This window comes from Noviherbaspirillum sp. Root189 (genome assembly GCF_001428545.1).
GTDB lineage: Bacteria > Pseudomonadota > Gammaproteobacteria > Burkholderiales > Burkholderiaceae_D > Noviherbaspirillum.
This window is the reverse complement of sequence record NZ_LMHZ01000067.1, coordinates 288,358-335,446: the sequence shown is the minus strand read 5'-3', so window position 1 is coordinate 335,446 and position 47,089 is coordinate 288,358. Positions and strand designations below refer to the sequence as shown.

Genomic DNA, 47,089 nt, shown 5'->3' with positions numbered 1-47,089 from the left:
CGCCACCGGGGCGCTGTCTTCCAGCATGAACTCCAGCCGCCCGGGCGGATAGGCCGGATCCAGCGGCACGTAGGCACCACCGGCCTTCCACACCGCCAGCAGGCTAACCACCATGTCGATGCCGCGCGTCATGCAGATTGCCACCCGCGCATCGGGCACCACGCCCTGCCTGCGCAACTGGCGCGCCAGCCGGTTGGCCCGGGCATTGAGTTCGGCATAACTGACTTCGGCGCCTTCATGCGAAAGCGCCACTGCCTGCGGCGACGCGACTGCCCGCGCCTCGATCAGTTCATGGATACAGGAACCCTCCGGATACGCAGCTTGGGTCGCGTTCCATTCGACCAGCAGACGCTGCCGCTCGCTGGCGTCCAGCAGCGGCAGCGTGGCGATGCTTCGGCTGTCGTCTTCCACCATCGCCTGCAGTACCTGCCGCAGGTAGCCGCAGTACCGTTCTATCGTGCTGCGTTCGAACAAGACCGTCGCGTATTCGAGACCACCCGAGATTCTGTTGCCCACCTCACCCAGATACAGCGACAAGTCATGCTTTGCGGTACCCGAATGTCCTTCGAGCCGGGAAAACTTCAGGCCGGGCACATGCAAATTACCTTCGTCATTGTTCTGCCAGGTGAGCGAAACCTGGAACAGCGGACTGTGCGCGGTGCTGCGCGGCGGGTTAACGATCTCGACCACCTGCTCGAATGGCAGTTCCTGATGTTCGTGCGCCACAAGCGCCTGCGCCTTGACCCGTGCTAACAATTCGGCCACATCTGGATTGCCTGACAGATCGATGCGTAGCGCCAGCACGTTGACGAAGAAGCCGATCATTCCCGCCAGTTCCTTGCGCCTGCGATTAGCGGTCGGCGTTCCGACAACCAGGTCTTCTTGACCTGACAAGCGCGACAATAGGACCGCCCAACCTGTCAGCACAGTCATGAACAGCGTGATGCCACGACGTTGTGCCAGCGCCTTTAACTTGCTTGTCAGTGCAGGGTCGAGAACCAGCTCGACATAGCCTCCTGCAAAATCCTGTTGCACCGGGCGCGGCGAGTCGAACGGCAGATCGAGGACTGCCGGTGCGCCGGCCAAGGTCCGCTGCCAATACTTCATCTGAGCCTGCCAACCAGCTTCCTGCAGGCGCCCCCGCTGCCAGACCGCATAGTCCGCGTACTGTACCGCCAAGGCGGGCAGGGCTTCCGCACTACTGTCCAGGTGGGCCCTGTAAAGCGCAGTAAGCTCATCGGTCGCGACGCCTAGTGACCAGCCGTCCGACACGATGTGATGCATCGCGATCAGCAGCACATGTTCATCCTCACCCAGCTTGAGCAAGCGGCCGCGCACCAGCGGCCCCTTCTCCAGGTCGAACGCCATGCGCGCTTCCGCCGCCATTGCCTCGTGCACCGCTGCGTCAAGCACATCGCGCGTAGCGCAGGCTGCCAGATCCTCTTCGTGCAAGGCAATGTCCGTGCTGCCCGAAGCAATGATCTGCACGGGCTCGTCGTCAACCAGCGCGAAGGTCGTTCGCAATGCTTCATGTCGCGCGACGAGTGTGGAGAAAGCATGTTGCAAGGCGGACCGATTCAGCCTTCCCTCGATCCGCAGGCCGATCGAAATGTGGTACGGCGCGCTTTCCACCTGCATGCGTGAAACGAACCACAGTCGCCGCTGGGCAAATGACAGCGGGAACGGCTTGCCACGCTGAAGCGTCGGTATCGCTGCCTGGCGTTTGAGCTTGGCAGCACGCGCCAGGCGCACCAGGCGGTCGCGGTCGTCCTGCGGCAAGTCGTCTAATGGGGGAACGTTCATGTCAGCGTCGATAGCGTGGAGGGTTCAGCGCCGGAACCGGCTTGTTCGCCGTCGAGTTCGCCCGGCGTCAGGTCGGCCAGCAACAGGTTCACGATCCTTTCGGAAAGCGTGGCGAGCGTCGGCCTGGAAAACAGGTCCTGGATTGACACTTCGGCGCCCATGTCGTGGGCGACCCGGGCGATCAGCTTGGTGCCAAGTAGCGAGTGGCCGCCGAGCGCAAAGAAATCGTCGTTCCGGCCGACGTGCGGAACCTTAAGGAGTTCGGCCCAGATGACGGCCAGTTCCGTTTCGATCTCTCCTACCGGCGCTTCATACCGGTGCGCCGCGTGGACCGGTGCGTCTTCTTCAAGCAGGCGGTTACGGTCCAGCTTGCCGTTCATTGTCAAAGGTAGGGCATCAAGCGTGTGGAACGCCGCCGGCACCATGTACTCCGGTAGCTTCAACGCGAGGTGCGCGCGCAATTCATCCGGAAGCGTTGCCAGCCGCTTGGCCTGCAAGGGATCGTTTGCATGTGACAAGCGATTGCCGGCCAACGATGCGTGTCCTTGGCGTTGCCAGTCGACGTCAGGCAATGTGTCGCTCTTAGACACCACGGCATGATAGGCACCGGATTTGTCGGCCGGGTACCAGCTCAACTTGAGCAGGTAACCTCGCTGCCGGCAGAATTCGGCCAGATCCGCGCAGGTCATGCCGGCTTCGGCAGCGCTGTCACGTCCCGCATCGAATGTGTCGGTGCTCGACTGCCCTTCCTGCATTTGATCGAGCATCCGGGCGACCGGCCCGACACGCGGATTGAACACCGACCTGAGGCCGATCAGCGCATGCGGCGAGTCAATGATGGCGCGGCCGATCTCGGCGGCGCCCCAGCCGGCGGTATCGCAGTCAATCCAGTGCGGCACCTGCGCGACATCCGACGGCGCCGCGATGGTCAGCACGACGTCATAGCGGTAGGCCGACATCTCGTTCAGATGCGCGCTTTCCTTGGGGAGGATCTGGACGGCGGAGATGCTCGGTATCTTTTCGCTCAGCGACATGAACCACTCCGGATCGAGCAATAGCTCGGGGTCCAGTCGAGCCTTCTGCCGGATCCGCGTCCTCAGTTGCGCGGTGCTCAGGCCGGGAGTGGGTTGCGCGAGCTGCACCGACAGGTGGAATGCTTCGAGCAGGCCGTGGTGGCGCACGTCACCGATGAAGATCCTGCCACCAGCCGCGACTTTGCCAGCCGCTCCTGCCAGCACTTCGAACAGGTACTCACTGTTCGGAAAATACTGGACAACCGAATTGAGGATGACCGTGTCATAGCGTTCCTGCGGCACGCCGGACAAATCCGCCGCATTCCCGTGCACGAGCACGATGCGCGCGTTCAGCTCCGGGTCCGAACGAATGTGGCGAGAAAGCTGTTCGACCGTCTTGCGAGAAAGATCGGTACCCACATAGCGTTCGCATGCGGGCGCAACGTTGAGGAGAATCATGCCGGTTCCGCATCCGATTTCGAGCACGCGGCGCGGATTGAGCCCGCGCACGCGGCGCAAGGTACCGTCCAGCCACTCGTGCATTTCGACATCCGGAATCGGTTGGTGCGTGTAGCTGCTGCGCCAGCCTACAAAATTGAAGCCCGGTTTCGCCTGCTCGAACGACTTGTCATCATAGGTCTGGTCGTAGAGGCGCGACCACTCCGCGATGTGCTCATGCGCGAGTTGCAGGGCTTCCTCCTGCGTGAAATCGGTGCGTGCGGTCAGGTAGGCGATCAGGCGCTTGTCGTCCGGCCCGTTGTCCCGGGCGACCACGGCGGCCTCACGCACGGCCGAGTGTTCGGCCAGGCGGGCTTCGATCTCGCCCAGCTCGATACGGAAGCCACGCAGCTTGACCTGCATGTCGTTACGCCCCAGATACTCGATCTCGCCATCCGGCAGGCGCCGCGCCAGGTCGCCGGTCTTGTACATGCGCGCCATCGGCCGTCCAGAAAAGGGATCGGTCAGGAAGCGTTCCGCTGTCAGTTCGGGACGATTCAGGTAACCGCGCGCGACGCCGGCGCCCGCGACATACATTTCTCCAGCAACGCCGGGGGGAACCGGGGCGCCATGCCGGTCGAGGATATAGACGGACAGATCCGGAATCGGATGGCCGATGGGGCTGACGCCAGCACGGTTCGTATCGGTTGGTGCCAGGGCACGGTATGTGACATGGACCGTCGTTTCCGTGATGCCGTACATGTTGACGAGTTGAGTGTTCCGGTTGCGCGCCTGTTCATGCCAGGGTTTCAGCATGGCTGGCTCCAGCGCCTCGCCGCCGAAGATCACTGCGCGCAGGCGGTGCGTCAGATCACTCTGGCGCTGCGCTTCCACGAGCTGGCGGAAGGCGCTCGGCGTCTGGTTAAGGATGGTCACTCCCTCGTCGCAGAGAAGCTGATAGAACTGTGCCGGGGAACGTGACGTGTCGTGTGAAACGACAACCAGGCGTCCGCCATGCGCCAACGCGCCCCAGATCTCCCATACCGAAAAATCGAATGCGCAGGAATGAAACAAGGTCCAGACATCCGATGCGGAATAGTTGAACCGGTCGCGGATCGTGGTGAACAGGCGTGCGACGTTACGGTGTTCGACCAGCACACCCTTGGGTCGACCGGTGGATCCGGATGTATAGATGACATAGGCAAGATCCTCGGGGCCGGCGCCGTTCGCTTTATCGGGGTTCGATGCCGGCTCCTGCCGCCACGCGCTCTCCTGCTCCTGCAGATCGATGACCGGCACTGACGCGCGTTCGAGCACAGTGCGTGACGCCTGCTTCACGCCTGCGTGCGTAAGGACGACTACCGGCTTGCTGTCGGCGAGCATGTAGTCCAGCCGGTCCGCGGGATACGTCGGGTCCAGCGGCACATAGGCGCCGCCCGCCTTGTGCACGGCTAGAATAGCAACAATGAGATCAACGCCGCGATCGAGGCAAAGCGCGACGTATGTATCCGGAGCAACGCCCTTGCGTCGCAGGTAGTGTGCCAGTCGGTTCGCCCTGCTGTTAAGCTCGCCGTAGCTCACCGATACCGGACCGTGCATCAGGGCCACTGCCTCGGGATGCCGGTGCGCATGCTCCTCAAAGGATTCATGTACACACACTACATCGACCGGTGCGGCTTCGACCGCATCCAGGCCCAACACACTGCGCGTTTCGGCTCCGTTCATGAGCGGGATGCGGCTGACAGTCGCGCCCTCATCCGCCGCCATGGCCCGCAGGGTGTTGTGAAAATACCCGAGGTAACGCGCGATCGTTGAAGAGTCGAACAGCGCGGTCGCATACTCGATCCCGCCAGTGATTCCGCCTTCATCCTCGGCCAGGTACAGTGACAGATCGAACTTCGTGGTCAGACGCGGCGGCTGCAGCACTTCCACCTGCATGCCCGGGAAGCTGACTGCTCCTTCGTCGTTGTTCTGCCAGGTGAAGCTGACCTGGAAAACCGGATGGTGATCCAGCGTTCGAGTCGGGCTGAGGCTCTCGACCAGGTGTTCGAACGGCAGTGCCTGGTGCTCTTGGGCCTCCAGCGTGCGGCGCTTGACGCGTGCCAAAATTTCCGCCACGTCCGGGTCGCCGGAAAGGTCCAGGCGCAGCGCCAGTGCATTGACGAAGAAGCCGACCAGGGGTTCGGCCTCCACCCGGGTACGATTTGCTACCGGCGTTCCGATGACCAGGTCATCGGTGCCGGCCAGACGCGCCAGCAGCACCGCCCATCCGGCCAGCAAAGTCATGAACAGGGTCGTACCGTGGCGCTGACTCAGCGCGCGAAGGTCGTGCGCTAGTTGCTCGTCGAGGCGTGTTTCTAGGAATGCGCCCGAATAATCCTGCTCTGCGGGACGGGGCCGGTTTACGGGCAGCTCCAGTCGTTTGGGGGCATCGGCAAGCAACGTTGTCCAGTATTTTGCGTGTCCCTCCAGCGTCTCTGTGGTGCTCCAGCGGCGCTGCCATAGCGCGTAATCGGCATATTGAAACGCTGGTGGCGGCAAGGGATCCGGCTCCCCGCTGCTGAATGCGCGATACAGCGCGCTTAGCTCGCGCGTCAAGACGCCGACGGACCAGCCATCCGACACGATGTGATGCATCGTGCACAACAGAACGTGTTCGCTTTCCGCGGACCGGATCAGGCGGCCGCGCGCGAGCGGGCCGCGCTGGAGGTCGAATGGCGCCGCGACTTCGTCGTGCATCAGGGCTTGCAAGCGTTTGGTCGCGTCGGCATCTCTTTCCAGGTCGACGTACTCGAGCGGGAAGCCACGCGCGGGAGAAAGGATGCGCTGACGAGGCTGCCCGTCGGCAAGCAGGAAGACTGTGCGCAAAGCTTCGTGGCGTTCGACCAGTCGATCCAGAGCACGCTGCAGGACGGCGCGATCCAGTTCGCCCGCCAGCCTGAGCGCGAAACCCATGTTGTAGGCACGGCTGACATGCTCCAGCTGCGAAAGGAACCATAGCCGCTGCTGGGCAAACGACAGCGGCAAGGGTTCTGCCCGCAACACCGGCGTCACCGGCGGCAATTCGCTGCGTGCGGCGGTCCTGACCATCACTGCCATGTCGCCCAGCACCGGATACGCAAACACCTGCGTGACGTTCAGCTCTACCCCGAGTTCAGACCGGATCCGGGAAATCAGGCGTACCGCCAACAAGGACTGACCGCCGGCCTCAAAGAAATGCTCGAGGCGGCTGATCCGTTCAATCCCGAGCAGCGCACTCCAGATCCGCGCCAGCGCGATTTCGATGTCGTCCGCCGGCGCCACATATGCGCTGTGGGCAAATTCATCGGGCAAAGCCGCCGGAAGCGCCTTGCGGTCAAGCTTGCCGTTTGGTGTAAGCGGCATTTCTGCAAGCGCGACAACGGCAGCCGGCACCATGTAATCGGGAAGAAAGGTGGCAAGGTAGGCGCGCAGGGTGGCGATGTCCACGCGTGCATCGGCAGCAGCAGTGAAATATCCGACGAGCCGCTTGTCGTCGTCGTCACTTCCCTGCAGGAGAACGGCGGCCTCGCGCACGTCCGGATGACGCACCATGCAAGCCTCGATTTCGCCGAGCTCCACGCGGAAGCCACGCAACTTGACCTGGAAATCCGAGCGTCCCAGGAACTCGAGATTTCCGTCAGGAAGGTAGCGTGCAAGATCGCCGGTCCGGTACATGCGTGTTCCGTCGCCGGCAAAGCAGTCGACAACAAAGCGTTCGGCATCGAGTTCAGGCCGCTTGAGATAACCGCGCGCCACGCCAGCACCGCCGATATACAACTCACCCACGGCTCCAAGCGGAACAACCTGCTGCTCGGCATCGAGCAGGTATAGGCGCGTGTTTGCGAGCGGCCTGCCGATCGGTGCATACGCGGCGGTCCCGCGGGCCTCATTCGTACCGAGCGCTGCGCAGGTCGACCAGATCGTCGTCTCTGTCGGCCCGTACACGTTCCATAGCCGGCCGACCTTCGACGCCAGCTCGCGTGCGAGTGCGCGCGAAAGCCCCTCGCCGCCGCATAGCGCCTTCAGACGGGTGGCGCCCGCCCATCCGCCGGACAGCAACATGCGCCATGTGGCCGGTGTGGCCTGCATCAAACTGATTTCATTCTGGTCCAGCAACACGCTTAGGGCAACCGGATCCGCGTTGTCCGAACGTCCGCACAGCACGATACATGCGCCATGGATCAGCGGCAGGTAGAGTTCGAGCGCGGCAATGTCAAAAGCGATTGTGGTCAGCGCCAGCACGCGTTCGTCCGCATGCATACCAACGGTATGACCGATCGACTGTAGCAGGTTAACTACGCCCCGATGCTCGACCATAACTCCCTTGGGCTTTCCCGTCGAGCCCGAGGTATAGATCACGTAGGCGAGGTTCGACGCCGACAGACCCATCGCAGCCGCATCCAGGTCCGACTCCAGTTCATCGATCCAGTCGCCCGCCTGTTCATCTAGCAACAGCACCGAGGTGCAGGCAGCGCCAAACATTGCACGCAAGCCCGGGTCAAGACGCGAATCAAGCAGTACAAGCACAGCTTCGCTGTCGTGCACTGCGTGCGCAAGCCGCTCAACCGGATGAGCCGGGTCGAGCGGGACGTAGGCACCGCCCGCCTTGAGCACCGCGAGCAGGCCAATGATCATGTCGCATCCGCGTTCCATGCATATCGCGACCGGCGTGTCAGCACCGACGCCGCGCTGCCGGAGATGCCGCGCCAGACGGTTCGCCCGCGCATTGAGTTCGCGGTAGCTCAGAGAGGTGCCGCTATGCACCAGCGCGATCTTTTCCGGATGACTGCGCGCCTGCATCTCGAAAAGTTGATGGATGCATGCGTCGTCCTCGAACGCTGCCTGCGTGTCGTTCCACTCAAACACTTGCTGCCGTCGCTCGTCGCCGTCAATCAACTGGTGCGCGCTCATCGGAACCAGTTCGTTGTCGGTCATTTGCAGCAATATTCGAATTAGGTAGCGTGCGTGTCGTTCGATAGTGAGCCGATCGAACAATGCGGTCGCATACTCGAAGCGAGCCAGCAGTCTGTGTTTTTCCTCCACAATGCGCAACGTCAAGTCGAACTTGGCGATGTCGTAGGGTGTGTAGACCGCACTAAGCTTTAGGCCGGGAAAATCGATGTCGTCGGTAACCGCAGTCTGCCAATTCAGCATGACCTGGAACAGCGGGCTATGAGACGTGCTGCGCGCAGGCTTGAGTGCGTCCACCATGTACTCGAACGGCAAGTCTTGATGGTCATGCGCGGCGATGACGGTCTCCTTTGTGCGCCGCACGAGTTCGACTGCGTTCGGCGCCCCGTCCAAATTGATCCGCAGGGGTAACGTATTGGCAAAGAAACCGATCAGCGTTTCAAGCTCCGCACGCCCGCGCCCAGCAACCGGCGATCCCACAACCAGATCATTCTGGCCTGACAGGCGCGACAGCACTGCTGACCAGCCGGCCAGGACCGTCATGAATAAGGTCGCCTGATGGCGCGTGCTGAACTGCCTGAGTCGCGCGGTCAGCTCCGCATCGATCTCGACGTTTACGGAGGCGCCGCTGTAATCCTGGACCGACGGCCGGGCACGGTCGGCCGGCAACGTCGACACTGCGGGAGCACCCTGTAACTGTTTTCGCCAGAAGTCAGTCTGTGCGTGCAGCGCTCCCTGTTCGAGATTGGCCCGCTGCCAGACCGCATAGTCGACGTACTGGATTTCCGGCCTAGGCAGGGTGTGTTTCCGGCCCTCGGACAAGGCCCGGTAGATTGCAACGAGCTCGCCGGCCAGCACGCGCATTGACCATCCATCCGAAACCATATGGTGCATGCAGACCTGCAGAAGATGATCCTGCGCATCGAGCCTGGTCAGGTTCGCGCGCAGCAGCGGGCCGACAGCCAGGTCGAACGGTTGCAAGACGAGTGCACCGGCCAATTCGAGCGCCGTACGCATGCGCTCAGACGATTCCATGTGGCTCAAGTCATGGAGATACAGGCGAATTGCAAGTTCCCCTGTTACGTTGATGGCAGGTCGCCCATCCTCGTTACAAAAGCGTGTGCGCAGGATGTCATGACGTTGCATGATCGTGTTCAGCGCATCCTCCAGTGTCGGGAGATTGATCTCCCCTTGCATGCGCACGCAGAATTCCTCGTTGTATGCGGCGCTCGCAGGCTGCAGCTGATTCAGAAACCACAGACGCTGCTGGCCGAACGACAGCGGCGTACCTGCCGGCGCAGATAGCGCTTTCTGCTCGGGTGTCCAGCTTCCGCCGCGCTCATCCAGGAATTGCAGGAGCGCCGCCTTGTGGATGCGCAGGGCAGTGATCATGGTATCGTCTGGCGCGCCACGACTGAATGTAACGACCAGTTCGTCGCCGTCCCGCTTGAGTTGGACTGAAGCGTCGGCAAGTGTTTCGAGCAAGTGGGTTAAGCTCATACTCGCACAACCACCGCTTCCGTCGCCCGGGATTGGTCCAATAGAGGCAGGATCCTGTTCAGGGTCGACGCTTTCGCCGCCTTCAACACATCCAGGTGCTCCGCGAGTTCTTCGAGCTTTGCATGCTCGAAAAGATCTCGGATCGGGAGCGTAAGATTGAAGGCCTCGCCGATGGCATTGTTCAGCTTCACCGCAAGCAATGAGTCACCGCCGATTTCGAAGAAACGATCCTGTGTTCCGACCGCCTGCAAGTTCAGGACTTGCGCATAGATCTGCGCCAACGTCGTTTCGCTCGGCGTACGTGGGGCGACATAGCGGCGGTTCACCGCCACCCTGCCCGGCTTGGGTAAAGCCTTGCGATCGAGTTTTCCGCTGGCGGTCAGCGGCAGTTGATTCAGGTAGGTCAGGCTGGACGGAATCATGTAGTGGGGCAACGAGCGTTTCAAGTGTTTGCGCATGACGTTGGCACTTGGCGGTGCCTTTTGCGAAAGTTGCCGCAGTTCGTTCAGATACGGTAAGGCCTGCAAGGCCGCTTCGGTATCCATCCAGTCGATGAGACAGGCGATCTCGTTGACACCGATGTCCCTCAACTGCGAGACCACGTCGACACAGGTCTGTGGCGTACCAATCAGCGACGCGGTTCTGGAATAGCGTTCGAAAGCATAGTTCACGATGGTGTCGATGTTCTTCTCGTCAAGGCTGCTGGTCGGAATATCCATACCCTTCGCGAAGGCTTCCAGCAGCCCGAGATGCGAACGCATGTAGCGCGTAAACGGCGCTTTCGCCCTATCCAGGGTCTGTTCAAAATCCGGTCCGAGAAACGTATGCACCATCAGTGTGACGCGACCGCGTTTCGGATCGTGGCCATGCTCGGCCAACGCCTGCCGGTAGACCCCGATATTTGTCGCCACCTCATCGATAGTCTGGCCGAGAAGATGGGTCAACAGGTTGGCGCCGAGCGCACCGGTCTGCGCGAAAGTAGCGGGATTTCCGGATGAGGTCACCCAGAGTGGCAGCTCGGGCTGTATAGGCTTCGGGTAAATTCGTACCGAGGATGATTTCCCGGCGCCGTCAGGCAACGCAAGCTGCTCTCCGCGCCAAAGCGCCTTGAGCGCGTCGATCCCGGCCGCCATCACTTCCTTGCGGCACGGGTAGTTGTCGGGCGCCAGTACGAAGTCGCGCGGCACCCACCCGGACGCTACAGATACGCCGACGCGCCCGCCGGAAAGATTGTCAACCACTGACCATTCTTCGGCAACACGCACCGGGTTCTGCAGCGGCAGGACCACACTGCCGGAGCGCAAATGTACGCGGTGCGTGATTGTCGCGAGTGCGGCGCTCAAGGTCGCTGGGTTCGGATACAGGCCCCCGACTTCATGGAAATGGCGCTCGGGCGTCCATACCGCGTGAAAGCCGTTTTTATCTGCGTAGCGGGCGGATTCGATGTATAGCCGATATTTATCGGTCGGATCGTAGGTCTCGGCGCCAAAGTAGAACAAGCTGAAACCCTGGAAGTCATCATCGTGCGCGCTGGAATCTTGCGTCGCCTGCGGCACCACATACGCTGCAAGCCGGTATCCGTCCTCGCTCCCGGCATCGGCCACCACCACGCATTCTTTGACGCAGGGATGGCTCGCCAGCGCCTGTTCCACCTCGCTCGGCTCAATGCGGAACCCGCGAATCTTTAACTGAAAATCGTTACGACCCAGATACTCGATATTTCCATCTGGGCGAAAACGCGCGAGGTCGCCCGTACGATACATCCGCATATCTGGCTTTGAGGAAAACGGGTCCGCGGTAAAACGCTCGGTTGTCCGCTCCGGTTGATTCAAGTAGGCGCGGGCCACACCAACTCCGGAAACGTAGAGCTCGCCAGATACTCCGGGCGGAACTTGTTGCCCCCACTTGTCGAGGATGTAGATGTGTGTATTAGCGATCGGACGACCAATGATCGAGCCGTCGTCGAGCGTCGTCATCGCCGGCGCAGTGTATTCATAGGCGGTCGAATCGCCATTCGCTTCGGAGGAGCCGTAAAAATTGAACAGACGGATTCCGCGATGCCGATCGCTGAATGCGCGCACCAGATCAGGTGCAAGGCGTTCCCCACTGCACATGATGGTGCGCACGGAGGCGAATGCCGCGCCGTCAAGCGTCACGAAGTGCTTCAGCAAGGAGGGCACGAGCACCAGATTGGTGACGCCGCACTGGCTGACTCGTTGCGCAAAAGCGAGCGGATCGCGCGTACTGTCCGGTTCGAACACAACGAGACTGCCGCCGCACGTCAGGGTTTCCAGGATTTCAGTGACGGAATCGACGAAGCCGATGCTGGTCTTGAAAGCCGTGACCAGCGGCATTTCCGCAACAGCCTGATGAAACCACGCAAGCCGGTTGCGCAGGCCCGCGACCGTGTTGGCCACGCCCTTCGGACTGCCGGTCGAGCCAGAGGTGTAGATAATGTAGGCGATGCTTTCATCCGGCGCGGGCAGATCCGCCGGCACCAGGTTCGAGGCCGGCTGAAGCTGCCATGCGGGCGCGTCCTGATCCATGTCGACCAGCCTGGCAGGAGACGCGTCCGGGGCCAGCGATTCCTGAATCGCGGCACGTGCGGCGTCCGGAATTCCTGACCGGACCAGAACCGCAGCCGGTGCGCTGTCGTCCAGCAGATGCTTGAGCCGCTCCGTCGGATATGCCGGATCGAGCGGCACATAGCTTCCACCCGCCTTAAGTATGGCCAGGATTGCGATCGGCAATTGCGGGCAGCGAGGCATGCAGACGGCGACCGGATCGTTCGGCCGGACGCCTGACGCCACCAGATGACGGGCCAGGCGATTGGCTTCTTCGTTCAGTTCGCGATAACTGAGGCAGCGCTCATCGCTGATCACGGCAATGGCCTTGCCATGGTCGACAGCCTGTGCCTCGAACATCTGATGCACCCGCTCCGGCACATTGTAAGACGCGCCGGTGTCGTTCCAGGCCGCGAGTTGTGCCAGTTCATCCTGCCCAAGTAGCGGCAGACGGCACAACGGCGTGTCGCTTTCATCAAGGATCGCGTCGATCAGCAGGCGCAGGCGTTGATGCACGGAGACGATCGCGGCCGCATCGAAGTAGCGCGTGTTGAACACGAAATCGAGCCGGATATCGTCGCTGCGATTAAATTCCCGGACGAACAGGGTCAGCGGCGTCTGCTGATATCCGTTGAGCATGGCGACCGAAACGCCGCGCGCCGTACCCATCACCACGTCATGATCATGGCGCTCGTAGGATAAGCAGATGTCGAACATCTGAGACCGTTCGGCCTGGCGCAGTCCAAGTACGCGATTGAGTTCGCTGATCGGAAAACGCTGGTTTCTGTAATCCCTCTTCAGTACGCCGCCCAGTTCACGCAGCGCATGATCGAAGCCGAGTTCCATCGACAAGTTCATGCGTACCGGGCTGATGCCGGCAAACTGGCCGAAAGTATTCTTGAACGCGGCATTCGAGCGGTTCAGCACCGGAATGCCGATCGTGACATCTTCACGCTGGGTGGTGCGCGCGGCATATACGTACAACAGGGCAAGGATGACCTGAAACGTCGTCGCCCCCCTGCTCTCCGCATAATCTCCGATGCGGTCATAGAGCGCGCGCGGAAGTGTGAAGGTCATGCAGTCGCTCGCTCGCCCTCGCACGGCTTCACCCATGCGACGCCGCGGTGTAAACAAGGCTTCCGGAACGTCCTCGTATTTCGACAGCCAGTACGTGCGTTGCCGATGATAGGCGTCGCTGCGCAAATACTCCCGATCGCTCGAAACGTAGCCTGTGTACTGCGGCACGGAAAGGTCCGGCTCCTGCCCGGCTTCCAACGCGCCGTAGATTGCGGCCATCGAGTGGCCCAGCAAGGCGATGCCCCATCCATCCGTGACCAGGTGATGAAAATGCATGGACCAGTAACACAAGGCATCCGATATCTTGATGAGATCGCAGCGGAAAAGACGCTGGCCATACAGTTGGAATGGCTGGTCCAAGCTTTCTTGCACCCAGCGCTCGGCGGCAGCGTGCGCATCCGGCAGCTTTGAAAAATCGTGCAGCGGCACTTCGAATCGCAAGCCTCTTGGGAATGTCTGCTGCGGCTCGCCGTTCGTATCATCGGGGCGGACGAGAACGAGGCGCAGAGCGTCGTGCTTCTGAAGAAGAAGGTTGAACGCCTGCGTGAAACGGCCGCGGTCGAGTTCGCCTTCGATACGCATGTAGCCGCCGATGTTGTATAAGGGAACGTCGGCGTGCATGACCTGATCGAACCACACCTCGCGCTGGGCGGAGGTCAGCGGAAAGCGCTCCTCGCGCGCGTCAAGGGCAGCGGGGATCGAGTCTTCAATCACGAATACCTCCTTCACCACAGTCTGTCAGCCCGGAACACGTGAGTGCCCGACCGGTCTTTGTCGCGACCGCCCGACACCGGCAAAGCGTGAAGGCGAACCCGTCCACGCTCTCGTGCAAATCAAATAGAGTTATATTCACGTCGTACTCCTCCGGCTCGGATTCCATCCCCGCGACTCGCAGGCGGCGCAGAATGCGGCGTCGCAGCAAAGTAGGATGTCATCGTGAAGTCTTATTGCCGAGGTACCATAAGTGCAGGTTCCGTGCCACTCTGATCAAAAACCTAAGTAGTTGAAATCATTACGGATTAGTTCACAAGAAAACCGAGGGTCGATCTTTGCGGATGGAATTCCAGACGCGCCCTGATTCGGTTCCGAAAAAGGTAACGTGCGCACGAGCCGGATCAGGCGAGGCGATTGAGATGGGTTAATTCGACATGTAACGGCGGTCCCGGTTTGTGTCGAATTCTGTTACGCTCTCACCACAAAAAGGCGACTGCACGGGTTTCAACAGAACCTTGATGCTGGCAAGAAAAAATCAGGACTTCCTAAAAAGGAGACACGCCCCATGTTTTTGGACACAACCGATTTCCCGTCGCTCGTTCGGCTGCAAAACGAGTGGCAAAAGGTGCTGGACGAGTTGCATAACTTGAGCAACACCTACTTCATCGATTGGCCGGAGCGCGATATCTACAGCGGCAAGTGGACGGTCTTTGGGCTCTACAAATTTGGAAAGCGCGTCGACGAACACTGCGCTCTTTGTCCGAGGACGACCGAACTGGTTGAAACAATTCCGGGACTCGTCACTGCTGGCTTCTCTTCGCTTGCATCCGGCACACATATAGCCCCGCATGTCGGCTATACCAATAAAGTTCTGAGATGCCATCTCGGACTCATCACACCAGCTGATTGCGGCATCAAGGTCGCCGGCGAGACGCGAACCTGGCGCCCCGGATCCTGCTTCGTGTTCGACGATACATATCTTCACGAAGCTTGGAACAAGAGCGACACAACCCGCGTCGTGCTGCTGCTTGATTTCAAACGTGACGTCCAAAGTGAAATATCGTTCCCGGAAGCTGTGACATCCTATTAACGGTCATCCGTGAGCATGGCCGACCCACACGTCTCGCCGCGAGATTTCCGTGCTTGATGCGTCTGACGATCGGAGGCGCCCCCCGAAAAATCGTGTGCAAGACGATTGCGCGCGATGGGCTGGCAGGCTTTCGCATCAAGGAACGGATCATGTGGATCGTCAAAGGGCATCGCGGCCTGGAAGTCGAAAGGAAACCAAGTGCCAAACTCTAAAGTGATTCTTGTCGAAGACGACACAGCGCTACGTATCGCGACGTCTCAAACCCTGGAACTTGGTGGATTCGAGGTCCTTCAGTTTGGCAAGGCGGAGGACGCAGGCCGGGCGGTCGACTCGCGTTTCGAAGGGGTCATACTGACCGATGTTAGACTGCCGGGCCGCTCGGGCATGGATCTTCTGCGCGAGGTATCCACGGTTGACCCCGACATCCCGGTGATTCTTGTCACAGCTCACGGCGATATCAATATGGCCGTCGATGCGATGCGAGCAGGGGCCTATGATTTCGTCACCAAGCCTTTCGCCTCTGAATGCCTCCTGGGAGCGGTCAAACGCGCATCGGAGAAGCGTTCCCTCATTATGGAAGACCGGCTGCTGCGAAGAACCTCGCGCAGTCGTCTTCCTGCACCGCTCATGATTGGTGAATCCGAGGCACTTAACCGAGTGCGCGCTCAGGTCGCCAGTCTTGGGCCAACGGCCGTCGATATTCTGATCAATGGCGAGACCGGGACAGGAAAAGAAGTGATTGCAAGACAGCTTCACGTGATGAGTGAACGCACAGGGCCATTTGTAGCAATCAATTGCGGGGCTTTACCTGAGTCCATCTTTGAAAGCGAGATGTTCGGCCATGAAGCCGGAGCGTACACCGGGGCGCAAAAGCGCCGTATTGGTAAATTCGAATACGCAAGTGGAGGAACGATATTTCTTGACGAGATCGAAAGCATGCCACTTTCGCTACAAGTCAAACTGCTCAGAGTACTACAGGAGCGGCGCGTCGAGCGCATCGGCGGAAACCAGTTGATTCCGATTGACTGCCGCGTCATCGCCGCCACGAAAACCGACTTGATCAAGTTAAGCGAGAAGGGCGAGTTCCGTACAGATCTTTTCTATCGAATTGGCGTAGTTACAATCGATTTACCTCGTCTTGCACATCGCCGTGAAGACATCCCGCTCCTGCTGTCCCATTTCGTGGCAGAGGCCTCGTGCCGGTTTGGACGCCCTATGCCTTTTTGGAGCGAACAGGATATGAGTGATTGGATGCGACATGAATGGCCAGGCAACGTCAGGGAATTGCGCAATTTCGCTGACCGCCTCGTGCTTGGCATGGCACAGCAGCCTGACTATGTCGGTCCAAAACACTCCGTGCTCTCGAACAACGGCCTGCCTAGATCCGAAAGTCTTCTCGTTGATTGCTCCTTACGCGAGCAGGTGGGCGCCTATGAAAAAATTGTCATTTCGGAGGCACTTACCAGAAGCAAGGCCAGCGTGACTGAGGCCGCAGATTTGCTTCGCATCTCGAAGAAAACGCTCTACGATAAAATAAAGCGTCTAGGAATTCCGATTAAGGAATAGACTGTAATTTCAATAGGAATGAAGTGTTTTAGGTCGCTATGAAAATGCACTAACGCTAGCATCCACTGATCCATCGTAAGTTGCACGACATTTAACCTAAAATGGAACAAATCAATCGATAATGTCATTGCCATGGCACGCCAAGGTATTTCTCATGGTACAAAGAAGCGTACCGGGACTGGAATGAGATTAACGGCATCTCGCTAGGGTGTGACAACATTTCTCGAAGATGGAAAGCAGGCACAACACACTGCCGAATGTATGGTCAAGTGTTTCCGTCAGTTGCCAGTCGCTACACTGCTCGACGAAAGGCCGTTACCTGTCGTTGTTCAGGCCGTGGAAGAAGCCATGTCAACCCGGGACGTGCCACCTAGGCAGATCTGGAAGTCGTGAATCAGATTGTCTTCGAAGTTATTGGACACATCCTGACCGAACACGAGTGCATCAACATGCGATTCTCGATGCGAGGCGATGTGTACGCATGGGAACTCAAGAAGGGCAAATGAAACCCGCAGGTACGGGGCCGCGAGCTGCCACCCTTCTTCGACTATGAGTTAGCCAATGGCGTCTATGCCGCAGCATCAGCGGCGGCTCTAGTCGGCTATCGCCGGCTGTTCAGGGGCCATCGGGTATACCTTGCTACGCGCGGGGACCGAATGACACCGCCCCTACTACTCCAATCGGTTCATTCTGGCGATGTGCGGCATGATCACGGTCGGTCATACATCAATGTTCTCGTGTGGACTACTCAGCGCGATGAAAGCTATATCCTTAGTAATCCACACTCTATATGACACTTAGTCGAGCGACACGCCGGTTTGCTTGACGATTTTCGACCAGCGTGCCAGTTCTGATTTCATGTAGGCGCCGTATTCTTCCGGTGTTGAGCCTAGAGGAATAGCGCCTTGGGCAGCCAGCTTCTTTTGAACATCGGGGCTCTGCAGTGCTTTCATCAGCTCGCTGTTGATCCGCTTGATGATGGGTTCTGGCGTCTTGGCCGGAACCATCAGTCCTTGCCAGGCGCTCACCTCAAAGCCGGGCAGGCCTGATTCTGCTACCGTTGGCGTATCGGGGAATATGGGAATACGCTTTGGCGTCGTGACGGCGAGCAAGCGCATCCGCTTGTCGCGCACAAAGCTTGCAACCGAATTGATCGTGTCCGTCATGAATTGGATCTGACCACCGACGAGATCAGCGTCGGCGGGCGCACTGCCCTTATAGGGAACGTGTACCGCATCAATGCCATTGGCTTGCAAGAATTGGAACGCGCCCAGATGGGTGATATTGCCGCTGCCGGCGGAACCATAGGAAAGCTTGCCGGGATTTGCCTTGGCATAGTCAATAAACTCCTTCACGTTGTTGACCGGCAGTGATGGATTCACCACTAACGCGAGCGGTACGGTTGCCGTCAGGGCCACTGGCATCAGATCCCGCTGCACATCATAGGAAAGGCTCTTATACAGCGCGGGGCTGAGAACGATGGACGAGGTGTTGTACAACACCGTATAACCATCAGCTGGCGCCTTTGCGACCAGCCCTGAACCAATATTGCCGTTCGCGCCGCCCCGGTTGTCGACGATGATCTGCTGCCCCATCTGCTCTCCCATCTTCTGGGCCAGGACGCGCGCAACAAGGTCGGTAGGTCCGCCTGGAGGAAATGGCACTATTAGTGTGATGGGCTTGCTCGGGTAGGCTGACTGAGCCTGTGCTACCGGTGCGGCAAAGGTAACAAGGGCGGCAACGCCGACGGCCATCGCGACCCCAGCTTGCGTGAAGCCCGATCGAAGCTGGCGTAAGCTAAATGATTTCATTTTGTCTCTCCTTAAATTGGTGTGTTGCCGGATATGGCGATTGCTACATTGATGTACCGAACGAGACGCTTATTCCGCGCTTACCTACGTTCGTATCTGTCTGCACTGCAAATTTCACTGGCATGCCACTCACGCCGGAATGTCCTTATGTCGCATGGTTACGTCCCGCCAGCATCCGCCGAGCGGTGTAAGTCATTACCAGTTCATCGCGCTGGTTATAGACTTTGATAGTGGAGTCGACGATCGCCCTGCCACCTTTCGAGGTAGGACGTATATTGTCGACTTCGACAATGGCATAAATGCGGTCGTTGACCAAAACGGGAGCATGGATTTTCTGTGTCAGTTCCAGCATTGCAAGACCAGTTCCCTGGATCATGGTTTGCAATAGCAAACCTTCGATCAAGGTATAGGTGAGCGCAGCAGGCACCGGTCTGCCTGCAATGCCACCTTCAAGCGGCTCACTATCGATGAACATGACTTCCAGCATGCCGGTGACGCCAATAAATCCGACGAGGTCGGCTTCGGTCACGGTACGACGAAAAGTCTTGAGGCGTTGACCTGGCTCCAGGTCCTGCCAATAAAATCCCTGACCAAGTTGCTGCACCGGTTTTGTGTCGCTCATGTTGTCCTTTCAGTCGTCAGAATTGTGGGGCTTCGCAATACCAAGTTCGGCCATGACTTCCTCGGTATGCTCCCCCAGCCGTGGCGCCATGCGCACAGGGGGGCGCTCATGGTCAAATTTCACGGGAACACCAGGAAAAGCGAGCTGCCCCATGTGGGGATCAGTCAGCGTTTCAAAGAAGCCTGTCTGTCGCAGATGTTCGTCCTGCTGCAGTTCTTCGAGCCGGAGCATCGGCGATGCGGGTATCTCTAGCCGGCTGAAGGTTTTCAGCCACGCATCGGTGCTTCGGCCCGCAATCACCTCCGCGGCTATCTCATATAACTGTGCAATATGAGTCGTACGAGCAGCAATGTTTATAAAGCGTTCGTCGCTGGCAAGGGCCGGTCTGCCAGACTCAATGAAAAAGCGCTGCCAATGTACATCGGTATAGGGCATCGCACAGACGTATCCATCGGTCGTGCGGTAAGGGCGCCGCCACTGATTCAATACGCGGGGGTAGCCGGCAGCGGCAAGTGGCGGATCGAAATGCTGGCCGTAAAAATGTTCAACAAGATTGAACGCCACCATGGATTCCAGCATTGGCACTTCGACATACGAGCCCGTGCCTGTACGTTCGCGCTTGAACAGTGCCGCGAGGATCGCGTGCGCGGCAACCAGCGCACAGGTTTTGTCACCTGCGATGGTAGGGAAATACTGTGGCGTCCCGGTCTGTTTTTCCATCAGTGCGGCGCTACCGGACAGTCCCTGAATGATGTCATCGTATGCAGGCATCCCTCCGTAGGGTCCGTCCTCCGAAAATCCGAGCAGGCCGACATACACGAGGCGCGGATTGCGTTTGCGCAGTGTATCCGGGTCCAGCCCGATGGCAGCTAACTTTTGTGGGCGGATACTGTGCATTAACACATCAGCGGTGTCGACAAGCTTGAGCAGCGCTTCCCGGGCTGCGGGAGTCTTCAAGTCCAGCACGACGCTGCGCTTGCCACGGTTAACACCCAGGAAAATTGCACTCATGCCGGGCTCGGTCGTCGGTCCTGTCTTTCGGGTCGAATCTCCTTCCGGGGTTTCAATCTTAATGACGTCTGCGCCGTAGTCGGCAAGGATCTGGCTGGCGTAAGGGCCGAATACAACCGTGCTCAGGTCCAGTACGCGAATGCCGTTTAAAGGAAGCATCAGTTCTCCTTGGTGAGCCTGATATTGTGAAAAAAAGTATCTATGCTGCCAGTACGAGTTTGCCAATCATGTTCCCGGCTTCCAGCAGCGCATGCGCCTGCCGAAGGTTATTCGCGTTCAGGCCTTTAAAGTGATTTTTCGCGGTACTGCGCAATTTCCCGGCATCAATCAGGCTGGCAATGCGATTTAGTATGCGGTGCTGCTCTATCATGTCGGGTGTCGCGTGCAGTGAGCGGGTAAACATGCCTTCCCAGCTGAACGAAGCACTCTTTCCGCGCAATTCATTCATGGGCAACGGGGATTCGCTTTCTACCAGCGAGCAAATATGCCCGTGGGGTTTGATAAGCTTTGCCATGGTTGAAAAATACCGGTCCGTATCGGCCAAACAGAGAATAAAATCAACCGTTCGTATGTTGTGCGCGGCAAGTTGTGCCGAAAGATCCTCACGATGGTCAACGACAATGTCGGCGCCGAGATGGCTGCACCATGCCTGCGATTCTGCCCGTGATGCAGTCGCAATCACATGAAGTTTCCCGACGGCTTTCGCCAGCTGGATTGCCATTGACCCTACCCCACCGGCGCCACCGATGACGAGCACGGTTTTTCCAGCATCATCGCCATTCGTCGAAATACGCATGCGCTCGAATAACGCTTCCCATCCAGCCAGCGACGCGACGGGCAGCGCAGCGGCCTCTGCGAAACCAAGCGACGCCGGCATCGCCCCCGCCAGGCGTTCGTCAACCAGGTGCAGTTCCGCGTTGCAGCCGGGACGCAAGAGGCTGCCCGCATAGAAGACACGGTCTCCCGGTACAAACAGTGTCACTTGCGAGCCAACATCCACCACCGTGCCGGCAGCATCCCAGCCGAGAATGCGTGGTCGTCCGTCGCCATGCGGCCGTGCACTGCGCATTTTTATATCAACCGGATTGACCGACACTGCCTCGACTCTGACCAGGAGATCCCGTCCCTCGGCTACTGGAAAGGGAATATCGAGGTCGACCAGCGACTCGATGTCGCGGTCGGAAGTTTCAGCGGGGATTCCGATTGCCTTCATATGCGCCCTATTGCTGCTCTACCTTGGCTTTGACAACGATCTTCTTCCAGAGCTCGATCTCGGCAGCCTGGAAACTGCGCATTTCCTCCGCGCCGCCACTCATGACTTCCGCGCCCTGGCGTTCGTAGAACTCGCGTGTTTCCGGCATGCGGGCAATCTGTGTCAGGAGCGAAGATAGCTTCTCGGTTTCCGCTTTCGGCGTCTTGGCCGATACCATGGCGCCTACCCAGACATAAGCCTGGTATCCCGGCAAGCCGCTTTCCGCAGCGGTCGGAACATCCGGCAAGGCCGGTGCGCGTCGTTCGGATGCCACGGCAAGCGCGCGTACCTTGCCGCCCTTGACCAGGCCTTGTGTGGCCGTAATGTCCGAGAAGGTCAGGTCAACCGTCCCGGAGGCAACGCCGGCAAGAGCGTCCGAAGCGCCCTTATATGGCACGTGCACAGTACTGACACCCGCCACGTCATTGAACAGTTCAGCCATCAGCTGATAGCCGGCGGAGCCGGATGCGTAGTTCAGTTTGCCTGGCTGCGCCTTGGCAACCTTGATAAGGTCTGACACGGTTTTGTACGGCGAATTCGGTGGCACCGCGAGAACCGCCGGCGCGCGCATCATCATCGACAGCGGCGCAAAATCGGTCTGCGGGTTGTACGGCAATTTCTTGAACAGGGCAACATTAACGGCTAGTGTGGAGTTGCTGCCGACGAAAACCGTATAGCCGTCAGCCGGTGCCGATAACACGTTCTGGACGCCGATAAATCCATTCCCGCCGGGGCGGTTTTCGACAATGACTGGCTGGCCCGTAAGTTCGGACAACTTCTTGCCGAAGTAGCGTGCCGACGTATCGGTTCCGCTCCCGGGAGGGAAAGGGACAACGAACTTGATTACGCGGGACGGGAAGTCCTGCGCAATTGCCTGTAGTGCCGGCACCAGCATTGCTGCACATCCAACTGCGGCCGACATCATGACGCTGCGATAAGATTTCTTTAACATTTCAAGTCTCCTCCGGGCATTCTCGCCCTGTAATTCATTAACGACATTCACGTTCTGGCTGAACGTATGAAATCGACGATCCGATCCTCACCTGACTGCAATACTCTCTGCCCTACAATGCGATTCCAATGTGCTTCGGAACCATGTGCGATTCGCCATTCATGCAGCCGACGGGTCAGTAACTGAAGGTCATATTCTTCGGTCACGCCGATGGCACCATGTACCGCGTGAGCAATCGATGCGACCAGTACGGCAGCCTCGCTGGTACGTGATTTTGCAATGGCGCTGGCAAGCGGCGCCGGCGTGCGTGCATCGCCATGGAACGCTGCTTCAGCCGCAATCAACGAGGCAGCGACATGCTCAGCCATCACGCTGATCTGATGCTGTATTGCCTGAAACTTGCCGATCGACTTGCCGAACTGGGACCGGTCATTGGCGTACTGCAGCGTCATATCGAAGGCACGGCGCATGGCTCCGGCCAGTAAAGCGGCATGCAACGCTGCGCCGAACTCAGCCAGGCCGCCAGCAGCCAAGGTGGTTTGCGCAAGCCCTGCATCGACATCGGCTTCCCAACTCATGCTCGCGACCAGACTGCCATGCACGCCGGTCGAGGTCCGTACTGCGCTTGCGCCCGGTAGGACAAGCACACGTTCGCCATCCTGGGCGATGACATGGTTAGCGATCGCGCCATAAGGCACAAGCGGGCAGATCAGGCGTCCGTTCTCCATGCGGCGCAATGCCGGCGCGAACGTCAACATGCCGGATGGGATTTCCGTTCGTGCCGCCAGCACGGCACGCGCGGCAATGCTTTGCGCCAGAGGCACGGGCATCGCATAAGCACCTAATGTGGTCAAAATTGGAAACAGCTCCGCCAGGGCTAAGCCGGCGCCGCCGTGTTCTTCGGAGGCAAGCAATTCAAGAAAGCCCGCTTCTGTTACAGCATTCCACAATGCGTCAGGGGAGCCGCCGGCCTCAATCGCACGCACGGCTGCCGGCGTACACTGGTCCTTCAGAATATCTTCAATGGCTTCTACAAACATTGCTGGTTCCTTTAACGCAAGCCGAGCCCGCGGGCGATCATGCCGCGCAGGATTTCACGTGTACCGCCTCGCAGGGAGTAAGTCGGCGCAACCTGATTAACATAAGCAACCGTGCGGTATAAATCCGCGTCCACGATGTCATGCGGGTCCGCCGCAATTGCCGCTTCTATGACAGCCGGAATGGTTTGTTCGAATTCTGTGCCGATATCTTTCACCAGCGCGGCTTCGACGACGGGACTCGCGCCCTTTACCAGCTGGCTGGTGACTGTGACGGACATGTTGCGCAGCGTCGCAAGATGCGCCGCAAACCGGCCAATGGTGGCAACATGTGCTTCCACATTACCGCTTCGCCTCAGGTCATCGATCCAGTAATCAAGCAACACGATGCTTGAGTACAGCCTTTCCGGACCGCTTCGCTCGAACGCCAGTTCTGCGGTGACTTGTTCCCAGCCCCCGCCTTCCTCGCCGATCAGTGCATCGTTCGCCAGCTCGACATCATCGAAAAACACTTCCGAAAAATGGGCGTCGCCGGCCAGATCCTGGATCGGGCGCACGGTGACGCCTGGCAGTGAAAGGTCAACGATGAATTGCGACAAGCCGCGTTGCCGATCTTCTGCACTACCGGATGTCCTCACCAGCGCAATCATGTACTGGCATCGTGGCGCATTGGTTGTCCAGATCTTGCGTCCGCTGAGACGCCAGCCTTTGTCTGTACGGGTCGCCCGGGTGCCGACGCTGGCAAGGTCTGAACCGGAATTCGGTTCGCTCATGCCGATGCAAAAGAAAGCCTCCGCGGCACAGATCTTCGGCAGGTAAAAGCGGCGTTGCGCTTCAGTGCCGTATTTCAGGATCAGCGGCCCGCTCTGGCGATCGGCAATCCAGTGTGCAGACACCGGCGCACCGGCTATCAACAGTTCTTCGACCAGCACAAAGCGCGAAAATGCGTCCAGACTGGCGCCGCCGTATTCTCGCGGTAATGTCATACCAACCCAGCCGCGCTTGGCCATGTCGCGGCTGAACTCGGCGGAAAAGCCCATCCAGGAGCGCGCCCGGACATCCGGCGGTGTAGCTGGCATCCGTACCCGAAGGAATTCCTTAACTTCGGCCCGAAAGGCTTCCGCCTCGGCGGGAAGAGAGGCAAGACGGAAATGGTTGAGCAGCGCAGTCATTACGTCACTTCCTTGTATTGAGCAGTAAATTGCATGGGGTCTCCTTGTTCGCGACAGCGCCTCAGACGATGCCTCGGGCTTTCAGTGCTGCGATACGGTCTTCTGACATGCCGAGACGCGCGCCCAACACCTCATTAGTGTGTTCTCCCAAGGTGGGGGCAGCATGCTTATAGCGAATCGGCGTAGCCGAAAAACGGATCGGATTGGCCAGGCTCGGAATCTCTCCACCAACGGAATGGGGCAACGACAACTTCATTTGACGGTGCTGCACCTGCGGGTCTTCAAACACCTGCTGCATGTTGTTGATCGGTCCGCACGGAACATTGGCCGCTTCCATTTCCCTGACCCACTCCGTCATGGTGCGAGTCAGCATCGTCTCGGCGAGCTGCGGAATCAGGGCATCACGGTTGATGTTGCGCAGTCCTACCGTGACAAAGCGCGGGTCGACAGCCAGATCACTGCGCCCGATGACTTCGCAAAATGCGGCATATTGCGAATCATTGCCTACAGCGACAATGACCTCGCCTTCTTTGCAGCGAAACACCTGGTACGGCACCATGTTCGGATGCGTATTCCCCATCCGTTGCGGAATCTTGCCCGACATGAAGTAGTTCATCGCCTGATATCCGTTGATCGCTACGATGCAGTCGAGCAGAGCCATGTCGATGTATTGCCCTTCGCCGCTCACATGGCGATGCTCAAGCGCGGCAAGTATGGCCGTCGTTGCATACATGCCTGTCAACAGGTCCGAGATGGCGACACCGCTCTTGATCGGGCCACCGCCCGGTTCGCCATCGGCATGCCCGGTAATGCTCATCAGGCCACCCATCCCCTGGAATACAAAGTCATACCCAGGCAGCGATGCATAAGGGCCATCCTGCCCGAAGCCGGTGATCGAGCAGTAAACCAGGCGCGGGTTCAGCGGACGGAGATCTTCATAAGCGAGACCATAACGTGCGAGTGTTCCAACCTTATAATTTTCGACGACAACATCGGCGTCGCGAACCAGCTCACGAATGATCTGCTGGCCTTCTTCAGAGGCCAGATCGACGGTGATCGACTTCTTCCCGCGGTTTGTGCTCAAGTAGTATGCCGCGTTGGCAGTGTCGCGGCCTTCTGCATCTTTCATGAACGGTGGGCCCCAACCCCGGGTGTCATCGCCAGCACTTGGCCGTTCCACCTTGATTACCTCGGCACCCATATCAGCAAGGTTCTGTGTTGCCCATGGACCGGCGAGTACGCGTGTCAGATCAAGTACTTTCAGGTGTCCTAAAGCCGTTTTCATTCATCTTCCCGTGTAGTTGCAGTACGACTTGCCGTTTCGGCATGAGACAGAGCATAGTGCGGGCGTGCGCCGACAGTCCAATATTAATTTCTGCTTCCCTGATACTTAAGTGGTATCGCGTTCCCGGCAATATTGCACTGCAATATGTGGTTTTACAATCCTCTTAACAAATGCGCCTATCTCATTTACGTATCACGAAGTTCTTTTTTGATATTGGACAGACAGCGAAAGAATGAATAGGCTTGTTGGATATTTATTCTTAACCAATACCAACAGGAGATGCACATGGCGGACTTTTTACTTTACGAGCAAGAAGGGCATATCGTCACATTGACCATGAATGAACCGGAACGCCGCAATCCCCTGACGGGAAACAGCGCGGTGCCGGAATTCATTGCAGCAATCCAGCGAATCGAAAACGATCGTAGCGTGCGCGCTGTCATTCTCACGGGTGCCGGCAACGCATTCTCTTCGGGCGGCAATATCAAGGATATGGAGCGGCAGGCCTCCGGCGAAGTAACCGGCATGCAGATTCGGCAGGATTACCGTCAAGGTATCCAGAAACTGCCCCTGGCGTTGTTTAATCTGGAGGTGCCGATCATCGCGGCGGTCAATGGGGCAGCCATCGGCGCCGGATTGGACCTTACCTGCATGTGCGATATACGTATTGCTTCACGTCATGCCAAGTTCGCCGAAAGCTTTGTGAAGCTGGGGATTGTTCCTGGAGACGGTGGCGCCTGGTTGCTACCTCGCGTCATCGGCCTGTCGCGCGCAGCGGAAATGTCCTTTACGGGCCAGATAATCGATGCCGAACAGGCCCTCGCGTGGAACCTTGTGTCGCGCGTGGTTGCACCTGAGGACCTGCTTCCTACCGCGCGCGCATTGGCCGAGCAGATTGCAGCCAATCCTCCTCATGCGGTACGCATGACCAAACGCCTTCTGCGTGAAGGCATGCATACACGCCTTGATACCTTGTTGGAGATCTCAGCGGCATATCAAGTCCTTTCGCATCAGACACCGGACCATAGCGAAGCTGTCGCTGCCTTCCTTGAAAAGCGCGATCCGGTATTCAAGGGTTGACGGCGAAACGATGCTTGAGAATGCGGCGCGGGGCAATGCAGGTATACTATGGGCCTACGAGAATGCACCCCCCATGGACCTGCGCCGAATCCGTCACTTTGTCGTCCTGGCCGAGACGCTGAACTTCCGCCGGGCGGCGGAACGGCTGCATATGGCGCAACCGCCGCTATCGGTTTCGATCCAGAAGCTTGAAGCCGAACTTGGCACCAAACTGTTTATCCGTTCCCCTAACGGCGTCAGCCTCACTCCAAGCGGCGAAGCTGCATTGACGGAGGCGAGGCGCCTGTTGTTTCATGGTAGTCAATTCGCCCAGATTGCCCAAAGCGCCTCCGATGGGACAGGTGGCACGCTACAGGTAGGTTTTGTTGGCTCGACGACGTTCGGTATGCTGCAAAAGCTTGTTCCGTTGTTCCGTGCCGAATATCCCGGTGTGGAATTAATCCTTCGGGAAGCAACGTCAGCACGGATCATGCAGATGGTCGAGGAAGATTCGCTGGACGTGGGGCTAGTACGCACGCCGTTGCTACGCGGTTCAAGCGCAGCACTGGTTCCGCTCGAACGTGACCAGTTTATTGTGGCCCTGCCCCGCGGGAACCGCCTTGTGACGAAAGGATTACTTTCGCTGAAGGATCTGGCCGACGAATCCTTCATCATGTATGCGCGCACCGAAGCGGCAGGTTTGCATAGTGCGGCAATGCTTGCATGCCAGCAGGTCGGTTTTCTGCCACGTATTACACAGGAAGCGGTGCAGGTGCAGACCGTGCTCGCCCTTGTGGAAAGCGGACTGGGTGTCGCGCTTGTGCCTTCGGTCATGCAACGGTTTGTCAACGACAAAATCGTCTACCGGGCGCTGACGGATTCTCCGGCCGCAGCGGAGATCGGCCTCGCCTTGATTTACTTGCCACAGCGTGAAAGCGCTGCTGCACGGCGCTTCCGTACCCTTGCCTGCCGCGAGTTTCCGATACCGATTTAGGCTTCATTTTTAAACTTGATGCTGGCGATCCCAGTCGCTGTCTTCGGTCGCTAGTTCTCGCACTGCCCGGTGTGATGCCGTGTAGCCGTCAAATGGGATGCTCATGGGGATCTCGCCCCATTATCGCTGTCCCCAGCGCATGACCCTGACACGCTACGGTGGTGTTACGCTAAGGTATCGGCCCAGATGTTTAGCGCCCACTCCGCCGCGTATCGTCCTTCGAGTTCGCTCGGCGCAGTTGACACCCCGCCCGCACCGGGGACGCTAAGCAAGGTCTTTTTCTGTGCATCATAAGCATGCACTGATGTCACGTGAATGACCTCCTTGTTCGATACATAGCTGTAACAAGTATTCGTTAGCATCGGCTTTGGTTCGGGCGTCCGGTCGCTAAATAGATCGATGATGGCAGCCGCGCATATCTTGGCGTGCTGATTCGCCATATGCGCCGATTTTGGCATCAGCGGTGCGACTTGAATTGCATCACCTAGTACATGAATGTGAGGTGCTCCGGTCGATTCGAATGTGAGGAAGTCAACTTCGCACCAGCGTCGATTTGCGTTTGCCAATCCGGTCTGAACCGCAATCCTCGCCGCCTGCTGCGGAGGAATAACGTTCAATACCTTGCCCTCAACCTCCTCGCCTAGCTCCGATATGACAGTGCCCGTCTTTGCATCTACGTCAGCGGTCCTGAAACTCGCACGGTATTCAATAAGATCCCCGTAACGCTCTGCCCATACCTTCTTGAAGAGCGCCCCCTTGGAAACGACGTCCTCATTCGCATCCAAAAGGATCACGCGGCATTTCGGTTTTTCCTGACTGAAATAGTATGCGACTTGACACGCTCGCTCGTAAGGTCCCGGCGGGCATCGGTAAGGCTGCGGCGGGATCGACATGACAAAGTTATCGCCGTTGGACATAGCCTCAAGCTGCCGCCGCAGCGCGACCGTCTGTTCGCCGGCCTTCCATGCGTGCAGAATCGTTTCGCGCGCGTCGGCACGCATCATGCCTGGCAAGGCCGTCCATACAAAATCAACACCCGGCGACATGATCAGGCGATCGTAGCCTAAGGTCTGGCCACCAGCAAGCCTGACCAGGCGCTTTTCCGGCTCAATCGACTCAGCACGATCGCGTATCAGCTGAATACCATGCCGTTGCGTAAGCGGGCCATAGCCAATGGTGATGTCGGATAATTGACGTGAACCGCCCAGTACGAGGTTGGATAAGGGGCAGGAAACGAAGGCCGGGTTTGGTTCCACCAACGTGACGTCGATTGCGCCTTCGCTCCACATACGCAGGTACCGAGCCGCCGTAGCTCCGCCATAGCCCGCGCCAATTACAACAACCTTCGGTCGAGCCTTCGGTGCGGCCACCACGCTGCTCATCATAGAAGCAAATGCAGCTGTACTCACCGCTTGTATAAAATGCCGTCTTTTCATCGCGCCTCCCTTTTTTGTGCTGCCAGGAAGCCTGCGATCAGGTCGATCTGCTCGTCACTGTAACCACGTGCAATCTGATGCATGATGGTTGCCTCACGTTGACCTGACCTGAATGCCTTCATGCTAGCGACTAACGCATCCCTGGACTGACCCACGAGCTGCCGCAGCCCGCCGGCACCCTGAGAGCGTCCATCGGTACCATGACAGGCCGCGCAAGTGGCATAGAGCCTGCGCCCATGGTCAATTTGTTCGGCTGCGTTGGCTAGTGGCGGGCCAAACAGCAGGAGAAGCATCGATGCAAACATAACCCGTTTCAACGGCATAAGATTATTCTCCCTCGTTACCACAACTGTGATTCAAACATGTAGCTATGGCCTGACGCCCGGCGCCTCCATCGGCATCCCTTTAGAACGCAAAGTCAGATACAGCTCAAGTTCGGTCAACTCTTGGGATCCTAGAGAAAAAGGCGTTGCCCGAACACCGGTCATGCAATTACGCAAGCGCCTGTGCAATGAACCCATGCCTTGCCATTCAAGTCGGTACGCCGGATACCCACCGACGTGGGCTTGTGGGATGACACTACTACCTAGTCGCCTGCCCCAGTTATCATCGTGGCATTGAGCACAGGATAGGTTAAGTTGTCCGATACGTTGATACCATCGCTGGCGTCCACGTTCCTGAAATGGTTGCAGATTGGGATCTTCTAATGGCGCAACTGACATGCCACGTGATTGCAATGCGATATAACTTTCCAAGCCTAGCAGTTCTTCGCTTTCGAGAGCAAAGGGCGTTGTTCCTTGTCGCTCTTGCCGGCATAAGTTAATGCGCTGACTAAGATTGATGAGTGTCCCATGTGCTGCGCTGCGGACTGGATATCGTGCGGCTACACCACGCATACTGCTCTGCGCATCGCCATGGCAGCTTGCGCAGGAGCGAGCGCTTGTTCCAGCCTTCCGGCTCCAAAGCACTTCACCTTCCTTCACCCATAACATGCCTGGATTCAGGCTATCGTCACGTTGCATTTCCTGGCTTGAACGGCCCATAAAGGCCGATCCGGGTAAGCGCTGCTCTGCGCTGGCGTCTAAGCCAAGGGCAACCAGAAACAGCACGCTACCAAAGATGCGCATTGGCTACTATCCCGTGACCGTAAGTGTTACCGACTCCGTTTGCTTAAAACCACCGTCACCCTCCCAAGTAAATGTCAGGGTGCCGCTTTCGGTCGCAACGGTATAAAAAATGAGGTTTGGGTTAGCGGCGACGGCAGGAAACAGGTCGGCGCTGAATACTGTTTCGCCGTTATAACCGCACGTAAAGCGTCGGATAATGTTACGGGGCAGCACCTTTCCGTCTGCACCAGGCCGGTATCCGGTTTCCATAGGGTGGCTTATCAGGGTGCGAATTTCGATCAGCTCGCCCCGCTTGGCGGTGCTCGGCATTTTAATCAACGTACGCGCCATGATGTCAGCTTTCGCCTTCTATACAAGCGGCAAGCGTGACCACCACTTCCACGCTGTGCGACCAGAAAGTGCCGTCGTTGAGTTTCGCGACTGCAATAAGCTTCTGTGAGGTTGCAAGACGCATCCGGGTTGATACGCTCGCCTTGCCGGCACGAGGTCCCAAACTGAAACGAGCGACTTCAGGCTGAGGATTGCGTTCGTTGAAGATAGCGATGGCCGTCACGTGTTCAGAAGCGTTCATTGGGCTGTCTACTGTCACGGTCACCGGAACCGCATTGCCATTGTCGACCAGCATTGGGACATCGAGTGTAACCTTGCCAACTTTCACGAGGGCACCGCCAGTAAATGACTTAATGGCCGAGTCACGTTCTTCCGGCGTCGCAAACACAGGTCGGACGACAATCAGCATGCCAAGAGCGCCACCGACTGCAAGCAGCCTGCGACGGATTTTATGCGGTGTGACTGGGTCACAAAACATGTCATTAGGCTTAGCCATCATTCAGCTTTCTCGTTTTGCGGGACGCTCAGCGTGCGCAGGAATGCGACCACATCCTCAATTTGCTGTGCATCCAGTATCGGCTTTCCTCTCATACCCGTGTTGACTTGAACCAGTCCTTCGGTACGGTAATACGCGGGCATGAGCGTTGCCGGATTCAGGCGGCTAGGGTCCACGATGCGTAAGCGCAATTGCCCTTCACTCCATCGGCTGCCGGCTCCTGCCAAATCAGGGGCAAGATTGCCCTGAAATCGCTCTTCAGGTAGCGGCCCGGTGTGACACAACAGGCACAGCCCCACCTGTCGGTTTGTCACGATGGCGCGGCCGCGGGCCGCATCGCCCTTCTTGCCGTTTAAAGGCAGTGGAATAGCGTCACCAACCACTCGATAGTCAAACGCGGCATCGCCAGCCACCGCCACGGAAGCGTTTAATGTGGCCAGCAATGTATAGACGACCTTCCACATGATTAAACCTATGTTTGACGCAGACCGGAGGCTGCGTCAGGCTGCCAGTGTTAAGCCCGCTTGAGACTATGGTTTTTCAGTGGCAAGTCACGTATGCGTTTCCCGGTCGCCGCAAATATTGCGTTGAGTACCGCTGGCGCGGCAACAGCGATGGTCGGCTCGCCCACTCCGCCCCAAAAGCCGCCGGACGGCACAATCACCGTTTCCACTGGCGGCATTTCATCCATTTTCAGTACCTGGTAAGTATTAAAGTTTTCCTGTTCCATTCGCCCATCCTTTACTGTGCACTCCCCGTAAAGCGCCGCAGAAAGACCATACACAAAAGAACCTTCAACTTGTGCTTCGATCTGCTGGGGATTAAGTGCATGGCCAGGATCCGTGGCCGCGACGATGCGATGGATTTTCAGGGTGCCTTCATCATTAACCGACACTTCCGCGACTGCCGCCACATAGCTGCCGAATCCCATGGTTTGAGCCAGACCGCGATACACGCCTTTGGGAAGCGGTTTGTCCCATCCTGCACGCTCGGCAGCAGCGTTCAACACCGCCAGGTGCTTGGGGCTACTTGCCATCAGTTTGCGGCGCAGGGCGAGCGGATCCTGCTTGGTGGCATGCGCGATCTCGTCGATGAAGCATTCAAGATAAATCGTATTTTGGTTTAGGTTGACGCCGCGCCAAAAGCCAGGTGGTACGGGCGGATTGCGCATCGCGTGGTCGATCAGGAGATTGGGGAAGCTATAGCCTATCGATGCTTCCGGTCCTGGCGGGTTTAGTCCTTGGAACACCACCGGATCCTTACCATCCTTAATGTTTTGCGGAAAGACCCCCGCCATGATGGACTGTCCCGAAATGCGCATATGGAGCGCGGTGACATTTCCTTCACGGTCGAGGCCAGCAGTGAGCTTGCATTGAGTGATCGGATGATACCGGCCATGCAACATGTCTTCTTCGCGCGACCAGATCAGCTTGACGGGCGTGCCCGGGATCTCCTTCGCGATTGCTACTGTCTGCCTTACCCAGTCGTGCACCGCACCACGCCGTCCAAAACCACCGCCAAGGTGCAATTTATAAACCTCGCATTTGGATGGCGGGAGTTCGGCGGCTTCGGCTGCCGCCGCAAGTGCCGCCTCTCCGTTTTGGGTAGGGGTCCATACTTCACAACGCTCCGAAGTCCATTTTGCCGTCGCATTCATGGTCTCCATGGTTGCGTGGTTCTGGTAAGGATAGGAATACACCGCTTCCAGTTTTCTCGTGGCCGAACCCAGCGCCTGGCGGGCATCTCCGTTCTGATTACCGACAACCGCATCGTTGGCGTCCAGGCCGGCCTTGAGCATATCGGCAATGCTTGCGCTCGACACCTTGACGTTTGGCCCGGTATCCCACTCAATCGCGAGCGCATCTAATGCGGTCTTTGCATGCCACCAGGTATCGGCTATCACGGCAACTGCACTGTCACCTACCTGCACCACCTTTTTAACGCCTGGCCGGCCTTGAACTTCGGCCGCATTGAAACTTTTTACCTTGCCGCCGAAAACAGGACAGTCCTTGATTGCCGCATTGAGCATGCCGGGCAACCTGAGGTCCATGCCGTAAACTTGCGCACCCGTGGTTTTATCCACAGTATCCAGGCGTGCCAACCGCTTACCTGCGATCTTCCATTCCTTTGGGTCTTTGAGCACAACATCCTTGGGCGGCGTCAGAGCGGCGGCGGCCGTCGCCACTTTGCCGTAGGTTGTAGTGCGGTTCGTCGGCAGGTGAGTGATGACGCTGTCAGCAGCACGGCACTCGGCGATAGGGACCTGCCATTGGTCTGCCGCCGCTTGCACCAGCATCATGCGCGCGGCGGCGCCCCCTTTGCGTACGTAATCATGCGATTCACGGATACCGCGACTGCCGCCAGTGGAAAAATTGCCCCAGGCACGGTTACGTGCTAGGTTTTGCCCCGGAGTCGGATATTCGGTCGTCACCTTGGCCCAGTGACAATCCAGTTCTTCGGCGACCAGTTGCGCCAAGCCTGTCAGCGATCCCTGCCCCATCTCGGAACGGGCAATCCGTATCACGACGGTGTCGTCCGGCTTGACGACAACCCACGCATTGATTTCCTGCACGGAGCTACCCTGTGCGGGAGCGGTGCCGGCAAACGGAATATGAAAACCGACCATTAGTCCGCCAAAGGCCGCCGCCGAAGTACCGAGAAAACGCCGGCGCGACATCTTGAACATTGAGGGGTCTACAGATGCTTCGCTCATGTCGTGCTCCCGTCAATGTGCTTGATCAACAGGCCGCTACTACGTGTATCACCGCCCTTTGCGACTACCTTAATTGCGGCGCGCACACGGTTGTACGTGCCACAGCGGCAGATATTGGTGATCGACTGGTTGATATCGGCATCGCTGGGATTGGGCTTCTCCTTCAGGAGGGCAGCGGCTGCCATAATCATTCCGCTCTGGCAAAATCCGCATTGCGGCACATCGAGCGCTGCCCAGGCTTTCTGCACCGGATGAGAGCCGTCCTTCGACAAACCTTCGATCGTGACGATCTTCTGGTTTTCATTGACGCTGGAGAGCGGGCGTACACAGCTACGCGTCGGTTCCCCATCAATATGAACGGTACATGCGCCGCATTGTGCAATGCCGCAACCATACTTGGTACCTGTCAGCCCCAACTGCTCGCGTAGCACCCATAGAAGCGGCGTATCGTCTTCCGCCTCAAATTCACGCAACGTACCATTCACGCTTAGTTTTGCCATAGCTCAACTCCATGTTAAATAATGGGGCGGTGTCAAAGGGTAGGACAGATGCAAGTAAGGCGGCAACGGCACTATATTACGGCTTCTTTTTTGATCTTGCTCGACGCGGTCCAAACGACGGCATCGCAGATAACGCAAACTTGGAAATGGTGCTTAAGGAACGACAATGCTCGCATACCTTCGATTTTTCCTCGTCATCACCGCCGTGGTGAGCGGTTCATCGTCCGCCGACGCGGCCGGACCTCTGTCCGGATCGTGATGGGAACCGCCTCGCCTGGCGGTGGCTTTCCCGTCTACGGTGATGCGGTCGTTCGCACGGTAGCAAAGACGGCACCGGAATGGCGCTTGCATCCCGGTACGTTGAAATATATGAGAGAGATCGGTCAAAAATAAAGCGACCCGCGCGGCGGAGTTCTATCGCATTCACCGCACGGTTGGCGCCTTCGGGTCAACTGTCCTGTTGTGATCACCGGTGGGCGATCCGCTTTTTGCCCGTGCAAAAGCAAACTGCCCACCAGATGGTAGGCAGTTTGCTGTGAAAATTTAGACGCTACCTAAAAGAAAAACTGCCTCTATTCCGTCGCGCAGGTAAAGCTCGCTGCAGAGTTAACATCGCCGCTGCCTTTGTATTTTGGCCACGCCGGAAACTCACAGAGGGGTCGCGTACGACCGGGCACTCCAATTGTGTCGGTCGCAACCGGATTACTTGGCGCTGCACCCTTTTCCACCCAATCCTCCAACGCACTTAGTGAATTCCAGGCTGGATGGAATGCCCTACCGACAACATGGTTGAACCCTGGGACTTCATAGTATCGTGCAAAACTACTGACCTTTTCGAGACCCATGGCTGCGCGCAGACGTTTCATATATTGTTGTGTCGATCGGGCGCTCACGAGTACGTCATGTGTGCCGTGGATAATCAGAAGTTTTCCTCCCTTCGCCTGGAACGCCGAGAGATCCGTCTTAGTGGCTTCCTGAAGGCCCGACAGAGCTACGATGCGCGACTGCCAAACGCCAGGGCTAACTGGATTCAGCGTCAGCCAATTAAAGTTTTGATCCCTTGTAACGGCGTTCCTAACCCACTGGTCGAAGAACGTCGCGCCGGATGGCGGTGAAGAAGTCGCCGTTACTGGAGGCAGAGGATACCCAGGAGCCACGTTTCCAAGGCCCACCAGCTGCAATGTTGGTTTAAGGGCAGCAGGAGCGCTCGAAGTGCCATAGTCCCCGCCCCAAACATTCCATCCCGGGTAACCAGTCTCGCGCTAATCTGGACATCAGACAAGCAGTTATCTCCCGTGTCTGCGCCGCCTGCGCATCGGAGCGGGGTAGTACCGTCAATCGTGGCAGTTACGGGGTCGAAAGTCGCATTACATGCGGCATTATTACTAATCACACCGTCAGCTATACCGTCGAGCCCGTCACAGGCGTTGATGGCTGCTTTATAAAGAGCGTCACGTTTCTGCTCACTCACATATGCGCCGGGCTTTGCGAATTCTTGCCCCAATCGTCCTACGGCAAGATTGAGGGCCACCGAATCCCATGCGGGATATACTGCGATCGCTCCCTCGAAGTCTTGAGGCCAGTTGCTAATGGATAGCAGTGCTTCACGCCCGCCGGTGGAACCACCGACGAAATACACCTTCTCTGGCGTCGTGGCATAACGTGCTTTAATGATTGCACCGGCTACATCACGGGTCTTCTTAAGTGCTTCACCGGTAAAATTCCTCAATGCTTCGTCGTTGACCGCGAACGACGCATCACGTACCGGGTCAATGGTACCGTCGTTCTTGCCTTGATGGCCAGAGTCACTGCCAAAAACAGCATACCCTCGGCCGAGCGGAACAGGCTGAGTGGAGATATTTGTCGCGTAGCTTCCTGCTATATTAGGAATCGTGCCATTATTCCCACCGCCGCCGTACATAAGTGCTTTTTTGTTCCAGTTGGCTGGCAAACCCACTTGGAATTTGATTTTCGGCGCGGCCTGATCGACTGGATTAATTTCCCCCTCTACCTTGCAATACTCTCCAACTGTTACCGCCCCGGTTCCTGAAGGAGGAACGACCTGAGCGTTCGTCACCACTGCACCGGTAGTAGGTAGCCCGATGGATGCAGCCGGGATCGTCATGCCAGTAAGTTCTGCACAGGCCACTGGAGCCTGCGTGAATGTTTGTGGGGCGCTGTCACCGCCGCCACATGCGGCCATTCCTATCCCGGCAATCGCAGCGGCAATAATCGACATGGTAGATGCTTGGATTCGTATAATGTTCAAGTCTCGCTCCTGGATTTTTTTGAATTGAAAATAACGGCTATGGGAGGTGCCTCTTTGCGTGAGAGTGGACGTGCGTACTAGCCGCAATAGACGTTACATGGATTGGATTTCTATTAGCGTCTCCTTGTTTTTCAGTCCCATTTGATCGAGGAAGGTTGTTTCACTGCCTATATCGACCTTAAGCTCGGGACGTACCAGCGTCGCTTACATAAGAAGCCAAACTACTTGTGCCGAACACGCATTCTTAACCGCGGCCGGCGTGAAGATGAAGGCGAAGATCGCAATTCGCCAGTCATCCTGTCTGTAATCATAAATATGCGGGCACGCCAAAAAAAGGTGGCTACAGGACATCTCCGAGTGGTTAGAGGACATTTCAGCATGAAATGTTGACCATACAAGGTGCTATATCAAATAGGTACACACGTGCAAAGAGATGAACCGCCCTGGATGTTGAAGGGGCTGATTGCTGTGAGTCAGTGCAAGCTGGCTTGACTGCTGAGTTGTCGTTGTAGGTTGCCTCAACTTCTGCCGGGAGGATAGGATCAACGGCATCGATCAGTCGATGATGGTTGAACCAGGATGTCGGTTCCAGCGTGAACCCGAAGAAAGCATGAACAGCAGGAGCCCGTAGCTCAGGCCATTGAGTAAAGTTATTAACGAGAATTCCATGGTTACCCCAATGCGACTGCGGAAAGCAGTCGCATCCTTAAGACTCGGAAGGAACGCCTGCGAGTGCAGGCGCATGACGTCAGGTGCGTCAGCTACCAGAAGGACGTTTCATCTGGCAGGAYGTCGCCTGAGTCGCAACGTAACTGTCGATCTTCTGATCGGTCTTCCATCCAAAGCCCGTGTTCTCCTGGTCGTATTTGACATCGCGACCGTTCACCTTTGTCCACGTCGNGTCGCCTGAGTCGCAACGTAACTGTCGATCTTCTGATCGGTCTTCCATCCAAAGCCCGTGTTCTCCTGGTCGTATTTGACATCGCGACCGTTCACCTTTGTCCACGTCGCCAGATAGAGGGGCTGTTGCATTTGATGATCTTGCTTGCGCATCTCGACTTCACCRTTGAGCCCTTTAACCTTCATCCCTTCCATCGCAACCGCGACCTTCACCGGATCAGTTGACTTTGCCGACTTGATCGCTTTTGCCATCATTGTCACGCCGCTATAGCTAGCGATAGCCGTGTAATCGTCGTTGTACTTCTTCTTGAAACCCTCGACAAYCTCTTGACCTACAAACTTCTCGTTGTTCACATTCCAGTTCGAGATTGCCTTSACCTTATCAGCGCCGGCTGCACCCATTGCGGTAGGCACCCCTGTCGTATTGGCGTAGTAGGTGAAAAAATTMGCTTGCAGGTTTGCATCCTTCGCGGCCTTGATTAGCAATGCCAGGTCTGCACCCCAGTTTCCAGTGATGATGCTATCTGCTCCCGACGCCTTGATTTTTGCGATGTAAGGGGAAAAGTCTTTCACTTGGCCAATCGGGTGGAGGTCGTCGCCAACGATTTCGACATCGGGGCGCTTTCTCTTCAGATACTCCTTAGCTGCGCGCGATACTTGATGCCCAAACGCATAGTTCTGGCCAATGATGTAGACCTTCTTTACATCCTTGTTCTTTTCCATATGGGAGGTYAGTGCCTCCATTTTCTGATCCGAATTTGCATCGAATCGGAAATGCCAGAAGCTGCATTTGCTGTTGGTCAGATCGGGATCGACTGCACCATAGTTAAGATAGACGACTTCTTTGCCGGGATTTCGCTCATTATGCTTGTTGATTGCATCAATGATCGCTAATGCCACCCCAGATCCGTTTCCCTGAGCAATATACCTGTAGCCCTGTTCAATCGCAGTCTTAAGAACAGTCAAGCTCTCCTGGGGACTTCCCTTGTTATCAAATCCTACYACCTCGAACTTGTGATCATCGGCCCACTTCTCGTTATTAGCTTTCTCCGCAATGTACTGCCAGCTGTGTAAGTAATTCAGACCGACCGGTGCAAATGCGCCCGACAGGGGGTCAAGGACTGCAATCTTCACTGTTTCTGCTGAACAATTCGCCGACGACATTGCTGCGAACATTACCGCGGCGGCGAGGATTTTTTTACCATTATCCATTTGTCTCTTCCTTTCATTGGATGTTTGTTATAGATGTACTACGGGAGAACACTGAACGTCGTAAATGCGCATTCACACAWTTAGCTATGCATTAAATCCMTACCGAGGCTTGGCATTCATTCTTCGCAAGTTCCTTAGAGAGCGACCTCGCTCCTGCCTTTAAGCTGCAGCAAATTCCTCGCCTCGTCGGGGGTYGCAATTTCCAACGACAGGCCGCGRAGGATCGAACGGATGTTATGAACCTGTTCTGCGCTGGATTTAGCAAGTTTGCCTGCGCTTATCCAGAGAGAATCCTCCAGTCCGACCCGAACGTTCGCTCCTTGCGCTGCTCCCTGCGTCGCGAGTGGCATTTGGTTGCGTCCTGCRCCTAGAATCGACCAAACGAAGTCGTTGCCGAAGAGTCTGTCGGCTGTGCGCTTCATGTGCATTAAGTCTTCGGGGTGTCCGCCTATKCCCCCCAGAATGCCGAAGACGCTCTGGATAAAAAATGGCGGTTTTATCAGACCSCGGTCGACRAAATGTGCGAGGTTGTATAGATGCGAGATGTCGTAGCATTCGAACTCGAACCGGGTCCCGTTATCCCGRCAWGACTCAAGGATGTACTCGATATCGGCGAAGGTATTCTTGAATACAAGATCCTTGCTTTTTTCCAGATGCTCTTTTTCCCAAATGTGCTCGAGTTTATTGAATCTTGTTAGCATCGGGTAGAGGCCAAAATTCATCGACCCCATATTGAGGGACGCAAGCTCTGGCTTAAAGAAATGCACTGGGCGTAGACGCTCTGCAACGGTCATATGCGGGCTGCCACCNGCCAAAATTCATCGACCCCATATTGAGGGACGCAAGCTCTGGCTTAAAGAAATGCACTGGGCGTAGACGCTCTGCAACGGTCATATGCGGGCTGCCACCRGARGTGATATTGATGACCGCGTCAGTTCTCGCGAAGATATCAGGCAGGAACTGCWGGAACACGTTTGGGTCTTGAGTCGGGCGACCGTCCTTCGGATCGCGAGCGTGCAGGTGCAATATTGCTGCACCAGCTTSCGCTGCCTCTACTGCTGCGTCGGCGATCTGCTGAGGTGTAACAGGTAGAAATGGCGACATAGACGGTGTGTGGATCGCGCCCGTCACTGCGCACGTGATTATCACCTTGCGTTTGGGGTTACTCATTGTTTTCTCCGTGGTGCGAAACGGCTTGGGTACAAGCGATCAAGTGGTTCGCGAGTTTCGAACGAACCTCCTCGATACTGTCCTCTGACCACTTGAATAATCCTTTTCCAGTGCCCACTCCGGTTTCGCCTTTGCTTAGCAAGTGTTCTAAGAGAACGGATGGTGATTGGGCCCGACTAAGATGCGGAAAGAGGATCTTGTGCACATCGCGAATCAGTTCAAGGCCAACAAGATCAGCGTTTTCCATCGGTCCGAGAACGGATAGCCGTCGCCCAAAACTGTTCTTCACCACCGTGTCAATGGTTCGTGCATCGCAAACACCGGCCTCCACGCCGGGAAGATCGACATTAACTTTTACGGGCAGCTTGCCAATGGATTTGATAATCAGATAGGTCGAGTCGAACATTTCGTCATAAGTGTCGACGGTCCGGATCACCTCCACCAGTGGAATAAGATGAGGTGGATTCCACCAGTGCGTGCCAAGCACCCTTCCCCTATCGGCACGCGAAAGGTTACTTGCTATTTCAGATATTGGTATAACAGATGTATTGCTCGCTAATATCGCGTGCGCCGGAGCCATTGCGACGAAGTTGGCGAAAAGCGTTTGTTTCAGATCTAGGCGCTCTGATACTGCCTCAACGATGAGGTCGGCTCGTTCCACTGCAGCAGCGAAGTCAGCTTGCACGCTTATGTTGCGTAACGCGGACGCTACCGGTAAGCCCATCTCGACCAAGTTCCGCTCAATACAACCCGGTGCGCTGTTGAGGACGTCGATGTTTGCGTCCGTTAACATGACAGGGTGGCCGGCTTGCGCGAATGCTTGGGCAATGCCATGTCCCATAAGCCCGGCGCCGATCACCGCAACACGTACTTTTTCGCTCACATCGTCTCCTGGTTGGTTTTTCACTTCTCATTGGCGGAAGCGGCAAAACGGAGCATAATTCCGGGAGAGGCCTGAAAAAAGGTGTTAGCGGGACATTGATGGGTGATTAGAGGACAATCGTAACGCGGGTCACTTCGGAAAAGATGCTTAGGGCGAATGAGTTGGAGACCATATGACCAATAAACAACCGTTACTGAACGAACGAATTTACGCTCCGTATAAAATCGCCGCACTTGTCGAAACCCTTGGAGAGCAGGGAATTGCTGCTGAGGCGTGTTTGGAAGGGACCGGCCTTACCCTTAATGACATCTATCATCCCGATACACGTACGTCGGTGCGTCAGTACATCGCCGTGTGTCAGAATGCCGTTACCCTGTCATCTGATCCGGTGACTCCATTTCAGGTAGGTAAGCGGATGCATTTATCTGCCTATGGGATGTATGGCTATGCACTTATATGCAGTCCTACAGTGCGCGATTTTTTTGACCTTGGAGTTAAGTATCATCGACTCGCAACTCCCACGGCCACGATTGAGTGGCGCGAAGATGCGGACAGTGCCGCGTGGGGTTTTCCGGAAACTGGAGGATTGACTACATCTGGCAAGGTCCGTCAGTTCTTGCTCGAGCAGCAGCTTACACAACATGTCACGCATATACAGGATGTCGTAAGTGCTACATGTTTTCCGACTAGGATCTGCGTAGCACATCCGGCCCCTGCACACGCGGCACTCTACGAGCAGTATTTACACTGCCCTGTTCAATTCGGAGCGCCCGCCTCAGAGATTTATTATGACCGTACGATTCTCGAGCAGAAACCTCAACTTGCACACAGGATAACTTCGAGCCTACTTCAGGGAACCTGCGACCGGCTTATTGGACAGGTAAAAACATCGTCCGGGGTTGCCGGCGAGGTTTATCAGTTGTTGATGCACGGCCCCGGACGGTTCGTCAACATGGAAGAAGTAGCGAGCAAGCTTAATATGACTTCACGGACACTGCGCCGCAAGCTCGACGCAGACGAAACGACATTTGCGAAGATAACCGACGATGTCCGGTACTCGCTGGCTAATGAGTACCTGCGCACCACAAGCATGAGTATCGAGGACATTGCAACTGCTTTGGGCTTCAGCGACGCCGCAAATTTCCGCCACGCATTCAAGCGTTGGTCCGGCAAATCACCCTCAGCGTTTCGTACCCAAGTTGATATCGATGAAGGGCCGAAAAAAAATAAGAACCATATCCCTTCTTGAAAGTTTTTTATATTGAATCAGGTAGTTGCCTAGAACTGTGCAACCACTAAATGGAGCATTAACCGAGAAGCAAGTTTATTTATGAATTTCGCGTTACGCTACATTGGCATATCCATAGCTGTGGCAAACGATCTGGCTTAGGATCTAGGACCAGACCGGAGGTAACCATTTCAGTCAACCTAAGCAATACGAGGCTGCTCACCATAAATAATTAGTGTTTAAACAAAAGCTTTGTGGTACTTAGGCTAGTAGAATGAAGCAGGCGGAGATTGCCCGCACACTGGATGTGAGCCGACAAAGCGTCTCGGTATGGGCCAAAGCGCAGGCGGCTGACAGACAAGCGTGGCGGCGCAAGCCGCTCGGGTATTGTCCAGCTCTCGACGACGCACAACGCAAGCGGTTATGCCGGATGATGCTGCGCGGCGCGCAGGCCAACGGATTCGACACCGAGGTCTGGACACTGCGCCGGATTGCTCAGCTCATTCAGAGCAAGTTTGGCATTTCGTATTGCAAGACCAGTGTGTGGCTGGTATTGCGGGCAATGGGTTTTTCCAGTCAGTGTCCCACCGGCCGCGCCAGCCAGCGTAACGAGCAGGCAATACAACAATGGCGACTGCAACGCTGGCCACGGCTTAAAAAAAGCCCGCAGCGAGCGAAGAATCATCCTCTTCAGCGACGAGAGTGGCTTGAGCGAGCGGCCGACGCGTATCAAAACCTGGGCACCGAAAGGATGCACACCGGTCCTGCGCTACAGCTTTAACTGGAAACAGTTGACAGTGATTGCGGCCCTTGGCGCACGCCGTTTCTATTTCCGCTTCGTGTACGGTCCCATCCGTAAGCCAGACCTGGTGCACTTCCTGCACACGCTGTACAGGACGATTGGCCAGAAGTTGATGGTCGTCTGGGATGGCCTGCCGCAGCATCGCAGCAGGCAAGTCGCCGACTATCTGCACTCATCCAGGGGCAAGATCATCGTTAAGTACCTGCCTGGCTATGCGCCCGAGCTCAATCCTTCCGAATACATCGGGACTTATATGAAGCAGCGCGAATTAGGAAACCTGTGCCGCGACACGATTGGCGAAGTACGGACATTTATTAGCAGGCGGCTCAAATCCATGCAGCGACGCATCAACTTGATTGCATCGTTCTGGAAGCAATCCGGCTTGACGATCTAATGTCAACTATAGAGTGGACGCTCAGTAGATCCCGGATGGCACTCTTTATTGAGGGCACATCAGACATACCACACGTTCAAGCGTATGACCCCTTCTGGCCGCGAAGCGCCTCTCCTTCAATCTGCATGAACGACCGCATCAAGCCACATAACTGCCGCATAAACAGGTTTGGACCAGAGTCATCAACATCACAGTCGACTCAAATAACGAGAAACAGGCATTCTCGGCAAGATGTCTAACGATACGTCCGTGAATTAACTCGGCGTCCCGATGAAAACTTTCTTTATGTAAAATAAAGAACGCATTGTTCGAGCATGAGCCATCGTCTGGCTCAATGGGCACGTGCTGGCCGACTCCACTTTTACGGACGAATCGCATGCCTGGTAGATAGCACTCGGCGGACCCGCCAGTCGGCCATCCTGGCCGGCCTGATCGCGCGATTGAGAAGCGGCAGCCTGACACTCTGAAGCTCGGCGCCGACTAGCGCCGCATACTGCCCAGGGAGCTGTGGCCGCCAATGAAAGCGGCCGCATTTTCATGCGGTCGCTTGAGGTCTTGCAGTATGGGGCCCGCTCGATGCCGGCTACCCTCCTGAAAAGCGAGTTACTCGACCCGGGCACCTGACAGGCGAACCGCCTCGGCCCAGCGTTTCCCTTCCGCCTCGATAAAAGCTGCGAACTCCTTGGGGCCGGCATTCGTTGCTTCTCCGCCCATTTCCGCCAGCCGTGCCGCTACATCCGGCCGGGCGACCACCTGCGCGACATCTTGTGCCAGTTTCTGCTTCAGCGCCGGCGCCACTGACGCCGGCGTAAACAGGCCGAACCATGTCGCTGCCTGGAAACCGGACATGCCAGCCTGTGCGAAGGTAGGCACGTCCGGCAGCACCTGTGAGCGCTTGTCATGGGCCAGTGCGATCGGTCGCAGCTTCCCGGTCTTGATATGCGGCAGCGCCGAAGACAGCGTTACGAACGCCATCTGCACTTGTCCGCTCATCAGGTCCGTCAGCATGGGTGCATCGCCCTTATACGGCACATGGGTCAGCTCCAGGCCCGCCTTGGACTTCAGCAGAGCACCAGCCAGGTGTTGCGGAGAGCCGTTACCGGGGGAGGCGTAGGTCATGCCCGGTTGGGCGCGCGCCATGGCCAGCACCGCCTGCAAATCCTTGGCCGGCAGCGTGGATGCTGTTACCAGCACCAAAGGCACAACCGAGGCGAGATTGATGGGCGCGAAATCCTTGTAGGGGTCGTAGGGCAACGACTTGTAGAGGCTGGCGCTGATGGTATGGGCTGCCGTGGTCATGTAGAGCGTGTAGCCATCGCCTGCTGCCTTGGCCACTTGTCCTGCGCCCAGGACCGTCCCTGCCCCAGGCCTGTTTGTCACCACCACTGGCTGCTTCCAAATCTCGCCAAGCTGCTGTCCGAGAATGCGGGCGATGACATCGGTTGCGCCGCCAGCCGCGTATGGCACCACCAGCGTAACCGGCTTGGCGGGATAGTCCGGTGTGGTCTGCGCCACCGCTGCGCCGGCGGCCGAAAGGGCGACCACCATTGCCAATAACTTCATTGCTTTGTTCCACCGCATGGTTTCCTCCGTGTGTTAATCGCGTTACCTTGGCTGTTCAAGCGGTGCACCCGTTATGGCTTGCAGCGCATCGAAACTCAGGCCATCCACCATCCAGCGCAGCATCAGCCGGCCTGCCTGTATATCGATGACAGCCAGATCGGTATAGATGCGATCCACCACCCTCGTACCGGTGAGAGGGTAGCTGCAATGTTCCACAATGCGAGGTTTGCCGTCCTTGGTCACATGTTCCATCAACACCCACGCCTGCCGGGCGCCGACCACTAGGTCCATGGCACCGCCGACGGCCGGAATGGCGTCAGGGGCACCGGTATCCCAGTTGGCGAGGTCTCCTTCGCGCGACACCTGGTAGGCACCCAGGATGGTCAGGTCGATATGACCGCCGCGCATCATCGCAAAGGACGTTGCGTGGTCAGTGATCGAGGCACCTGGCAACAGTGTCACCGGCTCCTTGCTGGCATTGACCAGAGCGGTATCGATGATACCGTCTGCAGGTGCGGGTCCCATGCCGACAATGCCGTTCTCGCTGTGCAGGATCACATCCCGTCCAGCAGGAAGGTGACGCGAGACCAGGGTAGGTATGCCTATGCCGAGGTTAACATAGCTGCCATCGGGAATGTCTCCGGCAGCGCGCGCCGCCATTTCTGCCCGGCTCAGCCGCTTCCAGTTGCTCATTGCAGCTCCTCCTGCACCACGCGAACCACGCGCTGAACAAATATCCCTGGCGTCATCACATGTTCGGGCGCAATGGCACCCAGTTCCATGATCTCGTCTACCTGCGCGACCGCCGTTCGCGCCGCCATGCACATCACCGGCCCGAAATTGCGCTCGGCGTAGCGGAAGGTGAGATTACCCCAGCGATCGCCCTGCTGCGCCTTGACGAAAGCGAAGTCACCTTTCAGTGGCTGTTCCAGCACGTAGCCGACGCCATCAATGACGCGGGTTTCCTTGCCGGCCGCCAGCGAGGTGCCGAAGGAGGTCGGGGTAAAGAACGGTCCGAGTCCGGCGCCGGCAGCCCGCATCCGTTCCGCCATCGTCCCCTGCGGCACGCACTCGAGCTCGATTTTTCCGGCCCGCCAAGCATCGGCAAAGGCAATCGCATTGGGCTGCAAGGGATTGGAAGAGCGCGCAAAGGAACAAATCATCTTGCGCACCCGTCCAGCCTCGATCAGCTCGCTCAGTCCGTACTTGCCGTTGCCCGCGTTGTTATTGACGATCACCAGGTCGGTCGCGCCCTGGTCCAGCAGCGCCCGTACCAGTTCGGTGGGTACGCCCGAAATGCCGAAGCCGCCTATCATGAGGACGGCGCCGTCGAACACGTCGCGCACCGCTTCCTGTACCGTTGCTATGGTCTTGTCGAGCATCGCTGTCCTCACAAGGTGGCGGCAGTGCCGAGGATCACCGTCGACTGACTCGACAATGTCCCGCCGTTGCCGTGCGCCAGTGCCAGCTCCGCGCCAGGCACCTGGCGTTCACCGCATTCGCCGCGCAATTGTCGTACCGCCTCGATTACCAGGAACACGCCGTACATGCCGGGGTGGACGCAGGACAAGCCGCCGCCATTGGTATTGACGGCCAGCCGGCCACCCGGGGCTATGGCACCATCCTCCACGAAACGACCGCCCTCTCCCTTCTCGCAGAACCCGAGGTCTTCCAGGAACAGGATGGTATTGATGGTAAAGGCGTCATACAGGCCGACCACGTCGATGTCTGCCGGCGTCACGCCGGCCATGCTGAACGCTGCCGGCCCGGACTGGCTGGCGGCGGTAACGGTCAGGTCGTGCATGGAAGAGATCTGCCGGTTCCAGACCGCCGTGGCATTGCCCAGCACATAAGCCGGCACCGTGGGGCAGTCTTTTGCGCGATCGGCGCGCACCATGACGAATGCACCGGCGCCGTCAGTGACGAGGCAGCAGTCCCGCACCGTCAGCGGCGACGACACCATGCGCGCGCCGAGCACATCCTCGATGCTCAGGTCGTCGCGCATCACTGCCTCGGGATTGCGTTGCGCCCACTTGCGGGCTGCCACCGCTACCTCCGCCAAGTGGCGGCGTGTGGTGCCGTATTGGTGCATGTGGCGTTGTGCGGCCAGCGCATAGGCACTGGCGGGCAGTATGGGTGAGTACGGATGTTCGTGTGCCAGCGGATCAACCTGA

The 47,089-nt window shown here is 57.4% G+C and carries 36 protein-coding genes (1 of these 36 cut by a window edge); 7 read left to right on the top strand and 29 right to left on the bottom strand.

The window, feature by feature from the left end:
* The 3 genes from ASE07_RS26250 to ASE07_RS26240 form a co-directional block, all read right to left on the bottom strand.
* A partial coding sequence (locus tag ASE07_RS26250; protein WP_057293753.1) for a condensation domain-containing protein occupies window positions 1–1,803 on the bottom strand: 1,803 nt, incomplete at its 3' end.
* Window positions 1,800–9,686 (bottom strand): non-ribosomal peptide synthetase, encoded by a 7,887-nt coding sequence (locus ASE07_RS26245; RefSeq protein ID WP_057293752.1) that lies wholly within the window; start codon window positions 9,684–9,686, stop codon window positions 1,800–1,802. The genes ASE07_RS26250 and ASE07_RS26245, both read right to left, overlap by 4 nt.
* On the bottom strand, window positions 9,683–14,041 hold the full coding sequence (locus tag ASE07_RS26240; RefSeq protein ID WP_057293751.1) for a non-ribosomal peptide synthetase: 4,359 nt from the start codon (window positions 14,039–14,041) through the stop codon (window positions 9,683–9,685). Before ASE07_RS26240 ends, ASE07_RS26245 begins: the two co-directional genes overlap by 4 nt.
* Before the next feature lie 565 nt (window positions 14,042–14,606).
* Here ASE07_RS26240 and ASE07_RS26235 point away from each other — a divergent pair.
* Together ASE07_RS26235 and ASE07_RS26230 are read left to right on the top strand one after the other, a co-directional pair.
* Window positions 14,607–15,131, top strand: a complete 525-nt coding sequence (locus ASE07_RS26235; protein WP_057293750.1) for an aspartyl/asparaginyl beta-hydroxylase domain-containing protein — start codon at window positions 14,607–14,609, stop codon at window positions 15,129–15,131.
* 198 nt (window positions 15,132–15,329) lie between these two features.
* Window positions 15,330–16,697, top strand: a complete 1,368-nt coding sequence (locus ASE07_RS26230) for a sigma-54-dependent transcriptional regulator (protein WP_057293749.1) — start codon at window positions 15,330–15,332, stop codon at window positions 16,695–16,697.
* Between the two features lie 797 nt (window positions 16,698–17,494).
* Here ASE07_RS26230 and ASE07_RS26225 read toward each other — a convergent pair.
* The 8 genes from ASE07_RS26225 to ASE07_RS26190 form a co-directional block, all read right to left on the bottom strand.
* Window positions 17,495–18,451 carry a Bug family tripartite tricarboxylate transporter substrate binding protein gene (locus tag ASE07_RS26225; protein WP_057293778.1) on the bottom strand — a complete coding sequence of 319 codons (957 nt, stop codon included), beginning with the start codon at window positions 18,449–18,451 and terminating at the stop codon, window positions 17,495–17,497.
* Window positions 18,452–18,653: 202 nt separating this feature from the next.
* A complete protein-coding gene (locus tag ASE07_RS26220) occupies window positions 18,654–19,130 on the bottom strand; it encodes a MaoC family dehydratase (RefSeq protein WP_057293748.1) in 477 nt (158 codons plus the stop codon).
* A 9-nt stretch (window positions 19,131–19,139) separates the two neighbouring features.
* Window positions 19,140–20,300, bottom strand: a complete 1,161-nt coding sequence (locus tag ASE07_RS26215; protein ID WP_057293747.1) for a CaiB/BaiF CoA transferase family protein — start codon at window positions 20,298–20,300, stop codon at window positions 19,140–19,142.
* A 40-nt stretch (window positions 20,301–20,340) separates the two neighbouring features.
* Complete coding sequence (locus tag ASE07_RS26210; protein WP_057293746.1) at window positions 20,341–21,354, bottom strand: zinc-binding alcohol dehydrogenase family protein; 1,014 nt, start codon at window positions 21,352–21,354, stop codon at window positions 20,341–20,343.
* Window positions 21,355–21,361: 7 nt separating this feature from the next.
* The gene (locus ASE07_RS26205) at window positions 21,362–22,345 is read right to left on the bottom strand and encodes a Bug family tripartite tricarboxylate transporter substrate binding protein (protein WP_057293745.1); all 984 of its coding nucleotides are present in this window, start codon (window positions 22,343–22,345) and stop codon (window positions 21,362–21,364) included.
* 47 nt (window positions 22,346–22,392) lie between these two features.
* A complete protein-coding gene (locus tag ASE07_RS26200) occupies window positions 22,393–23,385 on the bottom strand; it encodes an acyl-CoA dehydrogenase family protein (RefSeq protein WP_057293744.1) in 993 nt (330 codons plus the stop codon).
* Between the two features lie 11 nt (window positions 23,386–23,396).
* Window positions 23,397–24,554, bottom strand: coding sequence for an acyl-CoA dehydrogenase family protein (locus ASE07_RS26195; RefSeq protein ID WP_057293743.1), 1,158 nt, complete (start codon window positions 24,552–24,554; stop codon window positions 23,397–23,399).
* 61 nt (window positions 24,555–24,615) lie between these two features.
* Complete coding sequence (locus tag ASE07_RS26190; protein ID WP_057293742.1) at window positions 24,616–25,839, bottom strand: CaiB/BaiF CoA transferase family protein; 1,224 nt, start codon at window positions 25,837–25,839, stop codon at window positions 24,616–24,618.
* A gap of 285 nt (window positions 25,840–26,124) precedes the next feature.
* On the opposite strand from ASE07_RS26190, the gene ASE07_RS26185 reads away from it, so the two are divergent.
* Window positions 26,125–26,919, top strand: a complete 795-nt coding sequence (locus ASE07_RS26185; RefSeq protein ID WP_057293741.1) for a crotonase/enoyl-CoA hydratase family protein — start codon at window positions 26,125–26,127, stop codon at window positions 26,917–26,919.
* A 73-nt stretch (window positions 26,920–26,992) separates the two neighbouring features.
* Window positions 26,993–27,892: a LysR family transcriptional regulator gene (locus ASE07_RS26180; protein ID WP_057293740.1), complete on the top strand. Its 900-nt coding sequence runs from the start codon at window positions 26,993–26,995 to the stop codon at window positions 27,890–27,892.
* A 164-nt stretch (window positions 27,893–28,056) separates the two neighbouring features.
* Here the strand turns inward: ASE07_RS26180 and ASE07_RS26175 are convergent, their stop codons facing one another.
* From ASE07_RS26175 to ASE07_RS26125, 14 genes are all read right to left on the bottom strand, one after another.
* Window positions 28,057–29,328 (bottom strand): NAD(P)/FAD-dependent oxidoreductase, encoded by a 1,272-nt coding sequence (locus ASE07_RS26175; protein ID WP_057293739.1) that lies wholly within the window; start codon window positions 29,326–29,328, stop codon window positions 28,057–28,059.
* Entirely contained in the window at window positions 29,325–29,633 is a 309-nt protein-coding gene (locus tag ASE07_RS26170) for a c-type cytochrome (RefSeq protein WP_235548637.1), read from the bottom strand. Before ASE07_RS26170 ends, ASE07_RS26175 begins: the two co-directional genes overlap by 4 nt.
* A 63-nt stretch (window positions 29,634–29,696) precedes the next feature.
* Entirely contained in the window at window positions 29,697–30,455 is a 759-nt protein-coding gene (soxA, locus tag ASE07_RS28500; RefSeq protein ID WP_082584499.1) for a sulfur oxidation c-type cytochrome SoxA, read from the bottom strand.
* A 6-nt stretch (window positions 30,456–30,461) separates the two neighbouring features.
* Window positions 30,462–30,785 carry a thiosulfate oxidation carrier complex protein SoxZ gene (gene soxZ, locus ASE07_RS26165; RefSeq protein WP_057293738.1) on the bottom strand — a complete coding sequence of 108 codons (324 nt, stop codon included), beginning with the start codon at window positions 30,783–30,785 and terminating at the stop codon, window positions 30,462–30,464.
* 4 nt (window positions 30,786–30,789) lie between these two features.
* The gene (locus tag ASE07_RS26160; RefSeq protein ID WP_057293737.1) at window positions 30,790–31,263 is read right to left on the bottom strand and encodes a SoxY-related AACIE arm protein; all 474 of its coding nucleotides are present in this window, start codon (window positions 31,261–31,263) and stop codon (window positions 30,790–30,792) included.
* Between the two features lie 17 nt (window positions 31,264–31,280).
* Window positions 31,281–31,745: a sulfur oxidation c-type cytochrome SoxX gene (soxX, locus tag ASE07_RS26155; RefSeq protein WP_057293736.1), complete on the bottom strand. Its 465-nt coding sequence runs from the start codon at window positions 31,743–31,745 to the stop codon at window positions 31,281–31,283.
* 50 nt (window positions 31,746–31,795) lie between these two features.
* Window positions 31,796–33,994, bottom strand: a complete 2,199-nt coding sequence (locus ASE07_RS26150) for a xanthine dehydrogenase family protein molybdopterin-binding subunit (RefSeq protein ID WP_057293735.1) — start codon at window positions 33,992–33,994, stop codon at window positions 31,796–31,798.
* Complete coding sequence (locus tag ASE07_RS26145; RefSeq protein ID WP_057293734.1) at window positions 33,991–34,494, bottom strand: (2Fe-2S)-binding protein; 504 nt, start codon at window positions 34,492–34,494, stop codon at window positions 33,991–33,993. The genes ASE07_RS26150 and ASE07_RS26145 overlap by 4 nt, the downstream gene beginning before the upstream one ends.
* Before the next feature lie 572 nt (window positions 34,495–35,066).
* The gene (locus ASE07_RS30210; RefSeq protein ID WP_235548635.1) at window positions 35,067–35,651 is read right to left on the bottom strand and encodes a tannase/feruloyl esterase family alpha/beta hydrolase; all 585 of its coding nucleotides are present in this window, start codon (window positions 35,649–35,651) and stop codon (window positions 35,067–35,069) included.
* Complete coding sequence (locus ASE07_RS26140; RefSeq protein WP_235548634.1) at window positions 35,621–36,733, bottom strand: tannase/feruloyl esterase family alpha/beta hydrolase; 1,113 nt, start codon at window positions 36,731–36,733, stop codon at window positions 35,621–35,623. The genes ASE07_RS30210 and ASE07_RS26140 overlap by 31 nt, the downstream gene beginning before the upstream one ends.
* Window positions 36,734–37,664: 931 nt before the next feature.
* Window positions 37,665–38,875, bottom strand: a 1,211-nt coding sequence (locus tag ASE07_RS26135) for a branched-chain amino acid ABC transporter substrate-binding protein (protein WP_442946130.1), incomplete at its 3' end; no start/stop codon positions are given.
* A gap of 134 nt (window positions 38,876–39,009) precedes the next feature.
* Window positions 39,010–39,669 carry a 3-keto-5-aminohexanoate cleavage protein gene (locus ASE07_RS26130; protein ID WP_442946136.1) on the bottom strand — a complete coding sequence of 220 codons (660 nt, stop codon included), beginning with the start codon at window positions 39,667–39,669 and terminating at the stop codon, window positions 39,010–39,012.
* Window positions 39,670–39,685: 16 nt separating this feature from the next.
* Window positions 39,686–40,045 (bottom strand): 3-keto-5-aminohexanoate cleavage protein (locus ASE07_RS30205; RefSeq protein WP_235548633.1); only part of this gene is annotated, 360 nt, incomplete at its 3' end.
* Complete coding sequence (locus ASE07_RS26125) at window positions 40,038–40,928, bottom strand: 3-hydroxyacyl-CoA dehydrogenase family protein (RefSeq protein ID WP_057293732.1); 891 nt, start codon at window positions 40,926–40,928, stop codon at window positions 40,038–40,040. The genes ASE07_RS30205 and ASE07_RS26125, both read right to left, overlap by 8 nt.
* 172 nt (window positions 40,929–41,100) lie before the next feature.
* On the opposite strand from ASE07_RS26125, the gene ASE07_RS26120 reads away from it, so the two are divergent.
* The 3 genes from ASE07_RS26120 to ASE07_RS26110 all read left to right on the top strand — a co-directional run bounded on the left by ASE07_RS26120 (window position 41,101) and on the right by ASE07_RS26110 (window position 43,352).
* Window positions 41,101–42,177 (top strand): AraC family transcriptional regulator, encoded by a 1,077-nt coding sequence (locus tag ASE07_RS26120; RefSeq protein WP_057293731.1) that lies wholly within the window; start codon window positions 41,101–41,103, stop codon window positions 42,175–42,177.
* Window positions 42,178–42,430: 253 nt separating this feature from the next.
* Window positions 42,431–42,937 carry a winged helix-turn-helix domain-containing protein gene (locus ASE07_RS28495; protein ID WP_082584498.1) on the top strand — a complete coding sequence of 169 codons (507 nt, stop codon included), beginning with the start codon at window positions 42,431–42,433 and terminating at the stop codon, window positions 42,935–42,937.
* Window positions 42,864–43,352 (top strand): transposase, encoded by a 489-nt coding sequence (locus ASE07_RS26110; protein ID WP_057293729.1) that lies wholly within the window; start codon window positions 42,864–42,866, stop codon window positions 43,350–43,352. The genes ASE07_RS28495 and ASE07_RS26110 overlap by 74 nt, the downstream gene beginning before the upstream one ends.
* Before the next feature lie 603 nt (window positions 43,353–43,955).
* Here the strand turns inward: ASE07_RS26110 and ASE07_RS26105 are convergent.
* The 4 genes in view from ASE07_RS26105 to ASE07_RS26090 are tightly spaced (at most 42 nt apart) and all read right to left on the bottom strand, a layout consistent with a single transcriptional unit that may run on beyond the window.
* A complete protein-coding gene (locus tag ASE07_RS26105) occupies window positions 43,956–44,915 on the bottom strand; it encodes a tripartite tricarboxylate transporter substrate binding protein (RefSeq protein WP_235548632.1) in 960 nt (319 codons plus the stop codon).
* 42 nt (window positions 44,916–44,957) lie between these two features.
* Window positions 44,958–45,608, bottom strand: a complete 651-nt coding sequence (locus ASE07_RS26100; protein ID WP_057293727.1) for a 3-oxoacid CoA-transferase subunit B — start codon at window positions 45,606–45,608, stop codon at window positions 44,958–44,960.
* A complete protein-coding gene (locus tag ASE07_RS26095; RefSeq protein ID WP_057293726.1) occupies window positions 45,605–46,297 on the bottom strand; it encodes a 3-oxoacid CoA-transferase subunit A in 693 nt (230 codons plus the stop codon). Before ASE07_RS26095 ends, ASE07_RS26100 begins: the two co-directional genes overlap by 4 nt.
* Window positions 46,298–46,305: 8 nt before the next feature.
* On the bottom strand, window positions 46,306–47,089 hold the 3' portion of the coding sequence (locus tag ASE07_RS26090; protein WP_057293725.1) for a thiolase. The gene runs 389 nt beyond the window's last position; only the last 784 of its 1,173 coding nucleotides appear in the window; the start codon falls outside the window, past its right edge — the gene reads right to left on this strand; it ends in the stop codon at window positions 46,306–46,308.

What these genes read in the sequence shown, in the direction of transcription:
- ASE07_RS26180 (WP_057293740.1), top strand. Translation starts at nt 26,993, where the DNA reads ATGGACCTGCGCCGAATCCGTCACTTTGTCGTCCTGGCCGAGACGCTG.
- ASE07_RS26145 (WP_057293734.1), bottom strand. Translation starts at nt 34,494, where the DNA reads ATGGCAAAACTAAGCGTGAATGGTACGTTGCGTGAATTTGAGGCGGAA.
- ASE07_RS26245 (WP_057293752.1), bottom strand. Translation starts at nt 9,686, where the DNA reads ATGAGCTTAACCCACTTGCTCGAAACACTTGCCGACGCTTCAGTCCAA.
- ASE07_RS26215 (WP_057293747.1), bottom strand. Translation starts at nt 20,300, where the DNA reads ATGCTTCCTTTAAACGGCATTCGCGTACTGGACCTGAGCACGGTTGTA.
- ASE07_RS26225 (WP_057293778.1), bottom strand. Translation starts at nt 18,451, where the DNA reads ATGGCCGTCGGCGTTGCCGCCCTTGTTACCTTTGCCGCACCGGTAGCA.
- ASE07_RS26140 (WP_235548634.1), bottom strand. Translation starts at nt 36,733, where the DNA reads ATGTCGATTATTGCCGCTGCGATTGCCGGGATAGGAATGGCCGCATGT.
- ASE07_RS26160 (WP_057293737.1), bottom strand. Translation starts at nt 31,263, where the DNA reads ATGTTTTGTGACCCAGTCACACCGCATAAAATCCGTCGCAGGCTGCTT.
- ASE07_RS26100 (WP_057293727.1), bottom strand. Translation starts at nt 45,608, where the DNA reads ATGAGCAACTGGAAGCGGCTGAGCCGGGCAGAAATGGCGGCGCGCGCT.
- ASE07_RS26190 (WP_057293742.1), bottom strand. Translation starts at nt 25,839, where the DNA reads ATGAAAACGGCTTTAGGACACCTGAAAGTACTTGATCTGACACGCGTA.
- ASE07_RS26150 (WP_057293735.1), bottom strand. Translation starts at nt 33,994, where the DNA reads ATGAGCGAAGCATCTGTAGACCCCTCAATGTTCAAGATGTCGCGCCGG.
- ASE07_RS26220 (WP_057293748.1), bottom strand. Translation starts at nt 19,130, where the DNA reads ATGAGCGACACAAAACCGGTGCAGCAACTTGGTCAGGGATTTTATTGG.
- ASE07_RS26170 (WP_235548637.1), bottom strand. Translation starts at nt 29,633, where the DNA reads ATGTTTGCATCGATGCTTCTCCTGCTGTTTGGCCCGCCACTAGCCAAC.
- ASE07_RS26235 (WP_057293750.1), top strand. Translation starts at nt 14,607, where the DNA reads ATGTTTTTGGACACAACCGATTTCCCGTCGCTCGTTCGGCTGCAAAAC.
- soxX (WP_057293736.1), bottom strand. Translation starts at nt 31,745, where the DNA reads ATGTGGAAGGTCGTCTATACATTGCTGGCCACATTAAACGCTTCCGTG.
- ASE07_RS26120 (WP_057293731.1), top strand. Translation starts at nt 41,101, where the DNA reads ATGACCAATAAACAACCGTTACTGAACGAACGAATTTACGCTCCGTAT.
- ASE07_RS28495 (WP_082584498.1), top strand. Translation starts at nt 42,431, where the DNA reads ATGAAGCAGGCGGAGATTGCCCGCACACTGGATGTGAGCCGACAAAGC.
- soxA (WP_082584499.1), bottom strand. Translation starts at nt 30,455, where the DNA reads ATGCGCATCTTTGGTAGCGTGCTGTTTCTGGTTGCCCTTGGCTTAGAC.
- ASE07_RS26105 (WP_235548632.1), bottom strand. Translation starts at nt 44,915, where the DNA reads ATGAAGTTATTGGCAATGGTGGTCGCCCTTTCGGCCGCCGGCGCAGCG.
- ASE07_RS26095 (WP_057293726.1), bottom strand. Translation starts at nt 46,297, where the DNA reads ATGCTCGACAAGACCATAGCAACGGTACAGGAAGCGGTGCGCGACGTG.
- ASE07_RS26205 (WP_057293745.1), bottom strand. Translation starts at nt 22,345, where the DNA reads ATGTTAAAGAAATCTTATCGCAGCGTCATGATGTCGGCCGCAGTTGGA.
- ASE07_RS26175 (WP_057293739.1), bottom strand. Translation starts at nt 29,328, where the DNA reads ATGAAAAGACGGCATTTTATACAAGCGGTGAGTACAGCTGCATTTGCT.
- ASE07_RS26185 (WP_057293741.1), top strand. Translation starts at nt 26,125, where the DNA reads ATGGCGGACTTTTTACTTTACGAGCAAGAAGGGCATATCGTCACATTG.
- ASE07_RS26210 (WP_057293746.1), bottom strand. Translation starts at nt 21,354, where the DNA reads ATGAAGGCAATCGGAATCCCCGCTGAAACTTCCGACCGCGACATCGAG.
- ASE07_RS26195 (WP_057293743.1), bottom strand. Translation starts at nt 24,554, where the DNA reads ATGACTGCGCTGCTCAACCATTTCCGTCTTGCCTCTCTTCCCGCCGAG.
- soxZ (WP_057293738.1), bottom strand. Translation starts at nt 30,785, where the DNA reads ATGGCGCGTACGTTGATTAAAATGCCGAGCACCGCCAAGCGGGGCGAG.
- ASE07_RS26200 (WP_057293744.1), bottom strand. Translation starts at nt 23,385, where the DNA reads ATGTTTGTAGAAGCCATTGAAGATATTCTGAAGGACCAGTGTACGCCG.